The following is a 57,671-nucleotide window of genomic DNA, read 5'->3' on the forward strand; positions in this document are numbered from 1 at the left end:
TTCTTTTTCAGAAGTTTTTCTCCGGCGAAAACTCCGGGGAGCTCTCTGCTGAACACCGCGTTACGTACGCCGTTGTACCGTGTCAGTGGAGGCGCATTATAGGGAAGCTTTCGCAGAGCGCAAGTGCAAATTTAAACTTTTTTGCTGTTCGTCTGAAATTTGCACAAAAGCGCTGTTTTAACCCTTTTTAATACGGGAAGGGAGCGCCGCAAGACTCTCTATTACCCAGTCAGCCAATGCCTCGCCTTCCGGCGTAACCGGCTTACCACTGCGCACTAACACTTTCTTACCGACACCGGCGGCCTGGGCGGCCTGCATATCTTCCAGCTTATCCCCTACCATATAAGACGCAGCCATATCGATATGCAGCTCTTCTTGCGCCGCCAGCAGCATGCCGGGTTGCGGTTTACGGCAGTCGCACTGCTGGCGATACGCTTCTACCGTTGCATCCGGGTGATGTGGACAGAAATAGATCCCATCAAGGTCGACATCGCGATCGGCCAGCGACCAGTCCATCCACTCGGTAAGCTGCATAAACTGATCTTCACTAAACATGCCACGTGCGATGCCAGACTGGTTTGTCACGATAACCAGCGCAAAGCCCATCTTTTTGAGTTGCTGCAACGCTTCAATTACACCATCGATAAACTGGAAATGATCGATTTCGTGGACATAGCCGTGATCAACATTGAGGGTGCCATCGCGATCGAGAAAAATGGCCGGGACTTTATTCGCCACGTAGAAACTCCTGCTATAAAAATTGCCGCTCAGTATCGCACGATTGTCATAAAAGGGAGAATGCCCGTTTACATGACTTCGATTGATTTAGACGTCTGGATGCCTTAACATCCATCCAGCTTATGCATGCTGTCCTTTATGGCAGCACACCAGACCACGGATAATGCAAGACGGCAATAAATAACGTAATGATTAAATTAGAAAATATAACCAAAGTGTTCCAGCAAGGTTCGCGAACGATAAAGGCGTTATCTAACGTCAGCCTGCATGTCCCGGCCGGACAGATCTATGGCGTCATCGGCGCATCCGGTGCCGGAAAAAGTACGCTGATTCGTTGCGTGAATCTGCTCGAACGCCCTTCTTCAGGCCGCGTGTTGGTTGATGGCGCGGATTTAACGGCGCTGAGCGAACGACAGCTGACGCAGGCCCGCCGTCAGATTGGTATGATTTTTCAGCACTTCAACCTGATGAACTCCCGCACCGTCGCCGGCAATGTTGCGCTGCCATTAGAGTTGGGTAGCCTTTCTCGTGATGAAATTAAAAAGCGCGTCTCTGAGCTCCTGGAGCTGGTCGGCCTGGCGGATAAGCACGATGCCTGGCCTGCCAATCTCTCCGGCGGGCAAAAACAGCGTGTTGCCATTGCCCGCGCTCTGGCCAGTAACCCGAAAGTTCTGCTGTGTGATGAAGCCACCAGCGCTTTAGATCCAGCGACCACGCGCTCAATTCTGGAATTACTGAAAGATATTAACCGCCGTCTGGGCCTGACTATTCTGTTAATTACCCATGAGATGGATGTGGTGAAACGCATCTGCGATCAGGTTGCGGTCATCAGCCAGGGTGAGCTGATCGAGAAAGACAGCGTAAGTGAAGTCTTCTCGCACCCCAAAACCCCGCTGGCGCAACAGTTCATCCAGTCAACCCTGCATCTGGATATTCCAGACGACTACCAGCAGCGCCTGTCGCCCGAAGCGGGCCCTGACAGCATGCCATTACTGCGTATGGAATTTACCGGCCAGTCCGTCGATGCTCCATTGCTGTCTGAAGCAGCGCGGCGTTTCACTATCAATAACAACATTATCAGTGCGCAGATGGATTACGCCGGCGGTGTGAAGTTTGGCATCATGCTGGCGGAAATTCACGGTAGCGAAAGCGATACACAAGCCGCCATTCAGTGGCTGCAGGAACATCATGTCAAAGTCGAGGTATTAGGTTATGTCTGAAGCGATGATTGCGCTGCTGGGGCGCGGCGTCTGGGAAACGTTGATGATGACCTTTGTCTCTGGCTTTTTCGGCTTCGTTCTGGGTTTACCGGTCGGCGTACTGCTGTATGTCACCCGTCCGGGACAGATTCTTGAAAACAAAGGGCTGTACCGTGTGCTGTCCGCCCTGGTTAACATTTTCCGCTCGATCCCTTTCATTATCCTCCTTGTGTGGATGATTCCGTTTACCCGCGTCATCGTTGGAACCTCTATTGGCTTACAGGCGGCCATCGTGCCCCTGACTGTCGGTGCGGCACCGTTTATTGCCCGCATGGTTGAAAATGCCCTGCTGGAACTCCCGACCGGGTTAATTGAAGCATCACGCGCGATGGGTGCCACGCCGATGCAAATCGTACGCAAAGTCCTGCTGCCTGAAGCCCTGCCCGGTCTTGTTAACGCGGCCACCATTACGTTGATTACCCTGGTAGGTTACTCGGCGATGGGCGGCGCAGTCGGCGCGGGCGGCCTCGGACAAATTGGCTACCAGTATGGTTATATCGGATATAACGCGACGGTGATGAATACGGTATTAGTGTTATTAGTCGTTTTGGTGTATCTCATACAATTCTGTGGCGACCGCATCGTGCGTGCTGTGTCCCATAAATAAGCAAGCAATATCACTATTAAGGAAAGGATATGTCTTTCAAATTTAAAAACATTGCCGCTGTGGGTGCATTAATTGGCGCGATTGCGCTGGCAGGATGCGATCAAAAAGCCAAAGATCCCAACCATATCAAAGTGGGCGTGATCGTCGGCGCTGAACAGCAGGTTGCCGAAGCGGCGGCCAAAGTGGCGAAAGATAAGTACGGTCTGGATGTTGAGCTGGTGACCTTTAATGACTATGTGCTGCCGAACGAAGCACTGAGCAAAGGCGATATCGATGTGAATGCGTTCCAGCACAAACCGTATCTGGATCAACAGATCAAAGATCGCGGTTACAAGCTGGTTTCTGTAGGTAACTCTTTTGTTTATCCGATTGCGGGCTATTCGAAAAAAATCAAATCGCTGGATCAACTGCAGGATGGCGCACAGGTTGCCATTCCTAACGACCCAACCAACCTGGGCCGTTCGCTGCTGCTGCTGCAGAAAGTGGGCCTGATCAAGCTGAAAGACGGTGTGGGCCTGCTGCCAACCTCGCTGGATATCGTTGAGAATCCAAAACACCTGAAGATTGTTGAGCTGGAGGCGCCACAGCTGCCACGTTCACTGGACGATCAGCAAATCGCCCTGGCCGTGATCAACACCACTTACGCCAGCCAGATTGGCCTGACGCCGGCGAAAGATGGCATCTTTGTGGAAGATAAAGACTCCCCTTACGTGAACCTGATTGTGGCGCGTGAAGACAACAAAGACGCGGAAAATGTGAAGAAATTCGTGCAGGCTTATCAGTCTGACGAAGTGGCTGACGCGGCCAATAAAGTGTTTAACGGTGGTGCCGTTAAAGGCTGGTAAGGTCGTCTGATCTCTTCCCTCAGGGCGGCTTTTAGCCGCCCTTTCTGTTATTGCCATTTGCTGACTTGTTATTTATCCGTGTCCTTGTTTCAATAACGCCACTTTTTGACACTTGAGGATGTTGCTATGCGTTTTTTACCGCTCTGCTTGTTAGCATTGATGCTGACAGGGTGTGTTCGGGAGTATCACCCAATAAGCAGCGCACCTTCTCATCCGCAGCAATCCAGCGAACCGACACGTAAGCCAACGTATCGTTCCGCCCCCGTTAAGGTGTACACCGATGCTGCCGATCTGGTGAGCAAGCCCTTCCGCGATCTGGGTGAAGTCTCCGCAGAGGATTGCCAGATGAGCAATCAGAGTTCACCGCCCAACATCGCTACCGCGCGTAAACGTATGCAGATTAAAGCCGCGCAGATGAAAGCTAATGCGGTACTGCTTCACAAATGTGAAATCGTGAGCAGCACCCCGGGCTGCTACCGTCAGGCTGTCTGCCAGGGTTCGGCGCTGAAAGTCACCAGTCAATGAGTGATTTTGCCTTTGCGCAGATCGGCGTAATCCGTTCGCCGTGGAAAGAGAAGTTCGCTGTCCCGCGTCAGCCTGGTCTGGTTCAGGACGGCGGTGGCGAACTGCATCTTTTGCCGCCTTATAATCAGGCAGAGGCCGTGCGCGGCCTGGAAGACTTCAGCCATCTCTGGGTGCTGTTTGTTTTTCATCAGACCCTGGAAGGCGGCTGGCGTCCGACCGTTCGCCCACCCCGCCTGGGCGGTAACGCGCGCATGGGCGTTTTTGCTACGCGATCAACCTTTCGCCCTAATCCGATTGGGATGTCGCTGATTGAGCTCAAAGGCATCCGCTGCGCGAAGCAACAGGTGATTCTGGAGCTGGGCAGTCTGGATCTGGTGGACGGCACGCCGGTGGTCGATATCAAGCCCTATCTGCCTTTCGCCGAAGCCCTGCCTGAGGCGAGAGCGGGTTTTGCGCAGTCCGCGCCGGAAAGCAGCATGCCTGTGCGGTTTTCGCCGCTGGCCGGGCAGCAGTTGCAGCAGTATGCGCGCTATCCCTATCTTGCCCGCTTTATCCGTGAGGTTCTTGCGCAGGATCCGCGCCCCGCTTACCGTAAAGGTGAGGAAAAGGATCGCATTTATGCCGCCTCGCTGCTTGAGTTTACTGTGCGCTGGCGCGTTGATCACGCAGGCACGGAAGTCGTGGCCATCGATCCGCGTTAAAACCCGCTTTTTAGCCGGTGATCTCACTGGTACACTAGCCGCCAGCCTATTTTTGTCCGTGAATTTCCAATCAACTGGAATTGTAATCAATGCGTACTACTCAATATCTGCTCTCTACTCAGAAAGAGACACCGTCTGACGCGGAAGTGATCAGCCACCAGCTGATGCTGCGTGCTGGCATGATCCGTAAACTGGCCTCAGGGTTATATACCTGGCTGCCAACCGGACTGCGCGTATTAAAAAAAGTCGAAAACATCGTTCGCGAAGAAATGAACAACGCCGGTGCCATTGAGATTTCAATGCCTGTGGTCCAACCCGCAGACCTGTGGCAGGAGAGCGGCCGCTGGGAGCAGTACGGTCCAGAATTACTGCGTGTTGCCGATCGTCATGAACGTCCGTTTGTGCTCGGCCCAACGCATGAAGAAGTGATTACCGATCTGATTCGTAATGAGCTGAGCTCTTATAAACAGCTGCCGCTGAATCTGTATCAAATTCAGACCAAATTCCGTGATGAAGTGCGCCCACGTTTTGGCGTGATGCGTTCGCGCGAGTTCATCATGAAAGACGCCTACTCCTTCCATACCACGCAGGAATCACTGCAGGAAACCTATGACGCGATGTACCGCGCTTATAGTCAGATCTTCAGCCGTATGGGTCTGGATTTCCGTGCCGTGCAGGCGGACACCGGCTCGATTGGTGGCAGTGCCTCACATGAGTTCCAGGTGCTGGCACAGAGCGGCGAAGATGATGTGATCTTCTCAACCGACTCTGACTATGCGGCGAACATTGAACTGGCCGAAGCCGTGGCACCGGCGGGCGAACGCCCTGCGCCTCAGGAAACGATGCGTCAGATCGATACACCGAATGCCAAAACCATCGCCGATCTGGTGAATCAGTTCCAGATGCCAATTGAGAAAACCGTGAAGACGCTGATGGTCAAGGGTGCAGAGGGAAGCGGTCATGCTCTGGTTGCCTTCCTGGTCCGCGGCGATCACGAACTGAACGAAATTAAGGCTGAAAAATCGCCGCTGGTTGCGTCACCGCTGGTTTTCGCGACCGAAGAAGAGATTCGTGCCGTGGTGGGTGCTGGCTTTGGTTCGCTGGGGCCGGTCGGGTTGACGATGCCGATTATCGCAGACCGTACCGTGGCGAAGATGAGTGATTTCTGCGCCGGTGCAAATGTGGACGGTAAACACTACGTTGGCATTAACTGGGAACGCGATCTGCCCATGGCCGAGGTTGCTGATATCCGTAATGTGGTAGAAGGCGATCTGAGCCCGGACGGCAAAGGCACATTGCAGATCAAACGTGGTATCGAAGTAGGCCATATTTTCCAGTTGGGCACCAAATACTCCGAAGCGATGAAAGCGGCCGTTCAGGGTGAAGATGGTCGTAATCAGGTCATGACGATGGGGTGCTACGGCATCGGTATTACCCGTGTAGTGGCGGCGGCGATCGAGCAGAACCATGACGATCGCGGTATCATCTGGCCTGCGGCACTTGCCCCGTTCGATGTAGCGATTCTGCCAATGAACATGCAGAAATCATTCCGCGTAAAAGAGTTAGCGGAAGAACTGTATAACACGCTGCGCGCGAAAGGCGTCGAGGTGATTCTGGATGACCGTAAAGAACGTCCAGGCGTTATGTTCGCCGATATGGAACTGATTGGCGTCCCGCATACCATCGTGATTGGCGATCGCAATCTTGATAACCAGGAGATCGAATACAAAGCCCGTCGTGCCGGTGAAAAGCAGATGATTAAGCAGGATGAGATTGTCGATTTCCTGCTCAAGGCACTGAACAAGTAAGCCTGCCATAACGCCCCTTCATGGGGCGTTTTTTTTACGCATGGTCGACTCCGTTCTCCTGACGACCACAGGTAATTCTCTGGCCACGTCTTACAGCACTTTACCGCGCAATGCTTTGGTCTGGCTGCGCCGTGATTTCCCTTCCAGCCTGCGCGCTTTCGACGCGCGTGTCGGTCGTGTTGAGCGCCGTACTTTCTCTACCTTCGTGAGCTCCTGAATCAAATTCACCAGCCGTTGCAGCGCCGCTTCGCGGTTCATCTCCTGGCTGCGGTATTCCTGCGCCTTGATGATAATCGTCCCGTCGCCCGTAATTAAATGATGGCTGGCACTGAGCAACCGCTCTTTATAAAATGGCGGCAGGGAAGACGCGGCGATATCAAAACGCAGATGAATAGCGGTGCTGGTTTTGTTGACGTGCTGGCCCCCTGCCCCCTGCGCCCGAATGGCCGTCAGTTCAATTTCATTGTCTGGCAGCTCGACATTCCGTGACAGCGCAATCATCGTCCACCCGCCTTTGTCCGGTTCCCGTTTTTTCGCTCTGATCTGTTCATCAACTTAACCTTTCGTGCTTTATCCTGAAACGTCTGATACGGCGTAGTCCGCTACTTTAGCAGTGATTTGCTCGCTGTTCCTGCTTTCGCCTGGCTGATTTTCTTGAAATGCCTGTGATATAGTCGCAAATCAACCAGAGTATTTATGCTCTGCTGAGGAGGTGCCCGTGCAAAAATATTGTGAGTTAGTTCGCCAAAAATATGCCGAAATTGGCAGCGGAGATCTGGGCTATATTCCCGATGCCATCGGCTGCGCGCTTAACGCGCTTGATGCTATTGCCGCGAATGCTGCGCTAAACTCTTCTCTCAGGGAACAGGCGGCTTATGCCGCCGCAAACTTATTGGTGAGCGACTATGTTGATGAATGAAGCTTATAAACCCATCAATTGCGATGACTACGATAATCTGGAACTCGCCTGCCAAAAAAACTGGATGCTGTCGCTGGCGTTAAAAGATGGCGAGCAGCTAAAGGCAAAGGCCAGGGACATCCTTTCACGTAAAAACGTGGAGTATCTGGCCATTGAACTGTCCGGTGAAACACGCGAGTTACGTCTCGATCATATTGCCAGTTTTAGCCATCCTGAACTCGGCACCGTCGTGGTCAGCGAAGAGTAATTCACTTCCCGTCGGGCGGGATGCATTCCCGCCCATCTCATCAGGGCTTTAACGAACTGTAGTACGCCGCTAAATCTGTTATCTCCTCATCGCTGAGCCCCGCAACAAACGCTTTCATCACCTCTGCCTGACCACCGTTGCGCTCTCCCTTCTTATAGGCCTGTAGCGCGTGCGCGAGATAAGCGGCGTTTTGGCCCGCCAGGCTGGGATAAAGGGGAACCGTCGCAATGCCTTTCGGACCATGGCACGCCGTACAGGCCGCCGAACGCTGTTCGCCCGCGTGAATATCGCCTGCGGCACAGGCCGGAAACAACGTAAAAAACGTTAATGCCACTATCCATTGTTTCACAACGATACTCCTGTAGGTTTGTGCCAGTGAATCTGCCAGCCCTGTGCCTCCCCTGCTGCGCCTTCACGGGTCACGAACAGGCCGGGCGCGCAAATAAGCGTTTGATTGTAATAAATGAGCGGAATACGTTCCCGCTGCCATGACGGGATATTCAACCCCTGCCAGATTTTCTTCATCTCGCGCCCGCCCGCGCGATCCACAATATGCACGTACCCTGTCGCGTGAAAACGCACAAATACCTGTTCCTCCGGCGTCGGTCGTCGTAGTGAAGGCATTGTATAATCGGGCTGCAGCGTGCCGATATGCTGCGGAAGGGGCAATGTCTGGTTGAGATTCTTCCAGACGATTTCGCAGTCGCGTAACGATTCTCTGATCGGCAAAATATAAAGCCGCTGGCGATAACGGCGAATTTCGCTGTGGCCTAACCGTAGCCGTGGCTGGGCATCTTCACGACTCAGCATCACTTCCTGACGAATGCGGCGCAACGCATCGCGCGAGGGCATTTGCGCGCCCTGTCCGGCCAGCCAGCGACGCAGCAAAGCATTGCTGCGCACTTCACTCATCGTCAGTAACGCGGAGAAACACAGGCTACCGTCCGGCTGAATGAGCGCAGCGAGTTGTTCCGCCAGCAACTCATCCAGCAGTTGCTCCTGCTCAGCACAGAGTGCCGCACTGCGCGCCGTCGCACTGGCGAAATGAGGCCAGCGTGCCACGACGGCCGGTAAGAGTTGCTGACGAAGAAAATTGCGGTCGTAACGCACATCCTGATTGCTCTCATCTTCAACCCATTGCAACTGATGCGTTTGGGCATACAGCTCTAATGACTGCCGGGAACAGCTTAACAGCGGGCGAAGCAGAGGGTTTTTACCCAGAGAGCCCGTCACCGGCATGGCCGCCAGACCGGCCGGGCCACTGCCGCGTTTCAGGGCCAGCAGGACGGTTTCACACTGATCGTCCAGGTGCTGTGCGGTAAGGAGTTTCTCATCCGCATGGAGCGCCTGGTGCAATGCCCGATAACGCGCCTGCCGCGCCGCCGCTTCAATGCCGTCGCCCTGATCGGTAACCTGCACGCGCAGGATCTCGCAGGGGATCTGCCATGTTGCGCACAGGGTCTGGCAGTGCACCGCCCAGTGGTCGGCATTAGCACTGAGGCCATGATGGACATGCAGCGCACGCAACCGCGAGGCCGGATGGTGCTGTTGCCAGTCCCTCAGCTTATGCAGCAGGACGGTAGAATCCAGGCCACCGCTAAACGCCACTACCAGCGCGTCGTTTTCATTCAGCAGTGCGTCAAAATCAGACATGATAATTCCATAACTCAGGCTGTGGGACGAGCCATAAAGCCGCCAGTTTACGCCTGATACAACTCAAGCGGCAAACCATCCGGGTCAGCAAAAAAGGTACAGGGTTTCCCGGTAAGCGCGTCAATGCGAATGGGTTCACATGTCACGCCCTGCGTGTCCAGATAGCGCACCGCGGCTTCCACGTCCGGCACGCTGAAAGCCAGATGGCGAAGGCCACAGGCTTCCGGCTGACTGACCCGGGCGGGCGGGTGTGGAAAGGAAAACAGCTCAATGGTGTACTGACCGTTTAACGCCAGATCGCCTTTCCACGAATCGCGCGCTTCGCGGTAGTGCTCACTTTGCAGTTCAAATCCCAGTATGTCGCAGTAAAAGGCTTTACTGCGATGATAATCTGACGCAATGATGGCGATATGGTGAATGTGCGTTAGCTGTAGCATGTTTGCTCCCTGTTGGTCCTTCATTCCTGTTCCCCGCTCTGTTTCAGTACACGTACCCGATATTCACCTTCATCGGTTAGCGTCGCGCCGTGAATATCTGTCTCAAAGCCAGGATAGTGGCGCCCAATGCTACACAGCATGAGCAGGAAGTCGAGCACGGCGCGGCTTTGTTCTGTGATCATTTCGCCAGGCATCACCAGCGGTACACCGGGAGGATAAGGCAATATCATGTTGGCAGAGATACGCCCCACCAGCTCATTCATGTTTACGGTCTCAATATTGCCTTTCACCTGCTGCTGAAACGCCTGATGCGGCGTCATTTTCATCTCAGGTAAGACATCAAAGGCTTTCAGCATCAGACGCGGCAGGTCATGTTGCTGAATCAGGCGATGAATCCCCTGCGCCAGCGTCTGGATGCGCATCGTGCGGTAAAAGTCGGGATCTTCCGCATACAGATCCGGCAGCATGTTTTTTACGCGCAGATTCAGGTCGTAGGCGCGCTTAAATTCGGTTAATCCACGCAGCACGCTCATCGCCTTGGTCTTGTCGATGCCAATACTGAACAGGAACAACAGGTTATACGGACCGGTCTTTTCCACCACAATCCCACGCTCATCAAGGAATTTCGCCACCAGCGCAGCGGGGATCCCCTCTTCGGCCATTTCACCTAACTCGCTCATGCCCGGTGTAAGAATGGTGACTTTGATCGGATCGAGATACATATGATCGCGATCGGCCTGGGTGAAACCATGCCACGCTTCGTCTCCCGGCTGGATCGGCCAGCACTGCGCTTCATCCACATGCTCTGGTTGCCAGATATCAAAGAACCAGCTGTCCGACTCTTCGCGCAACCGCTGTATTTCACGACGAAAATGTAACGCGCGCTCGACTGACCGATTGATGAGCCTTTTCCCCGGATTCCCCCGCAGCATGGCGGCGGCTGTTTCAATAGAGGAAACAATCGCGTAATTGGGCGATGTGGTGGTGTGCATCATGTAGGCTTCATTAAAGGTTTGTTCGTCGTACTCGCCTTTGATGTGAATTAATGAGGCCTGCGAAAAGGCAGCCAGCAGTTTATGCGTGGACTGGGTTTCATAAATCACCTTGCCTGGTATCCGCTCACCGCTCATGCCGCTTTTCCCCTCATAGATAGGGTGAAAATTGGTGTAAGGCACCCAGGCCGAATCAAAGTGAATCGAAGGGACGTCGAGCGTTTGCTTGATGTACTGCGTGTTATAAAGCAAACCGTCGTAGGTCGAGTTAGTAATTACTGCATGAACGGGCCAGCTGGCGCGCGGCGTGGCAGCCACTTTCTGTTCAATGCTGGCACGGGTAAATTCTTTTTGCGGAATGCCGCCCAGAATGCCTAAGGCATTGCGTGTGGGTTTTAGCCAGACAGGAATCAGATCGCTCATCATCAGCAAGTGGGTAAGCGACTTGTGGCAGTTGCGGTCAACCAGAATCGTGCTGCCTGCCGGCGCGGCATACATGCCCACGATCTTGTTCGAAGTCGAGGTGCCGTTAGTCACCATATAGCTCTGTTCCGCACCGAACGTGCGGGCGATGTACTCTTCGGCCTCAAGATGTGGTCCGGTATGATCCAGCAGCGAGCCCAGCTCAGTCACCGAAATCGAAATATCCGACTTAAGCGTATTCGCGCCAAAGAAGTCATAGAACAAACAGCCCACCGGACTTTTCTGGAAGGCCGTCCCGGCCATATGGCCCGGAGTGCAGAACGTGTACTTTCCCTCTTTCACATAGGTGAACAATGCTTTGGTTAACGGTGGTGTAATGTGGTCGAGGTAATCATCCGTGTACTGGCGGATATGTAAGGCGATATCGTCGGCCGCATTCAGCGCGTACTCAAAAAAATGCAGCGGTAGCCGCATCTCATTGATGCTGATATCCATTTGCGAGTGGGTATTAATAAAGGCATACAGGGGCAGGTATTCATTGAGCTGATTAATTTCACCGCACAGCTCAGGGCTGTTGTGCTCATCCCAGTCAAAAATCACACCGCTGATACGGGGATTGTGTTCAATCAGTTTGAGAAGATCATCTGTGTTTTTAGGCCGTATGAGCTGAAAACCTTGCTGACTCAGTGCTACATCCAACTCGCGTAACGGTTCATCTTTGTAAAACACGCCATGCGCGCCCATGATCGCCAGAATATTCAATGCACATCTCCCTGATTGTTGAGGCATTAAGTAAGCATAGCGAATTACGCCACGAAACCGCAGTCAGATTCGTGGCATAAAAAAAGCGGACCGGAGTCCGCTTTTACGTCACAGCACTGAATCAGGCGTAGCCATAACTCATCAGACGCTGATAACGGCGATCTAATAATTCTTCGGTGCTTAACCCTTCCAGGTCAGCCAGATCGGCCAGCAATTGCTGTTTTAGCGTCTGCGCCATTTCTACCGGATGGCGATGCGCGCCGCCCAGTGGCTCAGGGATGACCGAATCAATCAGCTTAAGCTCTTTCAGACGCGGCGCGGTAATGCCCATCGCTTCTGCGGCCAGCGGCGCTTTATCGGCGCTTTTCCACAGAATAGAGGCACAGCCTTCTGGTGAAATGACCGAATAGGTGCTGTACTGCAGCATGTTCACTTTGTCGCCCACGCCGATAGCCAGTGCGCCACCCGAACCGCCCTCACCGATAACGGTACAGATAACCGGTACTTTCAGGCCTGACATTTCGCGCAGGTTGCGTGCGATAGCTTCAGACTGACCGCGCTCTTCCGCGCCCACGCCCGGATACGCACCCGGCGTGTCGATAAAGGTGATGATAGGCATTTTAAAGCGTTCGGCCATTTCCATCAGGCGCAACGCTTTGCGATAGCCTTCCGGTGCCGGCATACCAAAATTACGGCGAATCTTCTCTTTAGTTTCGCGCCCTTTCTGGTGACCGATGATCATCACAGGACGGCCGTCGAGGCGGGCAATCCCGCCGACAATCGCTTTGTCATCCGCATAAGCGCGGTCACCCGCAAGCTCATCGAAATCGTCAAACGCATTGCGCACATAATCAAAGGTATAAGGACGTAATGGATGTCGCGCCAGTTGGGCGATTTGCCATGCGCCCAAATCGGCGAAGATTTTACGTGTCAGCTCAACGCTTTTCTCGCGCAGACGCTTAACTTCTTCGTCGAGATTGACGTGTTTATCGTCCTGACGACCAATCGAGGTAAGCGAATCAATTTTTGCTTCCAGTTCTGCGATTGGCTGTTCAAAATCCAGGTAATTAAGACTCATAATGTTCCTGTTTTAGTCAAACTCCAGTTCTACCTGCTCCGATCCAATTAACGACCGCAAATCGTTGAGTAAACGATCGCTGGGCGATATTCGCCACGCTGCACCAAAGCGTAGCTTCGCTCGCGCGTCGGCTCTCTGATAGTAGAGATGCACCGGAATTGTCCCTGAACGATGAGGCTCAAGGGACTGACGGAGTCGGTTTAATAGCTGGTCATCAATTTGCCTGTCTGTCAGCGAGATAGCAAGTCCGCGCGCGTATTTTTCACGCGCTTCATCTATGTCCATGACTTCACGGGCGGTCATTTTAAGGCCACCACTAAAGTCATCAAAGCTGACCTGTCCGCTGACGATCAGGATACGGTCTTTCTCCAGCAGTTGCTGGTATTTATCTAACGCATCGGTAAATAACATGACTTCAAGACGGCCAGAGCGGTCGTCCAGTGTACAAATACCAATTCGGTTGCCGCGTTTGGTCACCATTACACGCGCAGCAATCACCAGGCCTGCCGCGACGGTAATCTTACCACGATCGGTCGGATGCATATCTTTCAAACGCATCCCACCCACGTAACGCTCAATTTCTTTCAGATACTGGTTAATCGGGTGGCCGGTCAGATACAAACCCAGGGTTTCCCGTTCACCGTCCAGTTGCACCTGTTCCGGCCATGGCGTGACGCTGGCGTAAGACTGTTCGACCTGCTCAGGCTCATCGGCCAGCACGCCAAACATGTCAGCCTGACCGATCGCTTCCGCTTTAGCATGCTGATCTGCCGCTTTCAGCGCATCGTTCAGTGCGCTCATCAGGGCGGCACGATGTGGGCCCAGACGATCAAAGGCACCGGACATGATCAACTTTTCCATCACGCGGCGATTGATCTTTTTGGTATCCGTTCGCGCGCAGAGATCGAACAGTTCGCGGAAGTAACCGCCTTCGTTACGCGCATCGATGATCGCCTCGATCGGCCCTTCACCCACACCTTTGATGGCGCCGATACCGTAAACGATCTCGCCCTCATCATTAACGTGGAACTGATACAGACCCGAGTTAATGTCCGGCGGCAGGACTTTCAGCCCCATGCGCCAGCATTCATCTACCAGACCCACCACTTTTTCTGTGTTGTCCATATCCGCCGTCATCACAGCCGCCATGAATTCCGCTGGATAGTGCGCTTTCAGCCATAAGGTCTGATAAGACACCAGCGCGTAAGCGGCGGAGTGCGACTTGTTAAAGCCATAACCCGCGAATTTCTCTACCAGATCGAAGATTTTCATCGACAGTTCGCCATCGATGCCCATCTTTTCCGCGCCCTCTTTAAAAACAGAGCGCTGTTTGGCCATCTCTTCAGGCTTCTTCTTACCCATGGCGCGACGCAGCATGTCCGCCCCGCCCAGCGTATAGCCGGACAGGACCTGGGCAATCTGCATGACCTGTTCCTGGTAGAGGATAATGCCGTAGGTCGGCTCCAGTACCGGCTTCAGGCTTTCGTGTTGCCACTGAATATCCGGGTAAGAGATGGCTTCCCGACCGTGCTTACGGTCAATGAAGTTATCAACCATGCCCGACTGTAAGGGCCCCGGACGGAACAGGGCCACAAGCGCGATCATATCTTCAAAACAGTCAGGCTTCAGGCGCTTAATCAGATCTTTCATGCCGCGCGATTCAAGCTGGAAAACCGCGGTGGTTTCCGCGCGCTGCAGCATGTCGAAGCTCTTTTTGTCTTCAAGCGGAATGGTTGCGATATCGATCGGCGGTAAGCCCTGCTTTTCGCGGCGCGGGTTAATCATTTTCAGCGCCCAGTCAATGATGGTGAGCGTTCGCAACCCCAGGAAGTCAAACTTCACCAGGCCCGCATATTCCACATCATTTTTATCGAACTGGGTTACCGGATACTGACCGTTTTCATCACAATACAGCGGTGCAAAATCGGTGATCTTGGTTGGCGCGATCACCACGCCACCCGCATGTTTACCGGCGTTTCGGGTTACCCCTTCCAGCTTCCGCGCCATATCGATAAGCGCTTTAACCTCTTCATCCGCCTCATAAATTTCAGGCAGCTGCGGTTCCGCGGCAAAGGCTTTGTCCAGCGTCATGCCCGGATCGGGCGGCACCAGTTTTGAAATACGATCGACAAAACCATAGGGATGGCCCAGCACGCGGCCCACGTCACGAATGACCGCCTTGGCCGCCATCGTACCGAAGGTAATAATCTGGGATACCGCTTCGCGGCCGTACATATCGGCCACGTGTTCAATCACCTGGTCACGTTTTTCCATACAGAAATCGACGTCGAAATCGGGCATGGAAACGCGTTCAGGGTTAAGAAAACGTTCGAACAGCAGGTCGAACTCAAGGGGATCGAGATCGGTAATTTTGAGCGCATAGGCCACCAGCGAACCGGCCCCCGAACCGCGTCCCGGCCCTACCGGTACGCCGTTATCTTTCGACCACTGTATAAACTCCATTACGATCAGGAAGTAGCCGGGGAATCCCATCTGGTTGATTACGTTCAGTTCAACGTCCAGACGTTCATCGTATTCCGGCCGTTTTTCCGCCCGCACGGCTTCATCCGGGAACAGCATCGCCAGACGTTCTTCCAGCCCCTCACGGGATTTCATTACCAGGAAATCCTCGGTGGTCATGTCGCCCGTCGGGAACTGCGGCAGAAAGTACTCACCCAGTCTGACGGTGACGTTACAACGCTTAGCAATCTCTACGCTGTTTTCGAGCGCTTCAGGGATGTCTGCGAACAACTCGCACATCTCGTCTTCGCTGCGCATATATTGCTGAGGACTGTAATTACGGGGCCGTTTAGGATCGTCCAGCGTATAACCATCATGAATGGCGACGCGAATTTCATGCGCATCAAAGTCCTCTTCATTCAGGAAGCAGACCTCGTTCGTGGCCACAACCGGGATGCCTTCGGCAATCGCCAGCTCAACGGCGGCGTGCAGATAGGTCTCTTCGTCGGGTCGTCCGGTACGTACCAGTTCCAGGTAATAGCGATCGGCAAAATGTTGCTGATAAAATGCCAGGCACTCTGAAACCAGTGCGCTGTTACCGCGCAGCAGGCTGCGCCCCACATCTCCACGACGGCCACCTGACAACAGGATCAGGCCTTCCTGTAATTCAGCCAGCCAGTCACGATCGATTATCGGACCGGCCACACCGTAACCGCGTTGATACGCGCGGGAAATGAGTAACGTGAGGTTTTGATAGCCGGTGTTGTTGGCCGCCAGCACCGTAATCTGGGTCAGTTCATCCCCCATCAGCTCACTGGCAACGTTAAAATCCGCCCCGATAATCGGTTTGATCCCCGCCCCATGCGCACCACCGTAAAATTTCACCAGACCACACAGGTTGGTGAAGTCGGTAATCGCCATGGCTGGCATGCCTAACGCAGCCGCTTTCTTAATCAGCGGGCCGGTTTTCGCCAGGCCGTCGATCATGGAATAGTCGCTGTGAACATGCAGATGTATAAAACGGGGTTCGGCCATATCAGTTTCCGGTTAAAACAGGGGCGGATTAGCGCAGCGTGGAGGCGCTGCTCGCCAGCACTTCGGCATCGATGAGCGCATTACGCACCGGCGCAAAGCTGCGGCGGTGATGTGGTGTTGCGCCATACTGCGTTAACTTTTCCATATGTAACGCCGTAGGATAACCTTTATGTTGCGCAAAACCATACTGCGGAAACAACAAATCCAGCTCTGCCATTTCACGATCGCGCGTGACTTTGGCGATGATCGAGGCCGCACTGATTTCAGCAACCAGGCTGTCGCCTTTTACTACGGCCAGTGATGGCACAGGCAAGGCCGGACAGCGATTGCCGTCAATCAGCACATAATCAGGCGTGATCGCCAGGCCGGCCACCGCGCGCTGCATCGCCAGCATCGTGGCATGCAGAATATTCAGGCTGTCGATCTCTTCCGGTTCGGCACGGCCCAGACTCCAGGCCAGCGCATGCTCTTTAATCTGATCAAACAGCGCCAGGCGACGTTTCTCTGAGAGCTTTTTCGAATCGGCCAGGCCCGGAATGGGTTTCGCCGGATCGAGAATTACCGCCGCAGTCACCACCGCACCAACCAGCGGGCCGCGCCCCACTTCATCCACACCGGCAATCAGTCGGGCGTTGGGATAGATAAAATCAGCCATTGGCGAGCTCCAGTACCGCATTTGCGGCTTGTTCGTCCGCATTCCAGCGAATCTGCTGGTGCAGTTCGTGGAAGGTCTGCAATAACGTTTCGCGTTCATGACTGGCATGTAACAGCGGATCCAGCGCCGCAGCCAGCGCTTCAGGTTGGCACTCATCCTGCAGCAGTTCTTTGACCAGCTCTCGCCCGGCCAGCAGGTTTGGCAACGAAACGTAGTCGGTTTTGACCAGGCGTTTTGCCAGCCAGAAGGTAAACGGCTTCATGCGGTAGCCCACGACCATGGGGCATTTCGCCAGCATGCATTCAAGCGCCGCGGTGCCGGACGCCAGCAGCGCAGCATCACTGGCCACCATCGCTTCACGGCCCTGCCCGTCCAGCAGATGCACGGGCAGCTCCGGCGCAACCTGCGCTTTGATTTGCTCAAACTGCTCGCGGCGCTTCGGGTTAACCAGCGGTACCACAATTTCCAGCGCCGGATAGCGCTTACGCAGTATCTGCGCCGTTTTAAGAAAGTCAGCACTCAGCATGTCAACTTCGGCACCGCGACTGCCGGGCAATAACGCCAGACACTGGGCATTGTCGTCAATGCCCAGATGGCGACGGGCGGCGGCTTTGTCGGGCTGTAGCGGCATAGCATCCGCCATGGTGTGGCCGATAAAACGGCACGGGACACCGAAACGGTCGTAAAAGGCTTTTTCAAACGGCAGAAATGCCAGCACCAGATCGGTGTTGCGACCGATTTTGAACACCCGTTTTTGCCGCCAGGCCCAGACAGAGGGACTGACGTAATGAATCGTGCGAATGCCTGCGCGCTTAAGATTACCTTCCAGCGTGATATTGAAATCCGGTGCGTCAATACCGACGAACACATCGGGTTTCAGCGAGATAAAGCGCTGTGTCAGATCGCGACGAATAGCCAGCAAGCGGCGCAATCGTCCCAGCACTTCCACAATGCCCATCACCGCCAGTTCTTCCATTTCGTACCAGGCTTCACAGCCTTCGGCCTGCATCAATGGGCCTGCGACGCCAACAAACCGGGCATCAGGATGACGCGCTTTTAAGGCACGAATCAGGCCTGCACCAAGGATGTCGCCAGAGGTTTCTCCGGCGACGACGGCTATCGTAAGGGGACGCGCTGACATGAATTAGCGAATTAATCCACGAGTTGAACGGGCAAAAAAGTCATAGAAAGGCTGCACTTCACTGTGTTGCTGAGCAATCGCTTCGATTTCTGGCTTAACCTCATCCAGCGTTCTGCCGCTGCGGTAAAGCAACTTATAGGCATTACGAATCGCATGCAGTGACTCTTTGCTGAAGCCGCGACGCTTCAGGCCTTCAATATTGATTCCGAATGGCGTCGCGTGATTCCCCTGTGCAATAACATAGGGCGGCACATCCTGAGCAACGCCTGAACACCCGCCAACCATCACATGCGCGCCAATGGTGCACCACTGGTGCACAGCGGTCATGCCGCCAATGATGGCGAAATCATCCACCGTGACATGGCCGCCCAGCGTGGCGTTGTTGGCCATGATGCAGCGGTTGCCGATCACACAGTCATGGGCAATGTGGACGTTAACCATCAGCAGGTTGTCGCTGCCGACAACCGTGACATTCGTGCCCTGCGTCGTGCCGCGATGAATGGTGACGCTTTCACGGATTCGGTTACGATCGCCAATCTCAACCCGGGTAGGTTCGCCCGCGTATTTTAAATCCTGATTCACTTCACCAATGGAGGCGAACTGATAGATCTGATTGTCTTTACCGATACGTGTATGGCCATTCACCACAACGTGTGACTTGAGTACGGTTCCTTCACCAATTTCAACATTCGCCCCGATAAAGCAGAACGGGCCGATATGAACGCCAGGGCCGATGATGGCCCCGTCTTCAATGACAGAACTGGGATGGATGTTGGCGGTTGGATCAATCACGAATTATGCCTCCCGGCTACGGGCACACATCATGGTCGCTTCACAAACGATTTTACCGTCCACGGTCGCTACGCCGTTAAAGCGCGTCAGACCACGGCGGGTTTTCTCGAAAGTCACTTCCATAATCATTTGATCGCCCGGTACGACCGGACGCTTGAAACGGGCATTATCAATGCCTGCAAAATAATAGAGCTCGCCTGGCTCCAGTTTACCCACGCTTTTGAATGCCAGAATACCGGTGGCCTGCGCCATCGCTTCCAGAATCAGAACGCCGGGAAAAATCGGTTTACCAGGGAAATGCCCCTGGAAAAACGGTTCGTTAAAGGAGACGTTCTTTACCGCGCGCAGATATTTGTTTTCTTCAAAATCCAGCACGCGGTCTACCAGCAGAAACGGATAACGGTGCGGCAGCAGCTCTAAAATCTCTTCAATTTGCAGAGTATGAGTTTCAGTAGTCAAAATACTCTTCCTGTCCTAAAAATCTGATGACATCAATAACACGGCCTGCACCGATCATCATGATCGTTGGCAGGCCGCAAATAGTTTCCGTGGCGCCTGGCTTCCCTACTTACACTGTTATTATGAAAGCCGGTCAGTCATGGGATGGCGTTTAGTCGTCTTTGCCGACTTTGCGCTCGATTGCTTTTAAGCGTTTGCTCATGTCGTCGATATTCATCACCAACGCTGCAGTTTTGCGCCAGGTTTTGTTGGGCTGTAATGGAATTCCTGAGGAGTATACACCAGGTTCTGTTATCGGACGCATAACCATGCCCATACCGGTTACGGTTACTTTGTCACAGATTTCCATATGGCCGTTGATGACGCTGGCACCGCCAATCATACAATAACGACCAATTTTTAAACTACCCGCCATGATCACACCGCCAGCAACCGCAGTATTGTCGCCAATCACTACGTTGTGGGCAATCTGACATTGGTTATCTATGATAACACCATTGCCGATCAGAGTGTTATCCAGCGCACCACGATCAATGGTCGTACAGGCACCAATTTCTACCCGATCGCCAATAATCACCGAGCCCAACTGCGGTATTTTCACCCAGTTACCCCGATCGTTCGCGTAGCCGAAGCCATCAGAACCGATGACGGTGCCGGACTGAATCAGGCAATGCTGACCAATGACTACTTCATGGTAAACCGAGACGTTAGCCCACAAACGCGTACCGCTGCCGATACGGGTTTTTTTACCCACAAAACAGCCTGCGCCAATGACAACGTTATCACCGAGCTCAACGTCAGATTCAATAACCGCATTGGCCCCGACAGAGACATTGGCACCGAGTCTCGCGCTGGGATCAATCACAGCACTTGGCGCAATATCCTGCGCGGGCTGTGGCGTAGTGTCGAGCAGCTGCGCCATTCTCGCATAGGTGAGATAAGGATTTTTCACCACCAGCGCGGCGGTTTTACACCATTCCAGATCCGCTTCCGTCAGCACCACGGCTGATGCCTGGACCAGCGCGAGCTGCTCGCGGTAGCGGCTGTTGGCAAGAAATGTGATTTGACCAGTTGTGGCGGATTGCATAGAAGCAATGCCGGAGATGGCGATATCGCCATCTCCGTGCAATTCTGCATCCAACTGCTGGGCTAAATCAGCCAGTCGAATTGATGACATCGATTATTTAACCTGCTTCGCAACTTCATCAGTGATGTCTTTCACATCAGAACCAGAATAAAGCACAGCCTGAGAATTCAGGACCAGGTCATATCCGCCGCTTTTGGCAACTGACTGAACGGCAGTCTGGATTTTTTCCAGCAGCTTGTTACGTTCCTGAACCTGACGAGTCTGGTTGTCTTTCTCAAACGCGTCTGCTTTCGCCTGGAAGGCATTGCGCTCAGATTCGATCTGCTTCTCTTTCTTGTTGCGCTCGCTCGCCTTCATGGTCGGCGCATTGCGCTGCAGATCCTGCATTTCCTGCTGAATTTTGTCGTGCTGAGAACGGAGTTCAGTGGCGCGGCCCTGGAACTCACTCTCAAGCTGTTTGGAGATAGCAGCGCGCTGAGGTGATTTCTGGAAAACCTGGCTCAGATCAACAGTTGCGACTTTATCGGCCGCCTGTGCGCCAGCAGAAGCAGCCAATGCAACACCCAGAGTAACTGCACATAACAACTTTTTCACTATAAACTCCTTACCCTCAACATGTATGTTTGCAGTGCGGAGCATAACAATACTCCACAGCTGCAAGCTATTTTTTTCACATCCCTGTACAGAACGTTACCAGGTTTTACCAATGTTAAACTGGAACTGCTCTGACTTATCTCCATCCACTTTCTTAACTGGCTGGGCGTAGGAGAACACTAACGGCCCCAGCGGTGACATCCACTGTAAAGACACACCGGTCGAGACGCGAATGTTGTTTGGATCGCTGTAGTCAGGAATACCGGCAGCGCGCGTTTCAGCGGTGTTCTGCCATTTAGTATCCCAGACGGTACCGGCGTCGACAAACAGCGATGTACGCACCGAGTTCGAATATTTCTCACTCAGGAACGGCGTGGGCGTAATCAGCTCAAGGCTGGCAATCGCCATCGCGTTACCGCCCACCGCATCACTCGATTTACAGATACCGTTAGGATCGCTCAGGTTACAGTACGACGAGCCATCATTCAGGTAGGCCGCTTTCGGACCGATGGTGTTGGACTGGAAGCCACGCACGGTACTGGAACCACCGGCGTAGAAGTTCTCATAGAACGGCATCTCTTTACCGCCCAGCCCGTCACCATAGCCGACACGGCCACGGCCCAGCACAACCCAGGTGTGATCTTTATTGATCGGCACATACTGTTGGCTGTCCAGGGTGACTTTGTAGAACTCATTATCGGAACCCGGGATCGTCACCTTACCGTTCAGGTTGGTACGGTTACCCGAAGTCGCGAAGAAACCGCGGTCCAGCGTGTTATACGTCCAGCCATAGTTAAAGGTGAAGTCGTCAGCCGAGAAATCGCCATTGCGGTTTAACTGCTGTGGCTTACCAACCGAGTCCAGATAGCGCCACATCGCAACCTGAGGACGCATATCCGACAGGTCGTTGTGTACATAACCCAGACCGACGCGCAGCGAGTTGTTCTCATTGATTGGGAAGCCCAATGTCCCGTCTGTACCGTAACTTCTGTTGGTATAGCCGGAGAGATCGGCGTCGCTGGCCTTAAAGTTGTTGTAGAACACCCGGCCGCCCAGACTCACACCATCAACGGTAAAGTAAGGATCGGTCAGGGAGAACTCTGCATAGGTCTGGTAGTCGTTTTTGGTTCCGCTGATACCGACGGTATTCCCGGTACCCAGCCAGTTATCCTGGGTCACGCCGACCTGGAAGCTGACGCCACTTTCCGTACCGTAGCCGACGCCGAAGTTAAAGGTACCGGTGTTACGCTCTTTAACTTTGTAAACCACGTCAACCTGGTCCGGTGAGCCCGGTACACGCTGCGTATCCACGTCAACGGTTTCGAAGTAACCTGTACGATTCAGGCGCTCTTTACCCTGATCGACCAGATCGCTGCCCAGCCAGGCACCTTCCATCTGGCGCATTTCGCGACGCAGTACGGCATCTTTCGAGGTGTCGTTACCTTCAAAGCGCACTTTACGCACGTAGTAGCGGTTGCCCGCATCCACGTTGATATGCAACTTAACGGTTTTATCGGCATCGTTAATTTCAGGCTGCGTCACGACGCGCGGATAGGCATAACCGTAGCGGCCTAACAGCTTCTTGATATCATCTTCCATCGACGTGACTTTTGCGCCGTTATACAGCTCGCCCGCCGGGATTTTGGTCAGGTGTTCGATTTCCGCCGAATGGCCGGCCATGCTGCCGTTAACAATAACGCCGGCAATCTTGTACTGATCGCCTTCGGTGATGTTAACGGTGATGTAGATGCCTTTCTTATCCGGCGTCAGGCTCACCTGCGTCGAATCAATATTGAAACGGGCATAACCGCGATCCAGATAGAAGCTGCGCAGGGTTTCAAGGTCACCCGCCAGTTTCTGTTTCTGGTATTTACGGTCAGCCACCACGTTCCACCACGGCACTTCGTCACGCAGCTGGAAACGGGAAATGAGTTCGTCTGAGCTGAAGGCTTTATTACCTACAATGTTGATCTGCTGAATTTTGGCAGAAACACCTTCGGTAAAGACCAGTTTCAGATCGACGCGGTTACGCGGCAGCGGTGTGACAACGGCTTTTACGCTGGCGGTATATTTACCCACGCTGTAGTAGAAGTCTTCCAGTCCCTTCTCGATTGAAGAGATTGTGGTGCGGTCCAGCGCTTCGCCGACGCGCACACCTGAGGCTTCAAGGTTCTGTTTGAGCTGATCGTCCTTAACCGCTTTGTTACCGCTGAAGGTAATGCTGGCGATGGTAGGACGTTCTTTAACCTGAACAATCAGCGTATTACCATCTCGCAGGACCTGAACATCCTCAAAGTTGCCAGTCGCGAACAGGGAGCGAATGGTATTTCTGACGTCATCGTCATTCACCGTATCGCCAACCCGAACTGGCATGCTCAGCAGAGCCGCGCCGACGGCGACTCGCTGCAGCCCTTCGAAATGAATGTCCTTCACCACGAAATCGTCTGCACCGTAAACGGTGGCGCTGCTAAACAGCAGCGACGCTATGAGCAACTTTTTCATCGCCATCGTTATTATGCGTTTTCCTAACACATCCCACGCAAGCTCGCGTTCCAGCGGTTACAGGCGTGAGAAATCATTGAAAAGTGCAAGCCCCATTAACATCACCAGCAGTATTGAGCCGATGCGATAACTAAAGTCTTGAACTCGATCGGACACCGGTCCCCCTTTGATCTTTTCGATCGCCAGGAAGAGCAAGTGCCCACCATCTAAAACCGGCAGCGGGAACAGATTGATGATTCCTAAGTTGACGCTAATCAACGCCAGGAACATCAGGTAGTAAATCATTCCGTACTCGGCTGACAAACCTGCACCTTGCGCAATCGAGATTGGGCCGCTCAGGTTGTTCAACTTCACATCACCGGTTATTAACTTGCCCAACATGGAGACGGTCAGCTTCATCAGTTGCCAGGTTTTTACACTGGCCTCACCAATGGCCGGGAACGCGCCATATTGTCTTACCGTTTTGTACTCGTCTGGCAGAGGAACAACTCGCGGAATGACGCCCGCAAACCCTTCCGCTTTATTTCCAGGTTTCGCTTCCGGCGTCAGGGTCAACTTCACCGCTTCACCGTTGCGATCGACCTCAAGGGCCATACTTTTTCCGGGGTTATCCCGAACCTGAGTCGCAAAAAGCTGCCATTGCGTTAATAACTGACCATCGACTTTAACGATCCTGTCGCCCGCTTGCAAACCGGCTTCACTGGCGGGTGAATTCTTTTGCACTTCAGCCAGTGTCGTTTCGATCTGTGGACCGCGAGGACGTATCCCCAGCGCCACCACCGGATCCTGCTTATCAGGCTCAAACTGCCAGTTCCGCAAATCAACGTGCTTTTGCTGCGTCCCTTGTTCGCCAAAGCGACCCACTGTCAGCGTCGTGCTGCTGTCACCGATTTTACCGACCAGCGCCATGCGCACAGCTTCCCAGTCAGGCGTTTCGATACCGTCGACGGCCTTAAGTTCCGTTCCGGGTGTAATTTGCGCTTCCGCCGCTACCGAACCGTTCAGAATTTCACCAACCACAGGTTTCACACCCGGCACGCCATGAATGAAGACGACCCAGTAGGCAAAGATGGCGAACAGGAAATTGGCGACAGGACCAGCAGCGATAATGGAGGCGCGCTGCCAGATGGCTTTATTGTTAAACGCCTGGTGCCGGAGTTCCGCAGGGGCGCTTTCGACCCGCTCATCCAGCATTTTGACGTAACCGCCAAGTGGAATGAGGGCAAGAACAAATTCGGTCCCATGTCGGTCACGGCGTTGCCATAACGCTTTACCAAAACCGATTGAAAAACGTTCGACTCTGACCCCGCAGCGCCGCGCCACCCAAAAATGGCCAAATTCATGCACCGTAATTAATATGCCCAGTGCAATGATGAATGCGGCAAAACTCCAGATTACGCTTAACATCGTCGTTTGCCCTTAGAGTGTCTGAAACACCAACAGTAACAGGCAGGCAAAGACCGGTACGGCTGCTGTCAGGCTGTCAATGCGGTCGAGGATGCCGCCATGTCCCGGGATCAGGTTACCGCTGTCTTTGATACCGGCTTCACGTTTAAACATGCTTTCCGTGAGATCGCCCAGGACTGATGCGAGCGTCGACATCACCGCACACATGACCAGCGTGCCCGTCGGGATGGTCAGCGGCGCAAAGCTGGCAAACAGCACAGCAATAAGCGCGGAAGAGACCAGTCCGCCCAAAAATCCTTCCCAGGTTTTACCGGGTGACACTTTGGGGGCCAGCTTATGCCTGCCAAACAGCTTACCGAACATATAGGCACCTGAATCGGCCCCCCAGACCAGAAACATGACAAACAACAGCCACCATGCACCGGCAAAATGATCAGATTCGTAGTGATACTGGCGGAGCGCCATCATGCCCCAGAAGAAAGGAATAATGGTTAAGACACCGAACAGCAGGCGGAGAAGCCGGGAATGACGCCAGAGTGTCGCAGAGGCCGGATAAAACAGAACCAACAGCAGCGCGCCCGTCCACCAGGCCAGCGAAGCCCACAGCCAGCCTGTAACCTGCGGCAGATAGGCGTTATGTTCGTAAGGGGGGAGGGTAAGGAGCATAAGCGTCAGCACAAGGCCACAGATCACGGCCAGCCAGATACGTTGCTGACGCGATGCCATACCGGACAGCTGCCCCCATTCCCAGGCGGCAAGCATACAGATGATAATCGTAACAATTGCAAAGCCAACAGGCGGTAACCAGAACAATGCAGCGATCACCAGCGGAATAAGGATCAGCGCGGTGATCAGACGAGACTTCAGCAAAGGTTACCCCCAGATTGCTCAGGCGCCGCCTGGTGCAGCGCCGCCAAAGCGTCGCTCCCGCAGAGAGAATGCATTCAGTGCACCTTCAAAAACGTGTTCATCAAAATCCGGCCAGAGCACATCAGTAAAATAGAATTCCGCATAGGCAATCTGCCACAACAGGAAGTTGCTAATCCGATGCTCTCCCCCGGTCCTTATCACTAAATCCACTGGCGCCAGCTGGTTCATACACAGCTGCGACGTCAGACTCTCTTCGGTTATCTGATCAGGGCGTAACAAGCCTTCCTGTACCTGTTCAGCCAACTTTTTAACACCTTCGATGATATCCCAACGTCCGCCGTAGTTAGCGGCGATGTTTAACGTCAGGCGATCGTTATTTTCCGTCAGCGCCTCGGCCCGACGGACACGTTCCTGAATACGCGGGCTGAATCGACTGATATCGCCAATAATGCGTAAGCGGACATTGTGTTTATGCAGGCTCTTCACTTCGCTATCCAGCGCCCAGACAAACAGTTCCATTAAGGCTGTCACTTCCTGCGCAGGACGGCTCCAGTTTTCGCTGCTAAAGGCGTAAAGCGTTAACGCTTCCAGATTATTATTGACAGCAAAGCTAACGGCGCGGCGTACTGATTTCACGCCCGCTTTATGGCCGGAAATACGCAGTTTTCCCTGGTTTTTAGCCCAGCGGCCATTGCCATCCATGATGATAGCGACGTGGCGCGGACCGGTACCCTGTTGGTCATCGGTGTTGTTGTGATTTTCAGACGACATAACGCGTAATCAATTCCTTTCATCAGAAATGCTGTGGTTTCTGAATACATTGCGCCCGGTACAAATCCCGACATTGCCTGCCGGGCCACACCGAATTCGGTGACAGACCGTTAAACGCGAGCCAGCGACTATAACATTTTCACCCGAAGCGAACAAATAGCCTCAGCGTAATCGTTATTACGACGTGAAATGGGACAACATTTCTGTTGCCGCCGCGCGTGCGCTTCGGTCAATGTCAATGACCGCATCCACGGAGTCCGGCTCCTGACAGTGATGCGCCGACAGCACTGCGCTGTTCAACGCGGCAATATCCGTAAAACGAATCTGCTTATCCAGGAAAGCCGCCACGGCAATCTCATTGGCCGCATTGAGCGTGGTGGTCGCTGCCTGTCCGGCTTCGCAGGCATCAATCGCGAGTTTGAGACAGGGGTAACGACCAAAATCAGGTGCCGAGAAGGTCAGTGCCGACATGCGGGTAAAGTCCAGCGGTGGGACCCCAGCCTCAATACGTGCGGGCCAGGCCATACTGTGGGCGATTGGTGTCCGCATGTCAGGCGAACCTAACTGGGCCAGCACGCTGCCATCGCAATACCGCACCATGGAGTGGATCACCGATTGTGGGTGCAAAATCACTTCCATCTGCGCTGCGCTGGCATTAAACAGCCAGCGCGCTTCAATGTATTCAAGACCTTTATTCATCATGGTGGCCGAATCAACAGAGATTTTACGCCCCATTGTCCAGTTCGGATGTGCACAAGCCTGATCTGGCGACATATTGCTCAGATCCGCTAAATTTGTGTCACGAAAAGGGCCACCCGATCCCGTAAGAATAATCGACTCAATGCCGTTATTCTGCAGGTCAGCGTAACCTAACTGATGCTGGATGGAAGCGGGCAAACTCTGAAAAATGGCATTGTGCTCGCTATCGACCGGCAACAACTGCGCGTTATGTTGACGTACCGCCTCCATAAATAAACGGCCGCAGGTGACCAGCGATTCTTTGTTCGCCAGCAAGACCGTTTTGCCGGCGCGAATGGCGGCCAGCGTGGGTAATAACCCCGATGCACCCACAATTGCGGCCATCACCTGGTCAACCTCATCCAGCGCGGCCAGTTCACAGGCTGCCTGAACGCCGGAGAGCACTTCAGTCCTGATCTTCAATGCTCTCAGTCGCTCACGTAGCGCGGCGGCAGCGTCTTCATCTGCCATGGCGGCGTAGCGCGGTTGAAACTGTGCACACTGTTCTGCCATCAGGGCTACATTTTTGCCCGCCACCAGCGCCGTGACCTGGTAAAGCGCCGGATTGGCTTTAACAACGGCCAGCGTGCTGGTGCCGATTGATCCGGTCGAACCCAGCAGAGTTAATCGCTTCATAATGCTGTCCCTGTATCGGTAAAAGCGTGGGGCACAACGTAAAACGCCGCCAGAGATGGCATTCAGTCAGAAGGCCTCCCTGTACGGCGTTTTCGTCGGCGAAGATGGAATTAGAAATCCATCAGCTCCGTTTCTTTTTCGGCCAATGCTGCATCGACTTTCTTGATGTGCGCATCGGTCATTTTCTGGATTTCATCCTGCGCGCGACGTTCGTCGTCTTCGCTGATCTCTTTATCTTTCAGCAGCGCTTTGATCTTATCGTTGGCATCGCGACGGACGTTACGTACCGACACACGGCCCTGCTCGGCTTCGCCGCGCACGATTTTAATCAGGTCTTTACGACGTTCTTCGGTCAGTGCAGGCAGCGGAACACGAATGTCCGAACCGGCAGAGCTGGGATTCAGCCCAAGATCAGACGCCATAATCGCTTTTTCAACGGCCGGGCCGAGAGAGCGATCAAACACGTTGATTTTCAGCGTGCGGGAATCTTCAACAGTGACGGAAGCCAGCTGACGCAGTGGCGTCGGCGTGCCGTAATATTCAACGATGATGCCGTCGAGCAGTGAAGGTGAAGCACGACCTGTGCGCACCTTGCTGATAGTGGTTTTGAATGCTTCCACGCATTTATCCATGCGCGTATCAGCATCTTTTTTAATGTCGTTAATCACGTTAAAACCCTTGGATTCGGTTTGACCTGGCCAGTTCCGGCATTACCGGAAGCGGGATCGATAAGCATCGATAATCCTGAATGGCGTGCGGCAATACCGCGCCGCACTGACAGAATATACCCTATTTTATCTCGCCTCGGGTATTAATGCGTAATCAGGGTGCCTTCTTTTTCACCCATCACTACGCGACGCAATGCGCCAGGCTTGTTCATGTTGAAAACGCGGATAGGCAGTTTGTGATCGCGCGCCAGCGTAAACGCGGCGAGATCCATCACTTTTAGCTCTTGATCCAGCACTTCCGCATAGGTCAGTTTTTCGTACAGTGTTGCATCGGGGTGCTTCACGGGGTCCGCAGAATAAACGCCGTCAACTTTGGTGGCTTTCAACACCACATCGGCTTCGATTTCGATACCGCGCAGACAGGCGGCAGAATCCGTCGTAAAGAAGGGGTTACCGGTACCTGCGGAGAAGATGACAACGCGGTTATTGCGTAACAGGCTGATGGCTTCTGCCCAGCTGTAGTTGTCGCACACGCCGTTCAGGGGAATGGCCGACATCAGACGGGCGTTAACATAGGCACGATGCAGCGCATCACGCATTGCCAGGCCATTCATTACGGTGGCCAGCATCCCCATGTGGTCGCCGACAACGCGGTTCATGCCCGCCTGTGCCAGACCCGCTCCACGGAACAGGTTGCCCCCGCCAATCACAACGCCCACCTGGATACCCAGTTCGACCAGCTCTTTAACTTCCTGAGCCATGCGGTCAAGCACACTCGCGTCGATACCAAAACCTTCTGCACCTTGCAGTGCTTCACCGCTGAGTTTTAGCAGGATACGTTGATAAACAGGTTTTGCGTTGGTCGCCATGGTCAGTTCTTCCTGGAAGATATGATGAGTGAGAAGTAATTCCGATCAATCATCCGCTTACAGCAAAAGAATTGCTATTGGGATGAAACTGAAAACGTATCTTTTGCCTGTGGCAGACAAAAAAGAACCGCCATCTGGCGGTTCTTTCAGATCATTAAGACTGTTTGGACATCGCTGCAACTTCAGCAGCAAAATCAGTCTCAACTTTCTCGATGCCTTCGCCCACTTCGAAGCGGATGAAGTTGATCACGTCAGCGCCCTGCTCTTTCAGCGCCTGGCCAACGGTTTTGGCTGGATCGATAACGAATGCCTGACCGGTCAGAGAAACTTCACCGGTGAATTTCTTCATGCGGCCTTCAACCATTTTCTCTGCGATTTCTTTTGGCTTGCCAGACTGCATCGCGATATCCAGCTGAACCTGGTACTCTTTCTCAACCACTTCGGCAGAAACGTCTTCTGGCTTAACAAACTCAGGCTTGCTTGCCGCAACGTGCATCGCGATCTGTTTGATCAGATCTTCGTTAGCGCCTTTCGCTGAAACCAGAACGCCGATACGTGCGCCGTGCAGGTAGCTGCCCAGCTCTTCGCCTTCCAGCACTGCAACGCGACGAATGTTGATGTTTTCACCGATTTTGGCAACCAGTGCAACGCGCTCTTCTTCAAACTGTGCTTTCAGCGCTTCAACGTCGGTGATGCGGTTAGCCGCAGCCGCGTCCAGCACTTTGTCAGCAAATGCCTGGAAGCCACCATCTTTTGCAACGAAGTCAGTCTGGCAGTTTACTTCCAGAATCACACCGTAGTTACCAACGATTTTGGTTTTGATCACGCCGTCAGCAGCAACGTTACCTGCTTTTTTCGCTGCTTTGATTGCGCCAGACTTACGCATGTTTTCAATCGCCAGCTCGATGTCGCCGCTCGCTTCAGTCAGCGCTTTTTTGCAGTCCATCATGCCTGCGCCAGTACGCTCACGCAGTTCTTTTACCAGTGCAGCGGTAATTTCAGCCATTCCAGAATCCTCGGTTCGTACCTGAGCACGGGTGCATCAACAGGTACTTATTTGCGGAAAATTTACTCTGTCCCGCCAGCCTGAACAGGGGCGTTACAGACTTGGATAAAATAAAGGGGCCATGTTTGGCCCCTTACAGATCACATCTGAATGCTAAGGGCTCTTCTACAGAGCAAACCTTAATTAAGCGTTTTCTAAAGACGCTTCTTCAGCCTGCTCAGCCAGATCCTGAGAACGGCCTTCGCGAACGGTAGTCGCAACGGCAGTCAGGTACAGGTTGATAGCACGGATCGCATCGTCGTTACCTGGGATAACGTAATCAACGCCATCCGGATCAGAGTTAGTATCAACGATAGCAAATACTGGGATGCCCAGGTTGTTTGCTTCTTTGATTGCGATGTGTTCGTGGTCAGCATCGACAACAAACAGTGCATCCGGCAAACCGCCCATGTCTTTGATACCGCCCAGGCTGTTTTCCAGCTTGGCCAGCTCACGAGCGCGCATCAGCGCTTCTTTCTTGGTCAGTTTGTCGAAAGTGCCGTCCTGAGACTGGGTCTCAAGCTCTTTCAGACGTTTGATAGACTGACGAACGGTTTTCCAGTTAGTCAGCATACCACCCAACCAGCGGTGGTTTACGAAGAACTGGTCGCAGCTCAGTGCAGACTCTTTTACCGCTTCGGCAGCAGCGCGCTTGGTACCAACGAACAGAATCTTACCTTTACGGGAAGAGATTTTGGTCAACTCAGCCAGAGCTTCGTTGAACATTGGTACGGTTTTCTCAAGGTTGATGATGTGAACTTTGTTACGCGCACCGAAAATGAATGGCTTCATTTTTGGGCACCAGTAACGGGTCTGGTGACCGAAGTGAACACCAGCCTTGAGCATATCGCGCATGGAAACAGTTGCCATGATTACTACCTCTAGTTTAATTGGGGTTGGGCCTCCATGTATCCCATACAACCGACCTCTTTCAAGGCACCCCGGCGTATGTGTCGATACATGTGTGTTTTAGTACACATAGTGAGATTATTGCGGTTCCCGTTGACCTTGCAGCCCACAGAGAATCGTCGGCGCGCTTTATACCACAACCAGGCTCTGGACGCCAATAATTGTTCGCTTATGGCGCGCGATGCGTTCTCCGTTTGGCAGCCCTTTTGGCTTGCTGTTAACATGACAGCACAGCGTTCATTATTGCTGAAAATTTCAGCAACAGCGGAATAATTTAATGGCAATCTCAATAAAAACTCCCGAAGAAATCGAAAAAATGCGCGTCGCAGGTCGGCTGGCTGCGGAAGTGCTTGAAATGATCGAACCGCACGTGCAGCCTGGCGTGACGACGGGCGAACTGGATCGCCTTTGTCATGCGCACATTACCGAGAAGCAGCAGGCGGTGTCTGCCTGCCTGGGTTACCACGGTTTCCCTAAATCTGTCTGTATCTCAGTGAATGAAGTGGTTTGCCATGGCATTCCCAGTGACGATCGCCCGTTAAAAGACGGGGATATCGTTAACATTGACGTGACCGTGATTAAAGACGATTACCATGGCGATACGTCCAAAATGTTTATCGTGGGTAAACCCACCATTCAGGGCGAACGTCTGTGCCGCGTGACGCAGGAAAGCCTTTATCTGTCACTGCGTTTAGTTAAGCCGGGCATTCGGCTGCGCGAGCTGGGCCGCGCGATTCAAAAATACGTCGAAGCGAATGACTTCTCTGTCGTGCGGGAATACTGCGGTCACGGCATTGGCAAAGGTTTCCATGAAGAGCCTCAGGTGCTGCATTACGACGCGGATGACGGCGGAGTGGTCCTGCAGGCAGGAATGACCTTTACCGTTGAACCGATGGTGAACGCCGGTGATTACCGCATTCGTACCATGAAAGACGGCTGGACGGTGAAAACCAAAGATCGCAGCTTGTCGGCGCAGTACGAGCATACTATTGTGGTGACGGATAACGGCTGTGAGATTTTAACCCTGCGAAAAGACGACACCCTGCCTGCGGTGTTAGTTAACCAGGAGTAATTCCACCACGAATAAAAAAGCCGGCGCTCTGCCGGTTTTTTTATGGTTAATGATGAGAGCGTTGCATGAGCCTGTCGCAAGAAGTGAAAAACGGCCTGAATGATTCCCCTGGCGAGTGGCAAGACGATACGCTGACACGCGACGTCTTAAAGCAACGTCTGGAGGGCTTCCAGCAGCACCTGGCGGCGGCGTTTGATGCCGGTGAGCCTGTCGAAGATCTGATTCACACCCGAACGCTGTTTATCGATCGCCTGCTGCGCCGTTTGTGGCGTTTTTTTGGCTTCGACAGCATGAAAGCCATCACGCTTGTCGCCGTCGGCGGTTACGGTCGCGGTGAACTGCATCCCCTTTCCGATATCGATATCTTAATTCTCAGCCGTCAGCCGCTGGATGAGCAGGCGGCGCAGAGCGCCAGCGCGCTACTGACGCTGATGTGGGATCTCAAGCTGGAGGTCGGCCACAGTGTACGTAGCCTCGAAGAGTGCCTGCTGGAAGGGCTGTCCGATCTGACCGTGGCAACCAATCTGATTGAAGCCCGAATGCTGACCGGCGATGTCGCGCTGTTTCTGGAATTACAAAAAAATGTCTTCAGCGATGGCTTCTGGCCATCATCCCGCTTTTTTGCCGCCAAAATCGACGAGCAGCAGGAACGCCATACACGTTATCACGGTACCAGCTATAACCTGGAACCGGATATCAAAAGCAGCCCCGGCGGGTTACGTGACATTCATACCTTACAATGGGTTGCCCGTCGCCACTTTGGCGCGACCACGCTGGATGAGATGTCAGGCTTTGGTTTCCTGACGGACGCAGAGCGCAGCGAGCTGAATGAGTGCCAGGCGTTTCTCTGGCGCATTCGCTTTGCCCTGCACCTGTCTCTGCCACGGTACGATAACCGCCTGCTGTTTGACCGCCAGCTCAGCGTTGCCCGGCGCCTGAATTATGAGGGAGAAGGCAACGAACCGGTCGAACGCATGATGAAAGATTTTTACCGCGTCACGCGGCGCATCGGTGAGCTTAACCAGATGCTGTTGCAACTGTTCGATGAGGCCATTCTGGCGCTCTCCACCAATGAAAAACCCTATGCCATTGATGACGATTTCCAGCTGCGCGGTAACCTGATCGATCTGCGTGATGAAACCCTGTTTGATCGGGAACCCCAGGCGATCTTGCGTATGTTCTATGTCATGGTACGCAATGAAAACATCAAAGGGATCTACTCCACTACACTGCGCCGCCTGCGTCATACACGACGTCATCTTGAGCAACCCTTATGCCAGTTGCCTGAAGCGCGTCGCCTGTTTATGTCGATTCTGCGTCATCCCGGTGCGGTCAGTCGCGCGCTGGTCCCGATGCATCGCCACAGCGTGCTCTGGGCTTATACGCCGCTCTGGGGCCACATTGTCGGGCAGATGCAGTTTGATTTATTTCATGCTTATACCGTCGATGAGCACACTATCCGGGTGTTGCAGAAACTGGAGAGCTTTGCCAATGAAGCAACGCGCCCGCAACATCCGTTGTGCGTTGAACTCTGGCCTCGCCTGCCACAACAGGAATTACTGTTAATGGCTGCGCTGTTACACGACATCGCGAAAGGGCGTAACGGCGATCACTCCGTGCTGGGTGCGCAGGACGCGCTGGCGTTTGCGGAGATGCACGGTCTTAACTCACGTGAAACCCAGTTAGTGGCCTGGCTGGTTCGTCATCATCTGCTGATGTCAGTTACCGCGCAGCGCCGCGACATTCAGGATCCTACGGTCATTCAACAGTTCGCCGAAGTCATGCAGAACGAGAACCGGCTGCGTTATCTGGTTTGCCTGACCGTTGCCGACATCTGCGCCACTAATGAAAGCTTGTGGAACAGCTGGAAGCAAAGCCTGCTGCGAGAACTGTTCTTTGCCACTGAAAAACAGCTGCGCCGCGGCATGGAGAACAGCCCGGATCTCCGTGAGCGTGTCCGTCATCACCGTTTACAGGCGCTGGCACTGTTGCGCATGGACAACATCGATGAAGCCCGCCTGCACCACATCTGGAACCGGTGCCGTGCCGACTATTTCCTGCGTCACACGCCGAATCAGATCGCCTGGCATGCGCGCCATTTACTGGAACACGATCTGCGTAAACCATTGGTGCTGGTAAGCCCACAGGCTACACGAGGCGGTACAGAAATTTTTATCTGGAGCCCGGACCGGCCCCACCTGTTTGCCGCCGTGGCCGGTGAGCTGGATCGCCGCAATCTCAGCGTGCATGATGCGCAGATTTTTACCAGCCGCGATGGTATGGCGATGGATACGTTTATCGTGCTGGAGCCGGATGGCAGCCCGCTGGCTCCCGATCGTCATGCGCTGATCATTCAGGCGCTGGAACAGGCGATTACGCAGTCAGACTGGGTGCCGCCACGTACCCGCCGTCAGGCTGCCCGACTCCGCCATTTCAGCGTGGATACCGAAGTAAACTTTCTGCCGACGCATACCGATCGCCGGAGTTATCTGGAACTGGTGGCGCTCGATCAGCCGGGCTTGCTGGCGCGCGTCGGCGAGGTGTTTGCCGATCTCGGCGTATCACTGCATGGCGCGCGCATCAGTACCATTGGAGAACGTGTCGAAGATTTGTTTATTCTGGCCAATAGCGAACGCCGGGCACTGGATGAGGAAATGCGCCAGACCCTGCAACAACGGTTGACAGAGGCCCTTAATCCAAACGATAAAGTGTGACCCGCTTCAATTTGTGAACTTTCACTTTTTACCTGTGCTGGTCGCTGACCGGCACCACAAATGACAGATCAGGAAAAAATATGCAACAGTTACAGAGTGTTATTGAATCTGCCTTCGAACGTCGCGCTGATATCACCCCGACCAGTGTGGATACTGAAACCCGCGACGCGATTAATCAGGTTATCGCCAAACTGGACAGCGGTGAGCTGCGCGTTTCTGAAAAAATCGACGGTGAATGGGTAACGCATCAGTGGCTGAAAAAAGCCGTTCTGCTCTCTTTCCGCATCAATGACAATCAGGTCATGGAAGGCGCAGAAACACGCTTTTACGACAAAGTGCCAATGAAATTCGCTGACTGGGACGATGCGCGCTTTAAGGCCGCCGGTTTCCGCGCCGTACCGCCTGCCGCCGTGCGTAAAGGTGCCTTTATTGCACGTAATACCGTGCTGATGCCTTCCTATGTGAACATCGGTGCCTTTGTTGACGAAGGAACGATGGTGGACACCTGGGCCACCGTGGGCTCCTGTGCGCAAATTGGTAAAAATGTCCACTTATCTGGTGGCGTAGGCATCGGTGGGGTGCTTGAGCCACTGCAGGCTAATCCGACCATTATTGAAGATAACTGCTTCATCGGCGCACGTTCTGAAATTGTTGAAGGCGTGATTGTTGAAGAAGGTTCCGTTATTTCAATGGGCGTTTATATTGGTCAAAGCACCAAAATTTATGACCGCGAAACCGGTGAAATTCATTACGGACGCGTACCTGCCGGATCGGTCGTCGTCTCGGGTAATCTGCCGTCAAAAGATGGCAGCTACAGCCTGTATTGCGCGGTTATCGTGAAAAAAGTGGATGCCAAAACACTGGCCAAAACCGGCATTAATGAATTGCTGCGCACGATCGACTAAGCTTGTGGACGGGCTGCCTGACAGCCCGTCATCTTTTGTTTACAGCTGTTACGGGTAATGTTGTTTTTCAACGCGAACCAACGGGTGCGTTTACTTTTCATCCAGGTCATAATTCGCGCCAGTTAAATCCTGTTGCGCACTGATTCATGTTATTTATGTCTACAGTCATTAAGTCATGAACAATTCTGCGCGCTTATCATTTGGTGGAAAAAACGTTATGTATGACAATATTAAGAGCTTAGGCATTAGTAACCCCGACGATATCGATCGCTACAGCCTGCGTCAGGAAGCGAATAACGATATTTTGAAAATTTATTTCCGCAAAGATAAAGGCGAATTTTTCGCTAAAAGCGTGAAATTTAAATACCCTCGTCAGCGTAAAACGGTCGTCGCCGATAATGCGTCGCAGGGCTACCGTGAAGTGCAGGAAATCAGCCCTAACCTGCGCTATGTCATCGATGAGTTGGATCAAATTTGCCAGCGCGATCAGGTTGAAGTCGATCTGAAACGTAAAATTCTGGACGATCTGCGTCATCTGGAAGGCGTGGTGTCACACAAGATCGCGGAAATTGAATCCGATCTGGAAAAACTGACCCGCAGCGGCCGTTAATCCCTTCAAACGTACTACGGCCTGCCGTCCTGAGTGAGCGTCACTTTGTGCGGCGGGCCTTTTTTATGCCCTGCTACTCCTGCCGCAGCAACGCCCCTTCACGCAAGACATCTTCAGTCGCCTCACGCCAGTCAAACCGGTCAATCCAGGATTGATAGCGTGCAGAACCCAGCGCATTATCCGCCAGCATAAGCAGGGGAATGACGCGCCCGCTGTTACGGTCGCGCGTCTTCCACGGCCAGCGGCGCGCAGAATCACTAAACGGTGCCATATAATCCAACGCAGCCAGCAGCGAGCCGCCCTGTTTGTCAGAGTAGTGCCAGAGATCGTCCTCACCGCGCTGAGACGACAAGGCCGCTATCGCAGTCAGCGCCTGTAAATTAAAAAAACTGTAGTGAAAAGAGCGGGTGCGGGCCAGTTCAAGCGGCTGCGTGCCATCACGCGCTATCTGCCCACCGATCTTCGTTTTAGCCAGCGCCATCATGTCCCTCATAACGGCGTCGTTATGCAGGTAAGCGGCAATCCCGGCCACCTGAACACAATACCAGCTACCGTGATTGTTGGCCGCATGCCGCTCCTGGCGCGCCAGCTTACTGGTTTGCAGCCAGGTAAGGTAGTCGTGGAACCAGCGCTGTAGCGCGGCCTCGTCGCCTGCACGCCAGCCAGGTGACTGACGCAGCAATATCAACGCATCAACAATGCGGGTGGCAAAATAACGCCCATCCAGTACGCCATCATGCCGACCCGTGCTGATGCCCGGCACGCCTTGCGCAAAGTTAAGGTTGGGGTTCATGCGGCTGGCAGGATCGATAAACCAGTGACGGATCATCGATTGGGCTTTACTGGCATAGCGTACATCGCCCGAAAAGAACCAGGCCAGCGTCAGTGCCTGCACATCGGCACTAAAACGCGCAAAACGCAGCCCGTCTGTTTGGTTGTTTTTTGTGTCGGGATTCACCTCGCCATCCCGACGGCTCCACGGAAGCCCCGTTTTCTGCCGGGCGTCCGGCCACCAGTACGCGCTCAGGCTGAGATAATCGTGTCGCGAGCCGCTGGGGGGCACCAGACCTTTGTCCATGACGCTGGGATCGGGCTGCTTAAGCGCCTTATCCGCCTGCTGTTTCAGCTGTTGCCAGGCTTGCTGCGTACGTGGGCTTGCCTGCTGATTCTGGATGGTCTGCCGTGTAGTGAGCAAAGTCTTTGTCGAGAGAAAAATCAGTGTGTCCGCCGCCGCCGCCTGGCAGGTGAACGCAAGTATCAGTAAGCCACATCCCCAACTCAGTGCGCGCATCAGTCTGTCCTCTTCGTTTTTTCGGGCCCTGTCAGCCCTGCTCATCCAGTTGGATCGCGATGTACAACAGCAGGCGATCGTCGACCTTGCCCAGGTTGAGTCCCGTCAATTCAGCAATACGATTTAAACGGTATTCCAGGGTATTTCGATGAATAAAAAGCGCACGCGACGTCGCGCCGGGCTGCACGTTGTTGCTGAACCAGGCACTCAGCGTGCGTCGCAGCAAACCGTTGCTGTCCATGCTTTTTAGCTTTTCCAGCGGACGCGCCAGTTCATTTGACTGCCAGCCACCCCGTAAGCTGTCGAGCAGGACCGGCAGCATCAAATCCTGATAAAAATAGCTGCGAACCTCGGGCATACGCTGCTTTCCCACCGCCATCGTTGTTCGCGCAGTACGATATGAACGTGCAATGCTGCCCATGCCCGTAAAGAAATTGCCCAGCGCGATACGCATGCGCAGATGACCACTTTCCTTCATGCGCTGCATGAGCTGTTCGATCCGCCTGCGGTGATCGTGTTGATCATAACGTCCGTGTGCATTTAATGCCGGTTTCAGCACGACCATTTCGGTTAGTGAGACGATGGCAATCAGGTTATCCCGCGCCGGTGTCGTCAATAACGTCTGCAACTGCTGTAATTCTGACATCGCGCTGTCAACGCCAAGCTGCCCACTGTCCACTTCGATCACCGCCACGATTCGGGGCTGATTAAGATCGATGCCGAGGCGCTGCGCCCATTCGGTGAGTTGCGGGGAGATCGCGTCACTGCGAATGAGATTGAGCACCAACTCTTCCCGCAGACGGCTGTCCTGCGCCAGCATGTGCAACAGCCGCGCCTGCTCCAGCATCATCTCTGCGGCCATACAGACTAATTCACCATAGTGACGCAGCGCACCCGGCTCGCCCGTCAGACCAATCACTCCAACAATCATCCCGTCGATACGCAACGGCAGATTAATTCCCGGCCTGACTCCATGCAGATGCCGGGCCACCGCATCGTCAATATCCACAATACGTCCCTGAGACAGCACTAACAATGCACCCTCATGTAATTCGCCGATGCGCTCCCGGTCACCGCTTCCAATAATCCGTCCTCTTGCATCCATAACGTTGACATTGCCATCAATGATTTTCATAGTGCGCGCGACAATTTCCTGCGCCAGTCGTGCGTCGAGATGACAGGTTGCCATCCTGTACTCCTGAGTCATAAAAAGGGGGAAAACAGCATAGACGCGCGATACCGGGAGAACATTGTGCATCTGCACAAGGCCCGGCAGGCATTAACAGAAATGCGGCGACCATCACATTTGTGCGCGTCGCCATAAAAAAGGCGGACCGAAGTCCGCCTGATAAACCGCTGCCTGTGATTACTGCGCCAGCAGATACAGTGAACTGTCTCCGCGCTGCACGTTCAACGCCAGTACCGGTGGCTTGGTATCGAGGATTTTACGCAGTTCGCCCAGATTGCTGACGGCCTGCTGGTTGACGCCAAGAATCAGGTCGCCTTTTTTCAGGCCAATTCTGGCCGCCGCGCTGCCCCCTTTCACGCTGTCAACCCGAACGCCTTTCTCTTTACCTGAATTATTGCTCAGATCCGCGCCTTCAATACCGGTGTAAATGGTGGCGGACTGCACCTTGTCCTGCGTGCTCTGCTGCAGCTGAACCGTCACATCCAGCGGTTTACCGTCACGCAGTATGCCAAGTTTCAGCGTGGTTCCTACCGGCAACGAGCCGACTTCGGCACGCAGTGAAGCAAAGCTGGTTAACGGCTTACCGTTCATCGACACAATGACGTCACCCGCTTTAATACCGCCCTTCGCCGCCGCGGAGTTCGGTACGACCTGACTGACGAATGCACCGCGTTGCGCATCGACTTTCATCGCCTTCGCCAGCTCAGAGTTAAGCTCGGTCCCCATAATGCCCAGCTCGCCGCGTTTAACCTGACCGTATTCCACCATTTGTGCCGTCAGGTTTTTCACCATGTTGCTCGGGATGGCGAAGCCAATACCAATATTGCCGCCGTCCGGTGCCAGGATAGCGGTGTTGATGCCAATCAGCTCGCCGTTGAGATTTACCAGAGCGCCACCCGAGTTACCCCGGTTGATGGCCGCATCGGTTTGAATAAAGTTCTCATAGTTTTCAACATTCAGGCCACTGCGTCCCAGCGCGGACACGATACCAGACGTAACGGTTTCACCCAGACCATACGGGTTACCAATCGCCACGGCGTAATCGCCCACCCGTAAATTGTCAGAGTCGGCCATCTTAATCGCGGTAAGATTTTTAGCACCTTCCAGCTGAATTAATGCGATATCCGAGCTGGGATCTTTACCAATCACTTTGGCATCGTAACTGCGACCATCGCTCAGTTTTACCTGAATTTTCGTCGCGTCGTTTACCACATGGTTATTGGTGACCACATAGCCTTTTTCAGCGTTAATGATGACACCAGAGCCCAGCGCTCTAAATTTTTGCTGCTGCGTATCTGGCGCGGCAGGGGCACCGCCACCGTCACCGCCCTGGCAAAGCGGTGAGCCCATGAACGGCGAACCGTCCTGGCAGAAAGGCGAATTATCGCCAAAAAATTGCTGAAACTGCTGCGGCATCCGTGGCGTTTTGACAGTCGTACTTCCTTCAACGCTGATACTCACGACTGAAGGCATAACCTTTTCCAGCATTGGCGCAAGGCTCGGCAACTGCTGGCTGTTGGTGGATGACACGGAAGAGGATGTTTCCGCAGCGAAAGCACTCACAGGGGTCAGTGCCATGCCAAGACTAAGCGCCAGGGCGCTTAACATTAACGAGGTTTTTTTCATTTTGGTATCTCACAATGATGGATATACTGACCATTGCTGTGGTCGAATGTTGAGATAAATGTTTTAGCGCGAAGTTCCTCTAAAAGTTTTAGGCAAAAGTAAAAATTTATTCGCGCTCTTTACAATTCTCGGGTTATTCCACCGCCATTAAGCGACGATACTCATCCCAGGCATAGAGATCCGTCATGCCACTAATGTAATCCTGAATCAGGCGAAAACGATAATAACGTTCCCATAACAAACGCTCATATTTATGCTCAACAACCAATGTACGCATTTTATACAAATAGGCTTTTCGGTGTTTTCCAGACAGTTTATGGAACAGTCGGGTCTCTATGGGATGATGGCGTAAAAAGTCTTCATTTATCAGTGTGGTAAACGCTTCATAATTGAGCGACATCAGCGGCTGATATATTTCCAGCAAGCCTTTAATTACCCGATAACCCTGCAGTTCCAGTTGCTCAACTTCGGAATGATTAAACACCTGCTGGCGCGCCACGGTTTTAAAAATCTGTAATAAACGGCCCTCTTCACCTTCGTCTTCTAATAAAGCATGGTTGAAGTGTCCCTCGAATATGGCAGGCAGATTATCAATAAAACGTTTCACCGCGTAGGTGACCAAAACATTCTGAACATTGACCCGCAGCGACATAAAAAACTGATCGCTACGGCTACGGCGTTTTTTACTGCCCGCTTCGCGCCACGCTTCCCCCACTGTACGACTGAAGGCATCGTTATTATTTATTGTTCCCCAGGCCTTGCTGAGATATTCATACAGACTGTCCACGTTAAATATGGCTTTTTCAACGGCATCGTCTAAATCGGCAATACAATAGGAGATGTCGTCAGCGGCTTCCATGATATAGGTCAGCGGAAAGCGATGGTGTTCCGTCAAATTTGTGGCGGTGCGGAGCTCATCGATATATTCCCGCTCAGATAAATAGAAGCCCGGCTTTTTCATTAATACGCTAAACTGAGCCGGTTTTTCCCCCTGCCACCAGGCGGGCGCGGTATATTTCAGGATGCAGGCTACCTGAGAATAGCTCAGGTTGAGTTGCAGCAGCGAATGCACCATGCGAATAGCCTGAGCATTCCCTTCGAAGTGGCACAAATCCTGACGAATCATGGCGTTCATGCGATCAAAGTCCGCGCGCTGCGCCTCGTTTTCAACACCCGCAACCAGCGGATCGACCAGTTCAGCGGGCAGGTTATCTTCAAACCAGTCATTAATGGCGGCTTCGCCAAAATGCCCAAACGGTGGGTTACCTACGTCATGTAACAGGCAGGCCATTTCGACGAGGCTTTCGAACGCCCCTTCCATGTCATCCAGACCATATTTTGCCAGTCCACCCTGCATCTTTAGCGTCTGCAGAATTTCTTTGCTGATATACCGGCCGGTTTGTTGCACTTCAAGCGAATGCGTCAGACGGGAACGTACGGCGGCGTTGCGCTCAAGCGGGAATACCTGGGTTTTTTGTTGCAGTCGACGAATTGCCGCTGAATTAATGATCCGCCCACGATCGCTTTCGAAATGGCGGGTAATAAAATATTCCCCCTGTGGATCTTTACGGTTGCTATAAGGGCGAGTGAAGCTGATCTTCTTCCTGAAATTGATCGTCGCCATAGCTGTCCCCTTATTTTTTCGTGAAATAATCCCGTCACTGCCATGATAGACTATGCCTGATATTGACATCCATTACATTAGCGAGACGTAAAATGAAAGCAGGCATCATTGGCGCAATGGAGCAGGAAGTTACCCTGCTGCGAGACAAAATTGAAAATCGCCAGACCCTGTCTCTGGCTGGTTGTGAAATTTACACTGGCACACTGAATGGTGTGGACGTTGCGTTGCTGAAATCCGGCATTGGTAAGACCTCGGCCGCTATGGGCACCACATTGTTACTGCAATTGTGCAAACCCGATTTGGTGATTAACACCGGCTCAGCGGGCGGCTTAGCCTCTTCGTTAAAGGTAGGCGATATTGTGGTGTCCGATGAAGTGCGCTATCACGATGCCGATGTCACAGCCTTTGGTTATGAACCGGGCCAGATGGCGGGCTGCCCCGCGGCCTTTACCGCAGACAGTAAGCTGATCGCCGCCGCAGAAGCCTGTATTCAGCAGTTGAATCTCAACGCGGTTCGCGGCCTGGTGGTCAGCGGTGACGCGTTTATCAATGGCGCAGCCCCTCTGGCCCGCATTCGCGCGACGTTCCCACAGGCGATTGCCGTTGAGATGGAAGCCACCGCTATCGGCCATGTCTGCCACCAGTTTAACGTGCCGTTTGTGGTCGTCCGCGCGATCTCCGATGTGGCCGATCAGGAATCGCACCTGAGTTTCGATGAGTTCCTGAGCGTTGCCGCTAAGCAGTCCTCCCTGATGGTGGAAAATCTGCTGGCCCGCCTGGCACATGGCTAAATCCCTGCTGTTTTGCTGGCTGCTGCTGTTTTGCAGCAGCCTGCCTGCTGCACCGCCCCGCGTCATCACCCTGGCTCCTCACCTGACTGAACTGGCTTTTGCCGCCGGCATCACGCCGGTTGCGGTCAGTGCCTGGTCGGGTTATCCCGCTGAAGCACAAAAGATTGAGCAGGTCGCGACCTGGCAGGGGATGAACCTTGAGCGCATTTTACAGCTTAAGCCCGATGTTGTGCTGGCATGGCCCGGCGGCACCTCATCCCGTCAGGTGGCGCAGTTAGTGCACTCAGGGATTCATGTGGAATGGGTCGCCACCTCGACACTGGATGACATGATTCATTCGCTAGCTGGATTAGCCCGATGGAGCCCGTCCCCCCAGCGTGCTACACAGGCCGCTACGCAACTACGCCAGCAGGTCGCAGCCTTGCGCCAACGCTACCGTCCGCAACCCCCCGTACGCGTTTTTGTGCAGTTTGGTCTTTCCCCCCTGTATACGGCGGCTAAAGCGACGCTGCAAAATGACATTATCGGCCTGTGTGGCGGGCAAAATATTTTTGCCGCAAGTCCGGTGAGCTGGCCTCAGGTGAGCCGGGAGCAGGTCCTGATGCGCCACCCTCAGGTCATTGTGACAACGGGCGGTTCGCAACAGGCTGAAACGCTTGCGCAGTTCTGGCGGCCGCAGCTCAACGTACGCATCATTGCCATTAACGAGGACTGGCTCAGCCGTCCGGGCCCGCGTATCCTGTTAGCCGCAGAGCAGCTCTGTGAGGCACTGCATCCCGCCCCAAAGGCATCTTCAGGCTACTGAATATTGCCCTGCCAATTAAAGTAATCATTTTCACTGCCGTTAACGTTATTTAAGAGACGCGTGCCATGTAAGCCCGCCGTCCTTCTGCGCGATGCGCTTTTGACTACACCAGGAATTCACTATGACTAAAGCCCTGCTTCTGGCCATAGGGCTTGTGATCGCGCAGCAGGCGTTCGCGGGATCCACGACCGGCTCTATCAATGCCAGACTTGTTATCTATTCACGTTGCGAAGTCAACAGCGTGCGAAGCCCGTCTTCGCCACAGGTTGACTGCGGTCGCCAGAGCAGCGCACAGCCGCGCGTGACGCAAACGGTGCTGAAGCGTCAGGGAAGCCGCACAACGAACGACAGACTGGTGACAATAGAATGGTAAGCGGCCGCCCGGAGAGAGCGGCCTGATGATCAGATGCTGAAGGAAGACCCGCAACCGCAGGTGGTTTTGGCGTTCGGGTTGGTTACGATAAAGCGCGACCCTTCCAGACCTTCGGTGTAATCCACCGAACCGCCTACCAGATACTGCAGACTCATTGGATCAACCACCAGCGAAACGCCCTGCTTTTCAATGGTCATATCACCGTCGTTCATTTGATCGTCGAAGGTGAAACCATACTGAAAGCCGCTGCAACCACCACCAGTGATATACACACGCAGCTTCAGCGCCGGGTTATCTTCGTCAGCAATCAGATTTTTCACTTTGTTGGCTGCTGCGTCGGTAAACTGCAACGGCAGTGCTACTACTTCATCACTCATGAGTTACTCCGTAAACGTCCGGGTCAGAAAACGACCTCAATGTTGCTATTATCTGCCAGCGACCCGCCGCAATCAAGCGCTCAGCTTCGCACTCTGTGCCGGATTGACGCGGAGAAGTCGTACGCAGGGATATCTGGCTTTCGTCGGCCGCCCCTCTTCCGTAGAATAGCCCGAAATTATATGAACTGCTGGAGCCGAAAATGAGTAAGTCTGAAAAACTGTTCGCCGAAGCACAACGCCTGATCCCCGGCGGTGTGAACTCGCCGGTCCGTGCGTTTACCGGTGTCGGCGGCGTTCCGCTGTTCATTGAGCATGCTGATGGCGCCTGTCTGTATGACGCCGATGGCAAAGCCTATATCGACTATGTTGGCTCATGGGGGCCAATGGTACTGGGACATAACAACGAAGGCATTCGTCAGGCTGTGATTGAGGCAGCCCAGCGCGGCCTGAGCTTTGGTGCGCCGACCGAGATGGAAGTCACCATGGCGCAGCTGGTATGTGACCTGGTACCGAGTATGGAAATGGTGCGCATGGTCAACTCCGGCACCGAAGCGACCATGAGTGCGATTCGTCTGGCGCGCGGGTTTACCGGACGCGATAAGATCATCAAGTTCGAAGGGTGCTATCACGGCCATGCCGACCACCTGCTGGTGAAAGCCGGATCAGGTGCGCTGACGCTGGGCCAACCCAACTCGCCGGGCGTACCCGCCGATTTTGCTAAGCATACGCTGACCTGCACCTATAACGATCTGGACTCTGTTCGTGCGGCCTTTGAACAGTATCCCGCGGCTGTCGCTGCCATTATCGTTGAGCCTGTTGCCGGCAATATGAACTGTATCCCTCCGCAGCCTGACTTCCTGCCGGGCCTGCGTGCCCTGTGCGATGAGTTCGGTGCGCTGCTGATTATTGATGAAGTGATGACAGGCTTCCGTGTGGCGCTGGGCGGCGCACAGGCACACTATAACGTGAAGCCGGATCTCACCTGCCTGGGCAAAATCATCGGCGGTGGCATGCCAGTGGGTGCGTTCGGTGGCCGTCGCGAGGTCATGTCCGCGCTGGCACCGACCGGGCCGGTTTACCAGGCCGGTACGTTGTCCGGTAATCCCGTAGCCATGGCCGCCGGTTATGCCTGCCTGACGCAGATTGCGCAGCCAGGTATGCATGACAGGCTGAACCGTCTGACTGAACAACTGGCTCAGGGGCTGGTTGAGGCAGCCAGACAGGAAAATATTCCCGTGGTGGTGAATCAGGTTGGCGGCATGTTTGGCCTGTTTTTTACCGATGCCGACAGCGTCACCTGCTATCAGGACGTGACACAGTGCGACGTGGAACGCTTCAAGCGCTTCTTCCACCTGATGCTCGAAGAAGGCGTGTATTTTGCGCCGTCCGCCTTTGAGGCCGGGTTTATGTCGCTGGCACATACTGATGAGGATATTCAGCACACCATCGAGGCGGCCCGGCGCTGTTTCGCGAAGCTCTGATGAGAAAAGACCGGCTGAGCCGGTCTTTTTTTTTAACGTGAACGGCGCAGTAGCCAGATAAAATAAGGTGCGCCCAAAAAGGTCGCCATCAGGCCCGCCGGAATCTGACTGGGAAAGGCCAGCATGCGCCCGCAACAGTCTGCGGCCACCATTAACCCGGCCCCCAGCACGCCAGACAGTAACACCTGTGGCAGCGCGCGGCGAAAGCCCAACATACGGGCCATATGGGGTGCCATTAAGCCGACAAAGCTCAGCGGCCCAATCGTCAGCGTGGCGCAAGCCGTTAAGGCCGCCGCTAACAGCAACAGGGCGAGTCGTGAACCCGTCAGTGCCATACCGACAGACCGTGCGGTCATGCTGCCAAGTGGCAGAATGGTTAACCAGCGGCTGGCCAGTGGCGCTAATGCCACTAAAACAGCCGCAAAGCCTGCACTTTGCAGCGCCTGCGTAGCACTGATGTTGTAAGTTGATCCGGATATCCAGGTCAGTAACCCCGCCATGCGCGGATCGCCACTTGCCATCAACAGCATCAGAATGGTGACAAAGGCGCTGTTGAGTGCCATACCCGCCAGTAGCATACGTTCCGGTGAGAAACCACCACGACTGGCGACCAGCATAATAACCGCCAGCGTTATCGCCGCCCCCAGCGCACCTGCCGGCAACAGAAATGCCAGCGCGTTGCCGGGAACAAAGAACAGCATCACGACCACACCGCAGGCCGCGCCGGAACTGATGCCCAGCACTTCAGGACTGGCCATGGGATTACCGGTGAGGCGCTGGATCAGGCTGCCCGCCACACCGAGCATCAGGCCGACCTCCAGTGCCGCCAGCACACGCGGCGCGCGCCAGGGTAACAACTGTTGCAGCATGTCGCCAGACGTCCAAATCCAGCCATGCGCATCACGCCCAAAGGCCAGGCAAAGCCATGTCAGTCCGCCCAGCATCAGCAATCCCACCAGCGTCCAGCGCCCGTAACGGTATCGCTCGACCGGCACGTTGTCCCCCTGATCCAGCGCAGGCGGAACGGATCCGGTTCGCAGGCGAGGTAACAGCGCCAACAGAATGGGCACGCCCAGCAGCGCCGTCACGGTTCCGGTGGAGATCTCGCGCCAGTGCGCCGTGAGCCAGAGTACGCAGGCATCCGCCAGCCAGAGCAGCAGTGCACCAATCAGGGGTGCCAGCAGCATGCGGCTCAGTAACCGCCGTCCACCCAGCAGCCTTGCCAGCAGCGGTGCAAATAAACCAATAAAGCCAATGATCCCCGCTACGCTCACCAACTGAGCGCTCAGCAAGATGGCCAGAACCAGGACGGCCAGCCGCATAGCAGACAGCGCTAACCCAAGATTTTTGGCGACGCCATCGTCCAGCCCCATCAGCGTAAGCGGTCTCAGTAGTGCCAGAGACAGCACCAGCGCCAGCACCAGACGTGGCCAGAGTTGGGTAACGCTGTCCCAGCTCATCTGATTCAACGTGCCGGTGCTCCACAGGAACATATTCTGCAGTTGATCGTGGTTAAAGATGGCAAATATTTGGTTCACTGCGCCGCTGTACAGGCTGAGAACCAGCCCTGCCAGAATCAGCGTAACGGGCGACAGACGTTTGCGCCAGGCCACGCTGAACACCAGCGCACCGACCAACAGCGCGCCACCCGACGCGGCGAACTGATGAGCCAGCGCCCCACCCGGCAGGTGCCATAAGGTCGCGACGGTCATTCCTAACTGCGCGCCGGATGAAACGCCTAACGTGCCCGGTTCGGCCAGCGGATTGCGCAACACCTGCTGAAACAGTAATCCGGCTAACCCCAGCCCTGCCCCCACCAGCAGCGCCAGTGACCAGCGCGGCAGTAAGCTGTAGTGAAAGACCATTTGCTCAATGTTGCTGCTGTCCGGTGTCCACAGCGCCTGCAACCACTGGTTCGTGGGCAGCGCCTGTTGCAGATTGATCGCGGTTAACATCAACGCCAGGAAGAACAGCGTACCTGTCACGGCTAACGGGAAAAAACGATGACGCATTACGATTTCTCCAGCGCACGTTCCAGCACGCGAATAAAGTGCAGGGCTGACAAGGTCGCACCGTAGTACCACACCGCCGGAACGCGCTGGAAATGGCCGCTGTGAACAAACGGCATGGACTGCCATAACGGACTTCGCGACAGTTGCTGCATCACAGCATCATTGTCATGATCGAAGCAGATAGCCTCTACGTCATGGAAAACGGCCAGCCGTTCCAGTCCAATCACGGCGCTGCCCCAAAAACTGGTTTCGCCCTGCCAGGCATTTTTCAGATTCAAAAGCGCCATCACTTCCAGGAATAAGCTGTTTTTACCGAAGGTAATAGCGTGGCGGCTGTCGAGTAGCGACATCAGCAAAATGGCCCGACCGGCGTGCGGCGCCAGACGCTGACGCGCCGCCGCAATCTCCGCATCCACCTGTTGCAGATGCGCCTCAGCCTGCGCCTCACGTCCCAGTCGGGCCGCCAACGCCCGCAATGAGGCCCGTGCGCGACTCAGCGGTTTGCCATCGCCATTGTGCAGGTCAAACCCCATGATCGGCGCAATGCGCCGCAGCTTATCTTTCGGTGGACCGTAACCGTTCGAGCAGAGAATCAGCGAGGGATGCATCTGGGTCATCAGCTCAAGATTTGGCTCGGTACGTAACCCGACATCCACCACGCCCGCAGGCAATGGCGGCTGTCCGACCCAGACGTTGTAGTTATGCACGTCCGCCACACCCAACGGGTTCACGCCCAGCGCCAGGAGTAACTCGGTGGGCAGCCACTCCAGCGCAATAACGCGGTCGCTGTCAGGCTGTGCCGCAGGCGATGGGAAAGACGGGATGAGAGGCGACAACGCCATTGCCATCAGCAGGCGACGGCGATATAAATCCGGCATTATCGTATCCTTAACACACAAAACTCACCGGCGCGCCGCCGCCAGGATGGGGGAAGATGCCCATTGGGATACCGTAAATCGCCTGCAACACATCTGCCTGCATAATGTGTTCTGGTCCACCTTCTGCAATCAGTTTGCCGCCGCGCAAGGCGACCAGATGGTCACAATAGCGAGCCGCCATATTAATATCGTGTAAGACGGTAATGACCGTTAAGCCATGTTCATGGCTCAGCGTCTGAATCAGCGCCAGCACATCCACCTGGTGGGCAATATCCAGCGCAGAGGTAGGTTCATCCAGCAACAGGCAGCGGCTGTTCTGAGCGACCATCATTGCCAGCCATGCACGCTGGCGCTCACCACCAGAGAGGCTGTCGACCAGCCGCGAGGCGAATGGCGTTAGTCCAACCCGCGCGATTGCCTGCGCGACCCGCTCGCGATCGTCCTGCGTAAAGCGCCCCAGCGCACCATGCCAGGGATAACGCCCAATGGCCACCAACTCACGTACCGTCATGCCTTCCGCAGCCGGTAACTGCTGCGGCAAATAGGCGACCTCACGGGCAAACGCTTTGCTACTCCAGCGATCAACAGGCTGTTCGTTGAGCAGAACCCGCCCTTCACTGGCCGCGTGATGCCGCCCCAGCATTTTTAACAGCGTGGATTTCCCTGAACCATTGTGCCCAATCAGCGCGGTGACTTTACCTGGCGTAAAAGCGAGAGAAACGGGATGAAGGAGCGTACGGCCCGGTACGCGAAAGCTGGCGTTATCCAGTCGGAAGGCGGTCTGTTGGTACTGCGGAAGCTGCATGGTTATCCCTGTAAACGGGCGCCGAAGCGCCCTCATCGATCAGAACCGGAACGTGGCGGTGCCGACAATTTGTCGCTCTGCGCCCCAGTAGCACGCGTATTCACGGTAGCAACTGGCAACGTAGTCACGGTTAAACAGGTTGTTAACGTTAACGCCAACCGTTGAGCCAGGCAAACCAAAACGGCCTAAATCATATTTCAACGCGGCATCGACGGTAGTGTAACCCGCGACGGTGAAGTTTTGGTTCACGTCGGGACCCGCACTGTATAATCCCTGTGTTTCGCCCACATAACGGATGCCCGCGCCCAACGTTACGCCGGACAGCGCCGTTTCATGGAAGGTATAGTCGCTCCACAGCGAGGCCATGTGCTTAGGCACCTGCACCGGGGTTTTGCCTTTGAGCTGTGTATCTTCCGTATATTCAGCATCGGTGTAGGTATAAGACGCGGTCAGGTTGACGTTGGCATTGAGGGCCGCCTTGGCTTCCAGTTCGACACCGCGAGAACGGATTTCGCCGCTCTGGATGCGGAAAAGGGTATGGTCAGGATCGGCTGTTAAATTTTTGGACTTAGTCAGTTCATACATCGCAGCCGTAACCACGACAGGACGATCTTTCGGCACATATTTCACCCCCGTTTCGTACTGCTTAGCGCGCGATGGGTCGAAAGGTTGCCCGCTCACTGTCGTCCCGGCCGTTGGGATAAAGGATTCGCTATAACTGAAATAAGGCGCGATACCGTTATCGAAAACGTAGTTTACGCCGCCACGCCAGGTGAAGGCCTGATCATGATTTTTGACTTCGGTATTGGTGTCGCGATTTAACGCAGATGTCATCGCGTAATCATAACGGCTGCCTAACGTCAGCACCCAACGATCCCACGCCATTTGATCCTGCGCGTAAAGGCCGGTTTGTTCCTGTTTGTTCAGATAACGATAGGGGAAAGGCGTGCCGTTAAGCGAATCATTACCGTACTGAGGAGCAACCGCATTCAAAGGAAATGCTGAACCAAACGCTGCGTTGATATCATTACGCATGCGTTGATAATCCACACCAAGCAAAAGCGTATGGTCGAGTTGACCGGTTGCAAATTTTGCCTGTGCCTGGTTATCGACGGCGAACTCATTCAGTTTTTCGTCTGAAGTGGCATAACCTCGCGTGATTTCCTGGGTGGCGGCGTTAAATCCATTGCCATAAATGCTGCGGTAATCCGTCGTTAACTCGGCATAACGCAGGTTCTGGCGTACCGTCCAGGTCTCATCAAAACGGTGTTCAAAGCTGTAGCCGACCATTTTGGTGTTACGGGAGATGCGATTGCTCTTCTCCCCTTCATCAAAGTTGGTGGGCAGTTTGTACTGACTGCCATCAGGACGCGTAATGGGCACGACAGTGCCTTCACGCGGTAACCAGCCGTAATAACCCGTGTCCGGTTCATTCTGGAAGTAGGTCAGCAGATCCAGACGGGTGTTTTCGTCTGGTCGCCAGCTGAAGGACGGCGCGATGGTGTAGCGCTTTTGCTTGTTGTTCGCCTGCTGGGCATCCTGGCTGCTCGCCAGGCCTGTCAGACGGTAGCTGTAAACGCCTGCGTCATCGATCGCACCGCCAAAATCAAAGCCGGTGGAGTAAAGATTGTGATTGCCCATCTGAAACTGCACTTCACGCAGCGTTTCCTGGGTGGGACGTTTACTGACCAGCGCGACCACACCGCCCGGGTTGCTCTTACCGTACAGCACCGACACCGGCCCGCGCAGCAGCTCAGCCCGCTCCAGGAAATAGGGATCAATAGCGAATTCCGAGTAGTTGTCGCCCTGCAGCTTCAACCCATCGAGATACTGGTTGGTGTTGGTTTCGCTAAAACCGCGAATTGACAACGCATCATAGACGCCTGAACTGCCGCGGTTACCGGTAAGCACACCCGGCGTGTAATTAAAGGCCTGCTTCACGCTGGTGACGCTGCGCATCTCCATCTCTTCTCGCGTCACCACAGAAACCGACTGCGGATTCTTTTCAATCGGCGTGTCCGTTTTGGTGCCGGTGGCGCTGTGTTTTGCGGCGATGGTGGGCGCCGGGCCCCACGCGTTTTCCTGCGCCACCGCACCACCGCCATTTGCAGATACCACCACCGTTTGTTCAGCGTAAGCCATTACGCTTGCGCCGCTGGTCACCAGGGCAATGATCAAAGCCAGAGGCCGACGCGTAAATACGCCGGATGGAGAAGCAAAAGGGATAGAACGCGCTGTCATGAAGGTGTCTCTCAAATGGGGATGATTAAGCGAATCGAAACGATAATGATTATTATAACGATTGGATAATATGCGAAGTCTCGCAATTTCTGCAAGCAGAATTCCCCGGCGTGGCGTCGTGTCACGGACGATGGCAAGGGGTTTTGATGTGGAATAAAAAAAGGCACCGAAGTGCCTTTTTCATCCGCGTTTGACGGGTTATTTGCCGAACATATCTTTTATCCAGCCGGCAACGCCGTTGCTGTCTTTTTGTTCCTGCTGTTGCTGCTGCTGTAACTGCTGTTGTTGCTGGTCCTGCATCTGCTGCTGTTGCTGCATTTGCTGAACCTGCTGTTGCTGTTGCTGGCAGAGCGCATTCGGATCCAGCGTCCAGACAGGCAGCGTGCGCCATGTGCTGCTTCCTGAACCGCAAACAAAGTTACCCGCAGTATCAATGTTCATCATCGTCACATCTTCCGGCGGCGTAAGCTGCAGCGGCATCGGAGCCTGATTGTCCAGGTAGCGGCGGTAAATCTGCATCGCCCCGCTGGCACCGTAGAGTTTGGTCGGCTGGTTGTTATCACGGCCAACCCAAGTGATCGCCACTTCTTTACCATCAATCCCGGCAAACCAGCTGTCGACCAGATCGTTCGTGGTGCCGGTTTTCCCTGCCAGGTGCGCATTCGGGAAACGTGCCCCCAGCGCCCGGGCGGTACCGCGATCGACGACCTGTTGCATGGTATACAGCGTTAAATAAGCCGCCTGTGCCGGTTCAACGCGCTGAGCCTGCGGGAAGCTCTGGTACAGCACGGTACCGTCTTCCGCGATGACCGAACGCACGGCTGACAGCTCTGCATGATTCCCGCCGCTGGCAATGGACTGGAAGGCCTGAGCCACTTCCACAGGCGTCAGGTTGAGTGCGCCCAGTAACATCGCCGGAACCGGATTCAGCTGATCTTTAGGCACACCCAGCTTCGTCCAGGTGTCCACCACCGCATTCAGTCCCAGCGTCATGCCCAGGTTAACCGTTGGCACGTTCATGGAGTTCGTCAGCGCATCGACCAGCATCACTTTGCCACTAAAGCGCCGGTCGTCGTTCATGGGTTTCCAGATGCTGCCATTCGGCTGTTTCAGCGCAATAGGCTCATCCGCAATCCAGCTGTTCAGGCGGTAAGTGTTGGGTTGGCTCAGCGCGGTCAGATAGGTGGCCGGTTTCGCCAGCGAGCCGATGGATCGGCGCGCCTGCAACGCGCGGTTATACCCGGCAAACTGCGGATCGGCCCCACCGACCATCGCGCGAACTTCACCCGTAAAGCGGTCAACGACCACCATTGCGGTTTCCAGATCTTTCAGACCGCGCTGTTTTTTCAGGGTGGGAATACCGTCTACAACGGCTTTTTCGGCCGCATCCTGAGAAACCGGATCCAGGGTGGTGAAAATTTTCACGCCCGACAGATCTTTGACTTTGTCGCCCAGTTTTGCCTGAAGCTCATTACGCACCATCTGCATAAAGGCAGGCTGTGGCGTAATCACACCGCCTTTCGGCTGCACGCCCAACGGACGGGCCGACAGCATGTCGTACAGTTCCTGATCGATCACTTTCTGCTGCTGCAGCAGGCGCAGCACCAGATTACGTCGTTCCAGGGCCAGTTTCGGGTTACGCCATGGGTTGTAGAGCGACGCCCCTTTCACCATGCCCACCAGCATCGCCTGCTGATCGAGACTCAGCTCGTCAACCGGGCGGCCAAAATAGTAGAGGCTGGCCAGAGGGAAACCGCGGATCTGATCGTTACCTGCCTGACCGAGATACACCTCGTTCAGGTAAAGCTCCAGAATACGATCTTTGCTGTAACGGGCATCCATGATCACGGCCATATAGGCTTCACGGGCTTTACGCCACAGCGAACGCTCATTAGTCAGGAACAGGTTTTTGACCAGTTGCTGGGTAAGCGTACTGCCGCCCTGCACCGCTTTTCCGGCGGTGATGTTCGCCAGGAAGGCACGGCCAATGGAGTACGGGCTGATGCCGTCGTGCTCATAAAAGTGGCGATCTTCCGTTGCGATTAAGGTATCCACCAACAGATCAGGGAAACCGGCACGGGGAACGAACAAGCGCTGTTCACCATTAGGTGACTGCAGCATCGTAATCAGACGAGGATCAAGCCGGAAGAAACCAAAATCACGCCCGGTTTCGACGTTCTTAATCTCACTCAGCTCATCTTTGCTGAATGTCATTCGGGCATGAATCTGCCCTTCTTTGCTGTCCGGGAAATCAAACGGGCGACGCAGCAGTTCAATGGTGTTGCCTTTGACCGAGAATTCTCCCGGACGCGTAATGCGCGAGACTTCGCGGTACTGCGTGCCTTCCAGCAGGGCAATCATTTCGCTTTTATTGTAGGCCATGCCAGGTTCGAGGCTGACCATACGACCGTAGACAGCAGCGGGCAGTTGCCACACTTTACCGTCAATGCGGCTGCGAATTTCCGAATCGAGGTATACGCCCCACGCGGCCATGACCACTACAAATACCAGGAACAGCTTAATAAACCATCCCAGCCAACGGCGTTTGCCGCGCGGCGGTTTTCCACCTTTACCTTTACGTGGCACCGGCGCTTCCTCCTCGTAATCATCATCAAAATCGTCCTGAGAGACATCACTATCGATGTCTCTGCGCCGCCCACGGCGGGCGCTGTTGCGCGGTGGCAACGGTTTTCCTTTGCGCCCAATAGGTTCGCGATCGTTCCCAGACATTGGTTTCATTCTCCAGGCATAGCTTACGGCTGCGCCGCTACTCTAACTGCTTTCTTCACTGTCGCATGGCAGAACCCTCTGAATTAAACAGCGGGCCCGCCCTGTGACGTATTCTTTTTCGTCCGCCGGGTCGGTATTGCGGAGGCCGGATCGTCGGGCCAGGGATGTTTGGGATAACGCCCTTTCATTTCTTTTTGCACATCTTTATAGGCACCGCGCCAGAACGCCGCCAGATCGCGGGTGATCTGTAAGGGACGCTGGGCGGGCGATAACAGTTCCAGCACCAGCGGCACGCGACCTTCTGCGACGGCAGGATTACTGGCTTCGCCAAACATTTCCTGAATACGCACCGCCAGCGCAGGCGGTTTATCTGCATCATAGCGAATCGGCAGCCGACTTCCGGTGGGCACAGTGTAATGAGTTGGCAGCACAGTATCCAGCCGCTGACGTTGTGACCATGTGAGCAAATGTAAGAGCGCAGTGACCAGATTGACCGACTGCAGACTCTTCAGATCCCGCACGGCGCTCATCTGCGGTTGCAGCCAGCGATCCAGCGAGTCAAGCAGGCTGGCCTCATCGACGGCGGGCCAGTTCTCTTCGGGCAGCCACTGGGCAGCACACTGGATACGTAACCGCAGTTGCTCAGCCTCCGGCGTCCATCCCAGTACCGATAACCCCTTTTTAGCGACCCAGCGTAGCAGCGCGGCCTGTAACGCCTCGGCATCCGGTCGGGCAAGCGGCTGAGTCTTCAGTATCAGTTCGCCGATCTGCTCACGGCGTAAGGTGCGCAACGTGCCCTTCTCGTCATCCCATTCCACGTCGGTACGCTGTTCGACAAGCTGTGGACAGGCCTGCGTCAATGCCGCAAGCTCGACGGGAAGGGCCAGCAGGATACGTGCATCGGGGGCGCTGCTGCCCTGTAATAAGACAGGCGCAATGAGCCATTCGTAACGCGTGAGCGCCTGCTGTTCGTCCAGCACTGCCCCCAGTCCGTTGGCTAACTGATAGCGTCCGCTGTTATCGCGTCGGCGCGCCAGACGATCGCGAAATCCCGCCGTTAACAACGCGGGAAAATGCGCGTCATCGACCCGTCCGCCTGTGAGGCCAAGGCGTTTTTGCCAGTGCTGCGCGCGCCGCAACCAGTGCGGTAAAGGCCGACAGAGAACATCACGTAGATCAACACTGCCCGCGCGGGGCGGATCCTCCAGCACGGCGACGAGTAGTGCCGCGCTGGCCACCGCATCGGCATCACGCCCTGCGGCACATAACATAGCGCTCAGCCTGGCATCACTGCCGAGCTGCGCCATGCGTCTGCCCTGTGTGTTCAGTCGTCCTGATTCATCCAGCGCTCCAAGGCGCATCAGCTGCTGCTGCGCTGCCCGTAAGTGCTTTTCGGGAGGGCGATCGATCCACTGTAGCTGGTCGATGTCTGTACAGCCCCACTGCAGCAGTTCCAGCCACAATGACGCGAGATCGCTGTGCAGGATTTCGGCTTCGCCCTGTGCAGGCGCCCGTTCCGCCTGCTCCTGTGAAGTCAGGTGCAGGCAGATGCCCGGCATCAGTCGTCCGGCACGTCCGGCGCGCTGCGTCATCGACGCCTGGCTGATGCGCTGAGTCTGCAACCGCGTCACGCCGCTGCGTGCATCAAACAGCGCGCGCCGCTCCTGGGCACTGTCCACGACCAGACGAATACCTTCGATCGTTAAGCTGGTTTCGGCAATATTGGTCGCCAGCACCACTTTGCGGCGTCCGGGGGCGGCAGGCAAAATAGCCTGCTGCTGAGCGGCCAGCGGAAGCGCGCCATAAAGCGGCGTTAAATCGACATCCTCATCGACACGGGTTTCCAGCTCGCGTTTTACGCGCGCTATCTCTGCCACGCCGGGCAGAAAAAGCAGCAGCGAGCCGCTTTCCTGTCGAAGCAACTGCGCGACTTCACGCGCTACCGCCTCGTCAAAACGCAGGCTCGGACTCAACGGAGCATAACGCCGTTCGACCGGATAGCTACGCCCTTCTGAGGCAATCAGCGGCGCGTCCGGTAGCAGCGTCGCCAGGCGAGTATTATCGAGCGTGGCTGACATCAGCAAAATTTTCAGATCGTCACGCAATCCCTGCTGAACATCCAGTAACAGCGCCAGCGCCAGATCCGCCTGCAGGCTGCGCTCATGAAATTCATCCAGAATCACCAGCGACACGCCATCCAGCATCGGATCCTGCTGCAACATGCGCGTCAGAATACCTTCGGTCACTACCTCAAGCCGGGTCATGGGTCCGCTGCAGTTTTCGCCGCGCATGCGGTAACCCACCGTGGCGCCGGGCTGTTCGCCCAGTAGCTCAGCCAGCCGTTGCGCCACGTTGCGTGCGGCCAGTCGGCGTGGCTCCAGCATGATAATGCGCCCTGACAGCGCCTTGTGCTGTAACAGCTGAAGGGGTAACCAGGTGGATTTACCTGCGCCGGTAGGCGCAGCCAGCAGGACGTTCGAGGCCTGATCAAGGGCGCTCAGTAGGTCAGGCAACA

51 protein-coding genes (1 of these 51 running past the window's edge) are annotated in these 57,671 nt (G+C 54.5%); 17 read left to right on the plus strand and 34 right to left on the minus strand.

What is annotated here, in order from left to right; translation table 11 throughout:
• A partial coding sequence (locus RAC60_RS03670; RefSeq protein ID WP_375092693.1) for a hypothetical protein occupies positions 1-191 on the plus strand: 191 nt, incomplete at its 5' end.
• Here RAC60_RS03670 and gmhB read toward each other — a convergent pair.
• Complete coding sequence (gene gmhB, locus RAC60_RS03675; protein WP_164482980.1) at positions 178-738, minus strand: D-glycero-beta-D-manno-heptose 1,7-bisphosphate 7-phosphatase; 561 nt, start codon at positions 736-738, stop codon at positions 178-180. The two genes, RAC60_RS03670 and gmhB, sit on opposite strands and share 14 nt — an antisense overlap.
• A 188-nt stretch (positions 739-926) precedes the next feature.
• Between gmhB and metN the strand changes: the two genes are divergently transcribed.
• The 6 genes from metN (at position 927) to proS (ending at position 6,483) form a co-directional block, all read left to right on the plus strand.
• The gene (gene metN, locus RAC60_RS03680) at positions 927-1,958 is read left to right on the plus strand and encodes a methionine ABC transporter ATP-binding protein MetN (RefSeq protein WP_324029009.1); all 1,032 of its coding nucleotides are present in this window, start codon (positions 927-929) and stop codon (positions 1,956-1,958) included.
• Positions 1,951-2,604, plus strand: a complete 654-nt coding sequence (locus tag RAC60_RS03685; protein ID WP_006117788.1) for a methionine ABC transporter permease MetI — start codon at positions 1,951-1,953, stop codon at positions 2,602-2,604. Before metN ends, RAC60_RS03685 begins: the two co-directional genes overlap by 8 nt.
• Before the next feature lie 29 nt (positions 2,605-2,633).
• Positions 2,634-3,449: a MetQ/NlpA family lipoprotein gene (locus tag RAC60_RS03690; protein ID WP_033740328.1), complete on the plus strand. Its 816-nt coding sequence runs from the start codon at positions 2,634-2,636 to the stop codon at positions 3,447-3,449.
• A gap of 126 nt (positions 3,450-3,575) precedes the next feature.
• Entirely contained in the window at positions 3,576-3,974 is a 399-nt protein-coding gene (gene rcsF / locus RAC60_RS03695; RefSeq protein WP_375092696.1) for an Rcs stress response system protein RcsF, read from the plus strand.
• On the plus strand, positions 3,971-4,675 hold the full coding sequence (tsaA, locus tag RAC60_RS03700; RefSeq protein ID WP_033740326.1) for a tRNA (N6-threonylcarbamoyladenosine(37)-N6)-methyltransferase TrmO: 705 nt from the start codon (positions 3,971-3,973) through the stop codon (positions 4,673-4,675). The genes rcsF and tsaA overlap by 4 nt, the downstream gene beginning before the upstream one ends.
• 89 nt (positions 4,676-4,764) lie before the next feature.
• On the plus strand, positions 4,765-6,483 hold the full coding sequence (gene proS, locus RAC60_RS03705) for a proline--tRNA ligase (protein ID WP_033740325.1): 1,719 nt from the start codon (positions 4,765-4,767) through the stop codon (positions 6,481-6,483).
• Positions 6,484-6,573: 90 nt separating this feature from the next.
• Here proS and arfB read toward each other — a convergent pair whose 3' ends face one another.
• Positions 6,574-6,984 (minus strand): alternative ribosome rescue aminoacyl-tRNA hydrolase ArfB, encoded by a 411-nt coding sequence (gene arfB / locus RAC60_RS03710; protein ID WP_006117783.1) that lies wholly within the window; start codon positions 6,982-6,984, stop codon positions 6,574-6,576.
• A gap of 217 nt (positions 6,985-7,201) precedes the next feature.
• Between arfB and RAC60_RS03715 the strand changes: the two genes are divergently transcribed.
• Together RAC60_RS03715 and rof are read left to right on the plus strand one after the other, a co-directional pair.
• Positions 7,202-7,402 (plus strand): YaeP family protein, encoded by a 201-nt coding sequence (locus RAC60_RS03715; protein WP_033740323.1) that lies wholly within the window; start codon positions 7,202-7,204, stop codon positions 7,400-7,402.
• On the plus strand, positions 7,389-7,649 hold the full coding sequence (gene rof / locus RAC60_RS03720) for a Rho-binding antiterminator (protein ID WP_033740322.1): 261 nt from the start codon (positions 7,389-7,391) through the stop codon (positions 7,647-7,649). The genes RAC60_RS03715 and rof overlap by 14 nt, the downstream gene beginning before the upstream one ends.
• Positions 7,650-7,689: 40 nt before the next feature.
• Here rof and RAC60_RS03725 read toward each other — a convergent pair whose 3' ends face one another.
• The 21 genes from RAC60_RS03725 to rpsB form a co-directional block, all read right to left on the minus strand.
• Positions 7,690-7,998 (minus strand): cytochrome c, encoded by a 309-nt coding sequence (locus RAC60_RS03725; RefSeq protein WP_006117780.1) that lies wholly within the window; start codon positions 7,996-7,998, stop codon positions 7,690-7,692.
• A complete protein-coding gene (tilS, locus tag RAC60_RS03730) occupies positions 7,995-9,302 on the minus strand; it encodes a tRNA lysidine(34) synthetase TilS (RefSeq protein WP_324029011.1) in 1,308 nt (435 codons plus the stop codon). Before tilS ends, RAC60_RS03725 begins: the two co-directional genes overlap by 4 nt.
• A gap of 47 nt (positions 9,303-9,349) precedes the next feature.
• Positions 9,350-9,739, minus strand: coding sequence for a VOC family protein (locus tag RAC60_RS03735; RefSeq protein ID WP_033740319.1), 390 nt, complete (start codon positions 9,737-9,739; stop codon positions 9,350-9,352).
• Between the two features lie 20 nt (positions 9,740-9,759).
• Complete coding sequence (locus tag RAC60_RS03740) at positions 9,760-11,916, minus strand: lysine decarboxylase LdcC (protein WP_058708986.1); 2,157 nt, start codon at positions 11,914-11,916, stop codon at positions 9,760-9,762.
• Between the two features lie 121 nt (positions 11,917-12,037).
• Positions 12,038-12,994: an acetyl-CoA carboxylase carboxyl transferase subunit alpha gene (gene accA / locus RAC60_RS03745; protein ID WP_033740317.1), complete on the minus strand. Its 957-nt coding sequence runs from the start codon at positions 12,992-12,994 to the stop codon at positions 12,038-12,040.
• A 12-nt stretch (positions 12,995-13,006) separates the two neighbouring features.
• Positions 13,007-16,489: a DNA polymerase III subunit alpha gene (gene dnaE, locus RAC60_RS03750; RefSeq protein WP_033740316.1), complete on the minus strand. Its 3,483-nt coding sequence runs from the start codon at positions 16,487-16,489 to the stop codon at positions 13,007-13,009.
• A 28-nt stretch (positions 16,490-16,517) separates the two neighbouring features.
• On the minus strand, positions 16,518-17,144 hold the full coding sequence (rnhB, locus tag RAC60_RS03755) for a ribonuclease HII (protein ID WP_033740315.1): 627 nt from the start codon (positions 17,142-17,144) through the stop codon (positions 16,518-16,520).
• Positions 17,137-18,285, minus strand: a complete 1,149-nt coding sequence (gene lpxB, locus RAC60_RS03760) for a lipid-A-disaccharide synthase (RefSeq protein ID WP_054688129.1) — start codon at positions 18,283-18,285, stop codon at positions 17,137-17,139. Before lpxB ends, rnhB begins: the two co-directional genes overlap by 8 nt.
• Before the next feature lie 3 nt (positions 18,286-18,288).
• Positions 18,289-19,077 (minus strand): acyl-ACP--UDP-N-acetylglucosamine O-acyltransferase, encoded by a 789-nt coding sequence (gene lpxA, locus RAC60_RS03765; protein WP_006117770.1) that lies wholly within the window; start codon positions 19,075-19,077, stop codon positions 18,289-18,291.
• A 3-nt stretch (positions 19,078-19,080) separates the two neighbouring features.
• Positions 19,081-19,536, minus strand: coding sequence for a 3-hydroxyacyl-ACP dehydratase FabZ (gene fabZ, locus RAC60_RS03770; RefSeq protein WP_006117769.1), 456 nt, complete (start codon positions 19,534-19,536; stop codon positions 19,081-19,083).
• A 151-nt stretch (positions 19,537-19,687) separates the two neighbouring features.
• Positions 19,688-20,713 (minus strand): UDP-3-O-(3-hydroxymyristoyl)glucosamine N-acyltransferase, encoded by a 1,026-nt coding sequence (gene lpxD / locus RAC60_RS03775; protein WP_033740314.1) that lies wholly within the window; start codon positions 20,711-20,713, stop codon positions 19,688-19,690.
• A 3-nt stretch (positions 20,714-20,716) separates the two neighbouring features.
• Complete coding sequence (locus tag RAC60_RS03780; protein WP_191091151.1) at positions 20,717-21,262, minus strand: OmpH family outer membrane protein; 546 nt, start codon at positions 21,260-21,262, stop codon at positions 20,717-20,719.
• Between the two features lie 51 nt (positions 21,263-21,313).
• Positions 21,314-23,725: an outer membrane protein assembly factor BamA gene (bamA, locus tag RAC60_RS03785; RefSeq protein ID WP_033740313.1), complete on the minus strand. Its 2,412-nt coding sequence runs from the start codon at positions 23,723-23,725 to the stop codon at positions 21,314-21,316.
• Positions 23,726-23,776: 51 nt separating this feature from the next.
• Positions 23,777-25,126 carry a sigma E protease regulator RseP gene (gene rseP / locus RAC60_RS03790; RefSeq protein ID WP_375092704.1) on the minus strand — a complete coding sequence of 450 codons (1,350 nt, stop codon included), beginning with the start codon at positions 25,124-25,126 and terminating at the stop codon, positions 23,777-23,779.
• Positions 25,127-25,138: 12 nt separating this feature from the next.
• Entirely contained in the window at positions 25,139-25,996 is an 858-nt protein-coding gene (gene cdsA / locus RAC60_RS03795; protein WP_054634468.1) for a phosphatidate cytidylyltransferase, read from the minus strand.
• Positions 25,997-26,014: 18 nt separating this feature from the next.
• Positions 26,015-26,767, minus strand: coding sequence for a (2E,6E)-farnesyl-diphosphate-specific ditrans,polycis-undecaprenyl-diphosphate synthase (gene ispU, locus RAC60_RS03800; RefSeq protein WP_006117763.1), 753 nt, complete (start codon positions 26,765-26,767; stop codon positions 26,015-26,017).
• Positions 26,768-26,944: 177 nt separating this feature from the next.
• Positions 26,945-28,141 (minus strand): 1-deoxy-D-xylulose-5-phosphate reductoisomerase, encoded by a 1,197-nt coding sequence (gene ispC / locus RAC60_RS03805; RefSeq protein ID WP_375092706.1) that lies wholly within the window; start codon positions 28,139-28,141, stop codon positions 26,945-26,947.
• A 110-nt stretch (positions 28,142-28,251) separates the two neighbouring features.
• Positions 28,252-28,809, minus strand: a complete 558-nt coding sequence (frr, locus tag RAC60_RS03810; protein WP_006117761.1) for a ribosome recycling factor — start codon at positions 28,807-28,809, stop codon at positions 28,252-28,254.
• Between the two features lie 143 nt (positions 28,810-28,952).
• Positions 28,953-29,678 carry a UMP kinase gene (pyrH, locus tag RAC60_RS03815; RefSeq protein WP_006117760.1) on the minus strand — a complete coding sequence of 242 codons (726 nt, stop codon included), beginning with the start codon at positions 29,676-29,678 and terminating at the stop codon, positions 28,953-28,955.
• Between the two features lie 154 nt (positions 29,679-29,832).
• Positions 29,833-30,684, minus strand: coding sequence for a translation elongation factor Ts (tsf, locus tag RAC60_RS03820; RefSeq protein WP_006117759.1), 852 nt, complete (start codon positions 30,682-30,684; stop codon positions 29,833-29,835).
• Between the two features lie 183 nt (positions 30,685-30,867).
• Complete coding sequence (gene rpsB, locus RAC60_RS03825) at positions 30,868-31,593, minus strand: 30S ribosomal protein S2 (protein ID WP_006117758.1); 726 nt, start codon at positions 31,591-31,593, stop codon at positions 30,868-30,870.
• 316 nt (positions 31,594-31,909) lie between these two features.
• Between rpsB and map the strand changes: the two genes are divergently transcribed.
• The 4 genes from map (at position 31,910) to RAC60_RS03845 (ending at position 36,933) form a co-directional block, all read left to right on the plus strand.
• Positions 31,910-32,704 carry a type I methionyl aminopeptidase gene (gene map, locus RAC60_RS03830; protein ID WP_033740309.1) on the plus strand — a complete coding sequence of 265 codons (795 nt, stop codon included), beginning with the start codon at positions 31,910-31,912 and terminating at the stop codon, positions 32,702-32,704.
• Positions 32,705-32,769: 65 nt separating this feature from the next.
• Complete coding sequence (gene glnD, locus RAC60_RS03835; RefSeq protein ID WP_162286037.1) at positions 32,770-35,418, plus strand: bifunctional uridylyltransferase/uridylyl-removing protein GlnD; 2,649 nt, start codon at positions 32,770-32,772, stop codon at positions 35,416-35,418.
• An 80-nt stretch (positions 35,419-35,498) separates the two neighbouring features.
• Positions 35,499-36,323 (plus strand): 2,3,4,5-tetrahydropyridine-2,6-dicarboxylate N-succinyltransferase, encoded by an 825-nt coding sequence (dapD, locus tag RAC60_RS03840; protein ID WP_375092710.1) that lies wholly within the window; start codon positions 35,499-35,501, stop codon positions 36,321-36,323.
• Positions 36,324-36,540: 217 nt separating this feature from the next.
• Positions 36,541-36,933 (plus strand): DUF3461 family protein, encoded by a 393-nt coding sequence (locus RAC60_RS03845; protein ID WP_006117754.1) that lies wholly within the window; start codon positions 36,541-36,543, stop codon positions 36,931-36,933.
• Between the two features lie 73 nt (positions 36,934-37,006).
• On the opposite strand, the gene RAC60_RS03850 is transcribed toward RAC60_RS03845, so the two are convergent.
• The 4 genes from RAC60_RS03850 to dgt form a co-directional block, all read right to left on the minus strand.
• Positions 37,007-38,224, minus strand: a complete 1,218-nt coding sequence (locus RAC60_RS03850; RefSeq protein ID WP_324029017.1) for an alginate lyase family protein — start codon at positions 38,222-38,224, stop codon at positions 37,007-37,009.
• Between the two features lie 31 nt (positions 38,225-38,255).
• Positions 38,256-39,413: a CdaR family transcriptional regulator gene (locus RAC60_RS03855; RefSeq protein ID WP_058702035.1), complete on the minus strand. Its 1,158-nt coding sequence runs from the start codon at positions 39,411-39,413 to the stop codon at positions 38,256-38,258.
• Between the two features lie 177 nt (positions 39,414-39,590).
• Entirely contained in the window at positions 39,591-41,039 is a 1,449-nt protein-coding gene (degP, locus tag RAC60_RS03860; protein ID WP_324029018.1) for a serine endoprotease DegP, read from the minus strand.
• A gap of 133 nt (positions 41,040-41,172) precedes the next feature.
• Positions 41,173-42,663: a dGTPase gene (dgt, locus tag RAC60_RS03865; RefSeq protein WP_006117749.1), complete on the minus strand. Its 1,491-nt coding sequence runs from the start codon at positions 42,661-42,663 to the stop codon at positions 41,173-41,175.
• A 92-nt stretch (positions 42,664-42,755) separates the two neighbouring features.
• On the opposite strand from dgt, the gene mtnN reads away from it, so the two are divergent.
• From mtnN to RAC60_RS03880, 3 genes are all read left to right on the plus strand, one after another.
• The gene (gene mtnN / locus RAC60_RS03870) at positions 42,756-43,454 is read left to right on the plus strand and encodes a 5'-methylthioadenosine/S-adenosylhomocysteine nucleosidase (protein ID WP_006117747.1); all 699 of its coding nucleotides are present in this window, start codon (positions 42,756-42,758) and stop codon (positions 43,452-43,454) included.
• Positions 43,447-44,259 (plus strand): vitamin B12 ABC transporter substrate-binding protein BtuF, encoded by an 813-nt coding sequence (btuF, locus tag RAC60_RS03875; protein ID WP_039338684.1) that lies wholly within the window; start codon positions 43,447-43,449, stop codon positions 44,257-44,259. Before mtnN ends, btuF begins: the two co-directional genes overlap by 8 nt.
• A gap of 121 nt (positions 44,260-44,380) precedes the next feature.
• The gene (locus RAC60_RS03880; RefSeq protein ID WP_006117745.1) at positions 44,381-44,632 is read left to right on the plus strand and encodes a hypothetical protein; all 252 of its coding nucleotides are present in this window, start codon (positions 44,381-44,383) and stop codon (positions 44,630-44,632) included.
• Positions 44,633-44,661: 29 nt separating this feature from the next.
• On the opposite strand, the gene erpA is transcribed toward RAC60_RS03880, so the two are convergent.
• Entirely contained in the window at positions 44,662-45,009 is a 348-nt protein-coding gene (gene erpA / locus RAC60_RS03885; RefSeq protein WP_006117744.1) for an iron-sulfur cluster insertion protein ErpA, read from the minus strand.
• 200 nt (positions 45,010-45,209) lie between these two features.
• Here erpA and hemL point away from each other — a divergent pair, with 200 nt between their 5' ends.
• On the plus strand, positions 45,210-46,490 hold the full coding sequence (hemL, locus tag RAC60_RS03890; RefSeq protein ID WP_033740299.1) for a glutamate-1-semialdehyde 2,1-aminomutase: 1,281 nt from the start codon (positions 45,210-45,212) through the stop codon (positions 46,488-46,490).
• A gap of 32 nt (positions 46,491-46,522) precedes the next feature.
• Here hemL and fhuB read toward each other — a convergent pair whose 3' ends face one another.
• From fhuB to hrpB, 6 genes are all read right to left on the minus strand, one after another.
• The gene (gene fhuB / locus RAC60_RS03895; RefSeq protein ID WP_375092713.1) at positions 46,523-48,502 is read right to left on the minus strand and encodes a Fe(3+)-hydroxamate ABC transporter permease FhuB; all 1,980 of its coding nucleotides are present in this window, start codon (positions 48,500-48,502) and stop codon (positions 46,523-46,525) included.
• Positions 48,502-49,380, minus strand: a complete 879-nt coding sequence (fhuD, locus tag RAC60_RS03900) for a Fe(3+)-hydroxamate ABC transporter substrate-binding protein FhuD (RefSeq protein WP_039338689.1) — start codon at positions 49,378-49,380, stop codon at positions 48,502-48,504. The genes fhuB and fhuD overlap by 1 nt, the downstream gene beginning before the upstream one ends.
• Before the next feature lie 10 nt (positions 49,381-49,390).
• On the minus strand, positions 49,391-50,185 hold the full coding sequence (fhuC, locus tag RAC60_RS03905; protein ID WP_039338691.1) for a Fe3+-hydroxamate ABC transporter ATP-binding protein FhuC: 795 nt from the start codon (positions 50,183-50,185) through the stop codon (positions 49,391-49,393).
• Positions 50,186-50,224: 39 nt separating this feature from the next.
• Positions 50,225-52,426: a ferrichrome porin FhuA gene (fhuA, locus tag RAC60_RS03910; protein WP_324029024.1), complete on the minus strand. Its 2,202-nt coding sequence runs from the start codon at positions 52,424-52,426 to the stop codon at positions 50,225-50,227.
• Positions 52,427-52,624: 198 nt separating this feature from the next.
• Positions 52,625-55,156, minus strand: coding sequence for a bifunctional glycosyl transferase/transpeptidase (gene mrcB / locus RAC60_RS03915; protein WP_375092715.1), 2,532 nt, complete (start codon positions 55,154-55,156; stop codon positions 52,625-52,627).
• A gap of 83 nt (positions 55,157-55,239) precedes the next feature.
• On the minus strand, positions 55,240-57,671 hold the 3' portion of the coding sequence (gene hrpB / locus RAC60_RS03920; RefSeq protein ID WP_324029027.1) for an ATP-dependent helicase HrpB. It continues 64 nt past the right edge of the window; the window shows 2,432 of its 2,496 coding nt (coding positions 65-2,496); the start codon falls outside the window, past its right edge; its stop codon occupies positions 55,240-55,242.

The sequence above is a fragment of the Pantoea sp. BR_17 genome, from assembly GCF_041955125.1.
Taxonomy (GTDB): domain Bacteria; phylum Pseudomonadota; class Gammaproteobacteria; order Enterobacterales; family Enterobacteriaceae; genus Pantoea; species Pantoea stewartii.

Coding starts and splice junctions, on each gene's coding strand:
- metN (WP_324029009.1), top strand. CDS start 927: ATGATTAAATTAGAAAATATAACCAAAGTGTTCCAGCAAGGTTCGCGA.
- ispC (WP_375092706.1), bottom strand. CDS start 28,141: ATGAAGCGATTAACTCTGCTGGGTTCGACCGGATCAATCGGCACCAGC.
- pyrH (WP_006117760.1), bottom strand. CDS start 29,678: ATGGCGACCAACGCAAAACCTGTTTATCAACGTATCCTGCTAAAACTC.
- RAC60_RS03880 (WP_006117745.1), top strand. CDS start 44,381: ATGACTAAAGCCCTGCTTCTGGCCATAGGGCTTGTGATCGCGCAGCAG.
- mtnN (WP_006117747.1), top strand. CDS start 42,756: ATGAAAGCAGGCATCATTGGCGCAATGGAGCAGGAAGTTACCCTGCTG.
- btuF (WP_039338684.1), top strand. CDS start 43,447: ATGGCTAAATCCCTGCTGTTTTGCTGGCTGCTGCTGTTTTGCAGCAGC.
- ispU (WP_006117763.1), bottom strand. CDS start 26,767: ATGTCGTCTGAAAATCACAACAACACCGATGACCAACAGGGTACCGGT.
- RAC60_RS03850 (WP_324029017.1), bottom strand. CDS start 38,224: ATGCGCGCACTGAGTTGGGGATGTGGCTTACTGATACTTGCGTTCACC.
- fhuD (WP_039338689.1), bottom strand. CDS start 49,380: ATGCCGGATTTATATCGCCGTCGCCTGCTGATGGCAATGGCGTTGTCG.
- fhuB (WP_375092713.1), bottom strand. CDS start 48,502: ATGCGTCATCGTTTTTTCCCGTTAGCCGTGACAGGTACGCTGTTCTTC.
- RAC60_RS03690 (WP_033740328.1), top strand. CDS start 2,634: ATGTCTTTCAAATTTAAAAACATTGCCGCTGTGGGTGCATTAATTGGC.
- arfB (WP_006117783.1), bottom strand. CDS start 6,984: ATGATTGCGCTGTCACGGAATGTCGAGCTGCCAGACAATGAAATTGAA.
- tsaA (WP_033740326.1), top strand. CDS start 3,971: ATGAGTGATTTTGCCTTTGCGCAGATCGGCGTAATCCGTTCGCCGTGG.
- rof (WP_033740322.1), top strand. CDS start 7,389: ATGTTGATGAATGAAGCTTATAAACCCATCAATTGCGATGACTACGAT.
- dgt (WP_006117749.1), bottom strand. CDS start 42,663: ATGGCGACGATCAATTTCAGGAAGAAGATCAGCTTCACTCGCCCTTAT.
- fhuA (WP_324029024.1), bottom strand. CDS start 52,426: ATGACAGCGCGTTCTATCCCTTTTGCTTCTCCATCCGGCGTATTTACG.
- map (WP_033740309.1), top strand. CDS start 31,910: ATGGCAATCTCAATAAAAACTCCCGAAGAAATCGAAAAAATGCGCGTC.
- erpA (WP_006117744.1), bottom strand. CDS start 45,009: ATGAGTGATGAAGTAGTAGCACTGCCGTTGCAGTTTACCGACGCAGCA.
- hemL (WP_033740299.1), top strand. CDS start 45,210: ATGAGTAAGTCTGAAAAACTGTTCGCCGAAGCACAACGCCTGATCCCC.
- tsf (WP_006117759.1), bottom strand. CDS start 30,684: ATGGCTGAAATTACCGCTGCACTGGTAAAAGAACTGCGTGAGCGTACT.
- tilS (WP_324029011.1), bottom strand. CDS start 9,302: ATGTCTGATTTTGACGCACTGCTGAATGAAAACGACGCGCTGGTAGTG.
- RAC60_RS03735 (WP_033740319.1), bottom strand. CDS start 9,739: ATGCTACAGCTAACGCACATTCACCATATCGCCATCATTGCGTCAGAT.
- RAC60_RS03845 (WP_006117754.1), top strand. CDS start 36,541: ATGTATGACAATATTAAGAGCTTAGGCATTAGTAACCCCGACGATATC.
- rpsB (WP_006117758.1), bottom strand. CDS start 31,593: ATGGCAACTGTTTCCATGCGCGATATGCTCAAGGCTGGTGTTCACTTC.
- degP (WP_324029018.1), bottom strand. CDS start 41,039: ATGAAAAAAACCTCGTTAATGTTAAGCGCCCTGGCGCTTAGTCTTGGC.
- rseP (WP_375092704.1), bottom strand. CDS start 25,126: ATGTTAAGCGTAATCTGGAGTTTTGCCGCATTCATCATTGCACTGGGC.
- dnaE (WP_033740316.1), bottom strand. CDS start 16,489: ATGGCCGAACCCCGTTTTATACATCTGCATGTTCACAGCGACTATTCC.
- mrcB (WP_375092715.1), bottom strand. CDS start 55,156: ATGTCTGGGAACGATCGCGAACCTATTGGGCGCAAAGGAAAACCGTTG.
- RAC60_RS03855 (WP_058702035.1), bottom strand. CDS start 39,413: ATGGCAACCTGTCATCTCGACGCACGACTGGCGCAGGAAATTGTCGCG.
- lpxD (WP_033740314.1), bottom strand. CDS start 20,713: ATGTCATCAATTCGACTGGCTGATTTAGCCCAGCAGTTGGATGCAGAA.
- RAC60_RS03780 (WP_191091151.1), bottom strand. CDS start 21,262: ATGCTCCGCACTGCAAACATACATGTTGAGGGTAAGGAGTTTATAGTG.
- fhuC (WP_039338691.1), bottom strand. CDS start 50,185: ATGCAGCTTCCGCAGTACCAACAGACCGCCTTCCGACTGGATAACGCC.
- RAC60_RS03685 (WP_006117788.1), top strand. CDS start 1,951: ATGTCTGAAGCGATGATTGCGCTGCTGGGGCGCGGCGTCTGGGAAACG.
- bamA (WP_033740313.1), bottom strand. CDS start 23,725: ATGGCGATGAAAAAGTTGCTCATAGCGTCGCTGCTGTTTAGCAGCGCC.
- accA (WP_033740317.1), bottom strand. CDS start 12,994: ATGAGTCTTAATTACCTGGATTTTGAACAGCCAATCGCAGAACTGGAA.
- lpxB (WP_054688129.1), bottom strand. CDS start 18,285: ATGTCAGCGCGTCCCCTTACGATAGCCGTCGTCGCCGGAGAAACCTCT.
- rnhB (WP_033740315.1), bottom strand. CDS start 17,144: ATGGCTGATTTTATCTATCCCAACGCCCGACTGATTGCCGGTGTGGAT.
- glnD (WP_162286037.1), top strand. CDS start 32,770: ATGAGCCTGTCGCAAGAAGTGAAAAACGGCCTGAATGATTCCCCTGGC.
- dapD (WP_375092710.1), top strand. CDS start 35,499: ATGCAACAGTTACAGAGTGTTATTGAATCTGCCTTCGAACGTCGCGCT.
- proS (WP_033740325.1), top strand. CDS start 4,765: ATGCGTACTACTCAATATCTGCTCTCTACTCAGAAAGAGACACCGTCT.
- rcsF (WP_375092696.1), top strand. CDS start 3,576: ATGCGTTTTTTACCGCTCTGCTTGTTAGCATTGATGCTGACAGGGTGT.